This is a genomic window from Anaerobacillus sp. ABD4_527 (assembly GCF_056160805.1).
On sequence record NZ_JBSWXZ010000004.1, the window covers coordinates 57,672 to 114,295 of the forward strand.

The window sequence follows — 56,624 nt, forward strand, 5'->3', positions numbered from 1 at the left end:
GCGATTCGGCGAACGCCACCAAAGATAATGATTGCAGTTGCAACTGTAAGAATTGCACCTAGAACCCAACGGTTAACGTCAAAGGAATTCTCAAATGCAAGGGCGATCGTGTTTGACTGTACGGAGTTAAATACAAGACCGAAACTAAACGTGATGAGTACAGCGAAAATGATTCCAAGCCATCTTGCTTTAAGCGCACGCTGCATGTAGTAAGCAGGTCCACCTCGGAAGTCGTCTCCGTCACGTACTTTGTAAATCTGAGCAAGCGTACTCTCAACAAATCCACTCGCTGCACCAAGTAATGCGATGAGCCACATCCAGAAGACTGCCCCTGGACCACCGATACTGACAGCTGAAGCAACACCTGCAAGGTTTCCGGTACCAACACGAGAAGCGGTACTAATGAAGAACGCTTGCAAACTGGAAACAGATTTCTTTCTTCCTTTCATCGTGTCCTTTTCTGCAAGAACATGGAACATTTCACCGAAAAGACGGAATTGCACGAATCGTGAGCGAATCGTGAAGTACAGTCCTACGCCGATAAGGACAAAGATCAAGATATTTGACCAGACGAGGTCGTTCCCGGCGGATACAATTGATTCTAAGAGATCCATATGTATTTCCTCCTATTTATTAGATTTTGAGAAGAGTATGATATATTACCCATCTTCCCATTCTTACATAAAAAATAACTCAGTTGCTGGAAATTTTTATAAAAATTTAATTTTTCAGATAGTTTGTGATGACTTTTCTGAAACACAAAATCTTATTATACATGGTGAATAGTAAACATTCTAGAAATTATGTTAGAAAACCTAACAATGAAACTTTATCCAAATAAAGGGGAGGAAGTTGTCAGCGCATTCTTTTCTCTTACATGTTTGAATGGTAGAATGAAGATAGGAATAAAATCAGCTCTGCCCGGAGGGATTTGAATGATCGAGCAAAAACAAAGCGTCACACTCATCTCGAATCACAAGCCTGTCCAACTACGAATCGAACGTTTGGCGATCCATCATCGCATGAAAATTCTAGAAGCAGTGAAGTCGAACGGCAGTAAGTTTTATCTGTTCTTTTATAAAGATGATTTTATTACAGGTAAAAGTATAGAATTGAAACCTGGTTCCCTCATAGAAAAAGCCTTTCAACAAGGTATTGTGCTCAATGCCTCCCATCCTTTAATTACAAAATTCTTAGACACTCAAACCATTGTATTAAAATCCACCAAGCATGTCTTACAGTCCATTCAACGAAAATACTCTCCTCAAGAAGTCGTACTCATCTTTTCATATTTTGAATCCTTTCTTCCAAAAGAAAAAATCCTTCACCTGCAAAAGAAGTACTTTTATGAATATAGAAGGAACGGCCAGCTTCGTCTTGCCTTCAAAATACTTATGATCGCTCTTTATGCGGATTCGACATCAAAGTGGGCTCAGGATCTATCCAATCAGTTAGATTTTCAAAAAGTGAAGTCAATGTATGAGTGGGGTGGCAAAGAGCTTCAATCAGCTGATCCGTTATACGCTGAAATGGCATCGTATGAAGATTTAGCGTTGAACACGCCATACCTTACGTCTCTCTTCAAGAGAGATGGTCGACGGTTTGAGCACGCTGCGCTCATCCTACATCATTACCTCGTATCTCCACACGATGAACATGAGAAAAAAATTCCCTCTTTAGATATCCCTCTCACTAACCATGAACGAGCAATCCTGCTTTGGAATATGTACTCCGAAGCACCACAAATACCTGCCCTTCGAAAACAGGTTTTTCAATCCCTTATTGATTTAAATAAGAACACTGAAGCAATGAACCTATTACTTTCTAGACAAGAAGAAATAACAGAACGAGAGTGTGAACAGTTGTTAAAAGTGTTTGAATCTCCACAGACTCGTCTGGATGAAATCGAGCTTCCTCTTCTACAGAACTGTTTGTGCTTAGAAGAAAATCGCCGACACCTTCCTTTGCTCCTTCAGACGATTGTACCGAAACTTTTAGAGAAGTATGAGATCGACTTTGTCTTTGAGTGGCTCAAGCCTCTCTATAAAGATAATAAAGAACTCCCTATCTTAGCGACGATCCAAACGATGGCTGAGATTCACAACGATCCAGATAAACAGTTTCAGTTAGGGAAACTTTATCATAAATTAAGGCAGTACAATGAAGCGATAAAGTGCTTTGATTGGGAGATGGAAATGCATCCAACTGACCCAACGCCAGTGCAATGGTTAACGAAAGTGTACAGGGAAATGGGAAAAATTGAAGAATCTGATGCCTATATGTCCATTTATACTCAAATGCAGAGGGTATCGAATTAAAGCGCAGGTAACTCCTGCGCTTGCTTTTTTTTATAAAATGACGACCATGGTCATTTGATAAAGAATAACCAGTTCATATAAACTAATGGTAATATAAAGGTGATTTTATTACTTGTCAGGAGAAGTTCATGGAAAAACAACTTACATATACCTATGATGTCATTCAAGTATGTCTACTTGCGGGCAAGGTTATGCTTCAAAATGGTGGTGAAACTTACCGAGTCGAGGATACGATGAGAAGGATTGCGGAAGCTTATGGAGCTGAAAATTCCAATAGTTATGTTACTCCAACAGGAATCTTTTTTTCAGTAGAGGGTCCAGAACCATCAAAAACACAGCTGATTCGAATCATTGAACGAACAACGGACCTACATAAAGTGACCAAGGTGAATAGCATCTCTAGAAAAATTAGTGCCGGAGAATTAACGATTCAAGAAGCGTATTTAGAGCTTGAAAGCCTTGATAATCAATCAGAACGTTATACGTTTCCGGTTCAACTTGTTGCAGCAGCCATAGCGAGTGGATGCTTTCTCATTATGTTCCAAGGAAGCTGGGATGATTTTATCCCCGCGGTATTAGCAGGTGGAGGGGGCTACTTTAGTGTGACGTGGTTTAATCGACTTGTCCCGATCAAGTTTTTCTCAGAGTTCCTTGCATCGTTCGTTATCGGACTGCTGGCTGTTTTCTTCGTTTATACAGGGATTGGTACCGAGCTTGATAAAATCATCATCGGATCGGTGATGCCGCTCGTACCAGGGCTGTTGATTACAAACGCTGTTAGAGACCTGATGGCGGGACACCTCATATCGGGTCTATCAAAAGGGGCAGAAGCCTTTTTAACTGCTTTTGCAATCGGAGCTGGAATTGCAGTTGTCGTGTCGTTCTTATAGGAGGGAAGGAAGTTGATGACGTTCGTTGCACAGCTTATTACGAGTTTTATAGCGAGCACCGGATTCGGTGTGATTTTTAACGCCCCAAAACCCTCTTTGTTAAAAGGTGGATTTGTTGGTATGTGTGGTTGGCTCATTTATTTCTTTATGGAGAAGTCTGGTATCGATGCCGTGATCGCTACTGTAACTGCTTCGTTCTTCATAGCAGTTATGAGTCAGGTATTTGCAAAGGTATATCGGACGCCTGTGATTATTTTTAGTGTTGCAGGAATTATCCCTCTTGTTCCGGGAGGACTCGCTTATGATGCGATGAGAAACTTCGTGCAAAATGACTATAATACGGCAATCAATTTAGCAGCGAAGGCATTTATGATTTCTGGATCGATCGCAGTGGGACTCGTCTTCTCTGAGGTAATCAATCAAATTATTCGAAATGCCACTATGATCCGGCAGGAAAAGAAGTGAAATAGCTTTGCAATAAGTAATCTTGCTATGATACCTTTGATATAACTAGTTATGTCGAACGATGTCAAAATATATCTTGGGGAGGAACGATGATGAAGACCTACCCCCATATAGGGTTAGTAATGATTCGACTTGCTCTTGGAATCCTTTTTTTCTCACATGGGTTCTTTAAGTTTTCGGACGGAATTGAAAATACTGTAGCATTCTTTGAAACGATCGGGTTATCTGGGTTTCTCGCTTATGTAGTAGGAGTTATTGAGTTAGCTGGTGGTGTACTGATGATACTCGGCCTCGGAACACGTATCGTGAGTGTGCTATTCGCTATCATTCTTATCGGCGCGTTACTCACGGTAAAGCGCTCAACAGGAATGTTGGGTGGTTACGAATTGGACCTTGCTCTATTAGCTATGTCGATCTCGTTAATGTTAGGAGGCGGTGGTCCGTTCAGCCTATGGAACTTCTTGAAAAAGAAAGGCTGGACTTTTGAAATCACAAATCAAAAGGTAGAAACAAGAGACTAACAGGAGAGTGGCATGATGAGGTGGTCAATACGGAGACCAATAATGTGGGTTGTAGGACTTGCTTTTATTGGTCTCATTGCTTTTATCCTTTCAAACGGGTCGTCCGAGGCTGGAAGCTTTGATCGTGATCAACAGCCTAGTCTTGGTAAAACTTCAGCCCCTGTTGAAATCGTTATGTTTGGGGATTACAACTGTTCTTCATGTAAAGAATTCAATGAAAAATTCTTCTTACAAATGCAAGAAGAGTTGATTGCCACGGGTAAAGTGACGTTCTATTATGTTCATCATCCTGTCATTCAAGAAGATTCTAAACGAGCTGCAAGATTCGCTGAAGCCGTTTATCAAGTCCTTGGCAATGACGTGTTTTGGCAATTTCACCATGTTGTTTTTGATAAGCTCCAGGGTAAGGATGATGAACAGCGTTATACAGATGCGTATCTAAAGCAAACCCTTAACGGATTAGTGAGTGAAGAGAAGACGGAAGAAGTGATGAAAGCATACAATGATGGAACTGGCAGAAACGCAATCGCTGATGATATTAGTTATGCAAAAGAGATGAATGTCTCAGATACACCAGTTCTGTATGTCGACGGCAATCGATTTGATGGTGAAAGCATCGGTAAACTAAAAGAGATGGTCGAACAAGCCACGCATTAAACGAAGGGCACCTAAACAGGTGTCCTTTTTTTGTTCAATCAAACGTTTGTTTAAGAGTAAAACTCGTTATCTTTTATCAGATTGGGGAAAGAGTAATGAAAGAGGAGGTTGTCGAGATGAGCTTTGATTATGATATAGATTTTAAGAAAATCGATTTTCGTGAGAACCCAGAAAAGTATCGAGTAGGTCGTGGAGAACAGGGAGTTTTGTTGGTAGAGCCTTACAAAAGTGAAATTTTGCCTCATTGGAGATTTAAAACGCCAGAAATCGCACAAGAATCTTCGGAGAAAATCTATCAAATGTTTCAACAATATAAGAAAGAAAACGATTTTGTTGGCATGGATATGGCGAGAAAGTTTATACAGATGGGATATACGAGATCTAGAAGGTATGCAAATTATAAAGGTGGGAAGAAATATGATTCTGATGGTAATGTGAATGAAAGAAACATAGATGAAGAGAAGGCTGAATCGGCACGTATCTTTGAAGAGAAGTGGAAGATTGTAAGAACAGATGAAGAGTACTTAGAGAAGAAGAAGGAGCACCAAAACAAGTATGGGTAAAAGGAGTGGTAGGGGTTTTCAATAAAAGTGAACTAATTGTGAAATGTTGAGCATAATGATTGCCAACGTATAAATCCTGTCGTATACTATGGTTAAGGTTAATGTGAATCATTTCACATAACTGATAACTAACATGTGAATACCTTCACAAAAAACAGGAGGAATTTTAAATGAAAGTAGCAGTAGTAGGTTGTACACACGCTGGAACAGCAGCTGTTTCAAATATAGCAAATCTCTATCCTGAAGCTGAGGTTACCGTTTATGAACGTAACGATAACGTTTCTTTCTTATCATGTGGTATCGCACTGTATGTTGGTGGCGTTGTGAAAGATCCAAAAGGGTTATTCTACTCTTCTCCTGAACAGTTAGAAAACATGGGTGTTACGATGAAGATGAAGCATGAAGTGCTTTCAATAGATACAGAACAAAAAACAATCACAGTAAGAAACTTAGAAACAGGTGAACAGCTAGAGGATAACTTCGATAAGCTCGTAATGGCAACAGGGTCTTGGCCAGTCGTTCCTCCAATCGAAGGAATCGAGCTCGATAACATCCTTTTATCCAAGAACTATAATCAAGCCAATACTATCATTGAACGAGCGAAGAATGCTAAGAAGGTAACGGTGATTGGCGCTGGGTATATTGGTGTTGAACTTGTAGAAGCTTTTCAGAAGTACGGAAAAGAAGTAACGCTCATCGATGGTGAGGATCGTATCTTGAGCAAATATTTGGACCCTGAATTTACTGATATGATCGAAGAAGACTTTAAAACGAGAGGAATCAACCTTGCATTAAATGAAACAGTAACACGTTTTGAGGGGTATGATGGAAACGTAACAAAGGTTTATACAAATAAAGGCGAATACGAATCTGATCTTGTCATTCTATGTGTAGGTTTCCGCCCGAACACTGAACTTGTAAAAGGCCAGGTCGATATGCTTGATAACGGTGCGATCATCGTCGACGAGTATATGCGAACAAGCAATAAAGACATTTTTGCTGCGGGAGACAGCTGCGCAATTAAATACAACCCAACTGGGGAGCACGCTTATATTCCGCTAGCAACAAATGCGGTTCGAATGGGAACGTTAGTCGGTAGAAATATCGTGAAGCCTACGATTAAGTATATGGGAACGCAAGGTACATCAGGTCTGCATCTTTTTGATCTTAGTATGGCATCAACAGGCTTAACTGAAAAAGCAGCGCTTCGTGCGGGTATGAATGTGAAAACAATCACAATAGAAGAAAACAACCGTCCTGAATTCATGCCGGATTATGAAGTGATCACGCTAAAAGTTGTTTATGAAGAAGACAGCCGTCGTATTGTAGGGGCACAAGTCATCTCAAAAGCGGACGTTACTCAATCTGTAAATACACTCTCAGTATGTATCCAAAACAACATGACAGTAGATGAACTTGGATTTGTAGATTTCTTTTTCCAACCACACTTCAACAAACCATGGAACTTCTTAAACCAAGCAGGCCTACAAGCCGCTCAATAAAGTTTATCCGCCAGTGAAAAGCTGGCGGTTTTTTTGTAACTTGCATCATAGAAAAAGCTTTTGCATAATAGTAAAAGCGGAAGTAAGCCGTTTAAATCCGCAGGGCGTTGGAAGCCTTTCGAATGAGACGATTTGTGTCTCAATCTTAAATACCGTTTTATAAATTAGGAGGACTTAAAGAATGACGCGTATTTATCTCGTCAGACATGGAGAAAGTGAATGGAACGCAGCAGGAGATTTATACTGCGGCAGAACAGATATAGGATTATCTTCTCTTGGTAGGAAGCAGGCAGCTGCTGCGGGTGACTTTTTAAGAAAAGTGACGTTTGATGCTGCATATGCTTCTCCTTTAATTAGAGCACGTGATACAGCGGAATTAATTTTAGACGAACGTCTACCAGTTAAATCAGATGAAAGAATCTTTGAAGGAGACTTTGGAGAGTGGGAAGGTAGAGCGAAGAAGGAATTTATAGCAGAAGACCCAGATTCCTGGCATAGCTGGATGGCTAATCCTTGGGAAACGAGAGCTGGAAGAACTGGAGAAACGGCAAGAGAAATGTATGAAAGAGCTTCTGCTTTCTTTAAAGAGATGGCAAAAAAGCACCCAGACGATACGATTCTTGTTGTAGCTCATAACAATACCATTCGATTCTTTCTTGCAGGAGTCCTAGGGATGCCATTTTCAAATTATCGTAAGATCTTTCAAGATAATACTGGAATCAATATCGTAGATGTGTCTGAAGATGAGATCGTCTTAAAGAGCATGAATATCACTACACATCTAGAATTGTAAAAAGCTAACCTCGCTGAGAGGTTAGCTTTTTAATTGCTGTATTAGGTCTTGATCTCTTTATAGGCTTTCTTCACAACGCCACTTAGTGCAACAAGTGCAATTAAGTTAGGAAGCACCATAAAGGCGTTGAACGTATCGGCAAGCTGCCATACGAATGGAACGTTAAGCACTGTACCTCCCACAATGAATAGAAGAACAATTGCGCGATAAATCGGTACCCCTTTCTCACCGAACAAGAAGTTCACATTCGTCTCACCGAAGTATGCCCAACCAAGAATCGTCGTAAAGCTAAAGAACAGTAGACTAAATGCGATAAAGTAAATACCGAAGCCACCTAGTCCACTAGAAAAGCTAGCTTGGGTAAGCTCGATACCGGTTAAATTAGACCCTGCGCCTTCCGTAACAAGGATGACAAGTGCAGTAGCGGTACAGATGATGACCGTGTCGATGAGCACACCGACCATTGCAACGAATCCTTGCTGAGCGGGGTGTTTCACATTTGCGACAGCATGTGCGTGCGGGGTTGAACCCATACCTGCTTCATTCGAAAATAGGCCTCGTGCAACGCCGTACCTGATCGCTTCTTTAATGGAAGCTCCGAGCACACCGCCGCCTGCAGATTCAGGTGTAAATGCTGCTTCTACGATAAGTGCGAGTGCCGGAAGTACCGATTCATAGTTTAAGATTAATATGGCAATCGCTCCAATAATATAGAGAAGAGCCATGACAGGAACAACATTTCCTGCAAACGTAGCGATCCGCTTTATTCCACCGAGAAGAATCAACCCTATCAGAACAGCAACGATGATTCCGATTAGGAGAGGTGGGATGTTAAAGGCAGTATTGAAAGCGTCAGCGATCGAATTCGATTGAACCATGTTTCCTACAAAACCGAGCGCTGCAATGATGGCGATCGCGAAAAAGACGGCTAACTTTTTACTGCCGAGTCCATCGCGAATATAGTAGGCTGGTCCACCTTTGACGACACCATTTTCTTTCTTCCGGTATTTCTGTGCCAATACGGCTTCAGCAAATATTGTGGCCATTCCTAGGAAAGAAGAGATCCACATCCAAAAGATAGCGCCAGGACCTCCAGCAGCAATAGCCGTTGCGACACCAGCTAAGTTTCCTGTGCCGACTTGTGCGGCAATGGCAGTGGATAGGGCTTGATAGGATGAGATCCCATCTTTTTTCTTTTTAGAAAAGAGGGGGCCAAATGTTTGGCGAAATCCTTCCTTTAATCCAGTCAATTGGATGAAACCAAGTCTAATCGTGAAAAATAGCCCGGTTCCTAAAAGAAGCGATATCATGATTGGTCCCCATAATATGGAATTTATTTCTTCTATAATATTCATGGTTGTCACTCTCTCTCAGAAAAATTAGATTCCCCAATAATAGCTATTTTTTCTGAGGACTTCAACCCTTTAACACGGTATGGTAACTATTTACTTAATAATTTGCTTGTGATTGAAGCTGTTTTTTCGGCTGTCGTTTTGAAACCCACTGATAAAACACTAGAATGCCAGCTACAAAAACTGAAAGAAAGAGATACAGGTTTGAATATCCTAATGAATGAACGATGAGACCAAGCACGTATGATCCGGTAGCTATTCCGATATCGAACAGAGTGAAAAAGGTAGCCGTCGCATGAGCGCTTCTAGAATCAGGAGCAGACTGAATGGCTAGCGTTTGAAAGCTAGGAACAATCGAGCCATAGCCAAGACCGATGAGGCCACCTGCAGCAAGGAGCATCCATGATGTATCCGTGAAGCTTAGCGTCAAAAGACCAAATGCATATAACAAAAATGCTGGCGTAATCACTGTGTTTGGTCCAAGCGTATCAAACATTCTTCCAGTGAATGGTCGTGAAACGAGCATCGCGACAGCAAAAACTGCAAAAAAGAATCCAGCAGCATCAAGTAACCCTAGAGACTTGGCATAAAGAGAAATATACGAAATGACGCTTGCGTATGAAAAAGCTAGAAATAATCCAACAAGTGCGATTGGAATCACACGACGTTCGTATAAGTCTTCCATTGTTAAACTTTTCTTTTTAATCGTCTCATGTTCGATTGTTTTAACCCAAATCGTGCACAATAACCCTATGATCATGATGCCACTGAGGACTAAGAAGATCGTAAGGTATGAAACGAATTGAATGAGCGTCAATGCTAGGAATGGACCTGCTACAACCGCCACATTCATACTCATTGCGAAATATCCAAGGCCTTCACCTCGTCGTTCTCGAGGTATGGAATCTGCAGCGATCGCACCGGCAGCTGTTGTAACGATACTAAACCACATACCATGGAAAAAACGGAGTAATAGCAGCGGAATGTACTGATCGGTTATCGGATAAAGAAACGTCGCGACTCCAAACATAGCGGCACTTGCGACAAGCATCTTTTTCTTTCCAAATCGATCTATTAATCTACCAGAAAAAGGACGAACGATAATTGCTGATAGTAGAAAGATCGTAATGATCAATCCTGCTTGAGACTCAGATCCACCCATTGCATCTGTAACGTAAATCGGAAGTAGGGTTAAGAGTGCGTAAAAAACTACAAAAATAAATAAATTGCTCACAAAGATATTAATGAAACTCTTTGACCATATAGGGCGTTTGTTAGCCATGTGTAACCACTTCTTTCTCTGACCCAATCTTATTAAGCAGGGTCATGAATTGTTCTTGATCCTCGTTTGATAAATTCTGCAGCAGCGATTCTTCCATTTCCTGAATCGAAGCTTTGATTTCTGGAAGTTTTGATTTAGCATAATCCGTTAAACAAACGATACGTTCACGTTTGTCTTCACCCTCAGAGCGTTCGATCCAGTTGTTGCTTTCCATTTTAGTAAGCGTTCGAGTGGTGGTGGGTGCTTCAACATTTAAGTATTTCCAGATCTCTGTTTGCTTCATAGGTCCAAACTGATCCAAGCAATAAAGAATTGCCCACTGAGAGGTGTAGAGATCAAATTCGTTCAGTTTCTCATTTGCTTCTTTTATGATGAAACGCATTTTTTGGTTTAGTGAATGAAAGATGTCATTAGTTGTGATCATAAAGCCCTCCGCACATTAGTTACCTAGGTAAATAAAATCATAAACTCCAGTCTAACGGCTGAGGAGAGGAATGTAAAGAATAGTAGCTTCTAAGAATAGAGTCGAACCAAATCGATTGTTGAATTATTTCCGCGGAAATAGAGTGTTTCACTCGAATTTTCCACAAAAAAAGAAGCCAGAAGGAAATCCTCCTAGCTAAAAACTATTCGAGCTCGTCTGTTAAATTGGTAAGAGGTCTGTCAGCCGGTCCTTCGATCACGTTACCATCAACCCCAAATCGAGAGCCGTGGCAAGGACAATCCCACGTTCGGTCTCCATCATTCCATTCGACCTCACAGTACAAATGGGTACACGTTGTATCGACGAGGTGAACACTCCCTTCTTGATCTTTGTATGCTCCAGCTCTTCTTCCGTTGATACGGACAACGGCTCCTTCATCTTGCTTTAATTCTGAGATTTTCTTTTTTGGAACAGACAATTTCCCTTTCACAAATTGACCAGCCACGTCCGCATTTTGTACGAGGAATGTTTTGATGCTCGGATCCGCATAGAAGCGCGATGGGGAAAACAGGTCTTGATATGGGTTCTGATTCCCTAGTACATAGTCCTTGAACAAAAGAGCAGCAGTAGTGCCGTTCGTCATTCCCCATTTGTGAAACCCAGTAGCGATCAAGATGTTATCCTGTTTGGATGTAACAGGTCCTATGTATGGAAGCTTATCTAGTGTATAAAAGTCCTCGGCCGACCAGCGATAGAGTACATTCTTCACTCCAAGCGTTTCCTCTGCAAAGAACTTAAGCGCTTTGTAATGATCACTCAATCTGTTTCCTTGACCGGTCTTATGGCTCTCACCCCCGAAGAGTACAAGCTTTTCACCATTGAAGGTATGACTTCTCAACGATCTCTTAGGGTCTTCTGCACTCAAATACATTCCACCAGGAAATTCAGATTTCGTGGATGCTGCTACAACGTAAGAAGCTTCAGCATACATGCGGGAAAAATAGAGAGCATTTCCATCATAGAAAGGGAAATGTGAGCAAGCAAGCACGTGCTTGCATGTAACTGTTGAGCCATTTTTTGTTACGACAACAGGATTTGTTCCTTTTTGAACATCGATCGCTACAGTCTGCTCATATATTTGCCCGCCATTTTCTATGAAAGTATTAAGAAGAGGAGTTAAATAAGCAACTGGATCGAATTGAGCTTGGTTTGGCATCTTGATGCCAGCTTTTATTGGAAGATCAAGTGGCAGGCTGTTTACGAACTCTCCATGAATGCCGAGCTGTTGATACGCACGCATTTCATTTGTTAATTTTCTTGCGTACTCTGGGGTAGACGCATAAAGATATGCATCTTCCTCTGAAAATGAACAAGAAATGGAATCTTGATCAATCGTTTGTTTGATAAATTTTAATGCTTCATCATTAGCACGGTAATACAACTGTGCATTTTCTTTTCCAAAGTGATTTAGAAATTCATCGTAAATCAGGTCGTGCTGCGCTGTAATCTTTGCAGTGGTATGGCCTGTCGTTCCGTTCAATACCTGGTTTGCTTCAAGAAGTACAACGCGTAGTCCCTCTTTTGCAAGAAGATAAGCCGAAGTAATCCCTGTAATTCCACCACCAACCACAACCACATCAGTTTCTATATTCTCAGTGAGAGCAGAGTGAGGACTTTGTTGCTTCCCTATCCGCCAAATGGGTTCTGGAGTCTGTGGCCACGCATTCTTATCAGTCAATTTAATAACCTCCTAACGTATTCAACGTTCCTATTTTTTCCAAGATGCTTTCATTCATTCAGAAACTAATAAAAAAGACTTACCCCTAAATGGGATAAGTCTCGTTAGATGCATTACACAAGTTTTGTCGTCCAGTCTTCGCAATTCCAAACGTCAGTCGCAACATCTTGATAAAATTCAGGTTCGTGTGAAATCAAGATAATGCTGCCTTTATATTCTTGTAGAGCACGTTTTAATTCTGCTTTTGCTTCTACGTCAAGGTGATTTGTAGGCTCATCGAGTACGAGCAGATTCGATTCATTGTTCATCAGTTTGCAAAGGCGAACTTTGGCTTTTTCCCCTCCGCTCAGTACTTCTACCTTGCTTTCGATGTGTTTTGTTGTAAGTCCACACTTTGCTAGTGCTGCTCGAATTTGTGCCTGGCTGTAGTGAGGGAATTCCTTCCACACTTCTTCTATACACGTATTATTCGATTTTGTTTTGATCTCTTGTTCGAAATATCCGATATAAAGGTAGTCGCCTTTTTCAACTGATCCATTAATCGGCTTAATCTCACCAAGGATACTCTTGAGAAGAGTTGTTTTCCCAATACCGTTTGCCCCCATGAGCGCGATTTTCTGTCCACGCTCCATCGTTAAATTGAGAGGACGAGATAGAGGTTCGTCGTATCCGATAACGAGATCATTCGTTTCGAAAATCAATTTACCTGATGCTCGCGCTTGCTTAAAATTAAATTCAGGCTTTGGCTTTTCTTTTGCAAGCTCGATGACATCCATCTTATCAAGTTTTTTCTGACGTGACATCGCCATGTTCCGCGTTGCTACTCGAGCTTTGTTTCGTGCTACAAAATCTTTAAGCTGTGAAATTTCTTGCTGCTGTTTCTTATAAGCTGCTTCTAATTGCTGCTTTTTCACTTCATATACTTCAAGGAAGTTATTGTAGTCACCGACATATCTTGTTAGCTCTTGATTTTCCATGTGATAGATCAGGTTGATTACGCTGTTAAGGAATGGAATATCGTGTGAAATGAGAATGAACGCATTTTCATATTCCTGTAAATAGCGCTTAAGCCAGACGATGTGCTGTTCATCAAGATAGTTTGTTGGCTCGTCCAGAAGAAGGATTTCAGGCTTCTCAAGAAGAAGCTTTGCAAGAAGAACCTTCGTTCTTTGACCGCCACTTAAATCTTGAACATCCTTTTCAAGTCCAATTTCATCAAGACCAAGTCCACGAGCAATCTCCTCAACTTTTGCATCGATAACATAGAAGTCGTTGTTCGTTAGCACATCCTGTAGGGTACCGGTTTCCTCCATGAGTTTTTCTAACTCATCAGGGGAAGCGTCTCCCATCTTTGCAAACAGTTCATTCATTTCTGCTTCATAATCGAACAAGTATTGAAAAGCCCCTTTTAATGCGTCGCGAATCGTCATGCCTCGTTCTAACACAGTGTGTTGGTCGAGGTAGCCAACTCTTACGTTTTTAGACCATTCGACGGTCCCCTCATCAGGCTCAAGTTTACCTGTAATAATGTTCATGAACGTAGATTTACCTTCTCCATTGGCACCGATTAGTCCAATGTGTTCACCTTTTAATAGACGAAATGAAACATCATCAAAAATCGCTCGGTCACCGAAGCCGTGAGTAAGGTTTTTCACGGTTAATATACTCATAGGAAACACCCTTTGTTTAATGTTTAACAATCTTCATTGATTATATATGACAAAACGCTTTGATGAAAGGTGAAGGCAGGTTAAATCTTTGGTAACTTCATGAAGTTATCTAGGTCGATAGTCTTCTAAAACGTGCGCTTAGTTCTAAAGTCACGATAAAATTAAGTAACATTTACATCGTGTTTCATTCACCTTAATACGGTACGTTTAATCTAGTAGTAGCCTTAAGCGGGCTATTAAACCGGGGAGGATATTATATGACTACTGCTAGAAATCGTGTACTAACCACTGTGTTGATCATGGTCGCTCTTTCACTTGTCTTTTTGTACATGTCGATCACACCTTCAAACGCGTCTGGTTCTGGAACGGCTGCATCACCGTATTCAGTAGCTCAGGGAATAGCGAATCAAGGGGAGTCAAGTGTAACGGTAGAGGGATACATCGTTGGAAAGCCTGATTCGACGACTTCTGTTTCGACAAGTAACTTTCAAGATGACTATGCGATGGCGATCGCAGATCAAGCAGGCGAATCAAACATGGACGATATGCTGTATGTCCAAATTCCATCACAGTTCAGAAGTGAATTTGGGTTGAAGAGTAACCCTGAACTGATGGGTGAGAAAATTAAAGTGACGGGTTCTTTGACTGATTATTTTGCACATCCAGGCGAGAAAAGCGTTACTGCGATGGAGTTAACAAGTAGCGGAAGCGGTGGAAACGATGGAAACGGCGGTTCCGGAGGGGATTATGGAACGTACTATCAGTCTGCTGAAGGAAAAACAGGAAATGCACTAAAATCAGAACTCCATATGATTATCGATGACCATACAGAGCTTTCATATAGTCAAGTGTGGGATGCGCTTCGAGTGACAGACGAAGATCCAGCTAATCCGAATAACGTTCTCTTACTATATAGCGGTTGGTCTAAGAGTAAGTATGAGAACGGAGGCAATGTTGACGATTGGAACCGTGAACACGTATGGGCGAAATCTCATGGTGATTTCGGAACTGCGATGGGACCTGGAACAGACATCCATCATTTACGTCCCACTGATGTAACCGTAAACGGTTCAAGAGGAAACCTAGACTTCGATAATGGTGGTTCAGAGAATACTGAGGCGAGAGGAAACTATTCTGACAGTGATTCTTGGGAACCACGAGACAGTGTAAAAGGTGACGTAGCTAGAATGATCTTTTATATGGCTGTACGTTACGAAGGTGATAGCGGAGAACTAGATCTTGAGCTGAATGATCTTGTTAATAATGGATCAGCTCCTTATATGGGGAAAGTTTCTGTATTAAAAGCATGGCATGAAATGGATCCTGTAGATGACTTTGAGAGAAACCGCAATGACGTGATTTATAATCAGTATCAGCATAATCGAAACCCTTTTATTGATCATCCTGAATGGGTTGAATCGATCTGGTAAAATAGGACACCTGCTTTCCGAAATGGAAAGCAGGTGTTTTTTTACATATTTTTCATTAATCGTTTTGCGATCTCTTCATAATGATCCCTAGTGATTCCAGGTGCGAACTCTTCAGGTAAATCGTCTAGACTAGGAATCTTAGCTCCTTGTGGTGTGCCTTCAATAACTTGTAAAGGCATTCCATTCTCAGGGTTGGTTCCTTTCCAAATTTGACGAATCCCTTGATACTCTCCATCACTCCAGGTATATAAAACATTATTCAATCCCCGGTCTTCGAATTTTCTAGCGTAGTCGAAACTTGAATTACTTAAGTTTGGCACTGGAAGCATCTTGGTTAAGTCGGTGCCAGTCGCGATTTCAATCGCTTTTGCGTATGCAAGGACGTGCGTGCCGCCTCGAACAAGCAGATAGCCAATCATCTCTCTTGCTGTAGGGTGATCGGTCATTTCATAGACGCGCATTTTGTGCGCCCTGGCACCAATTTCGAGGAAGAAGTTATGCATTAAGTCTAAAACGAGGTTTCCGCTACTAAAAACGTAATCACCTCGCCAGGAGTTTCCCATCGAGTCTGCGCCTAGTGCCGTTTGAGCGGTTGAAACGAATTGTGCGGTGTTTCGAACATCTTTCCCGCCTTGAAGTGGAGTGATGTCCGGCGGACCAGGGAAAGAGCTTCCTTTTGTTAATAGGTTGATGGAAGTAGTAACGAGCTCGACATGGCCGAACTCCTCAGCGGTAATACTTGCGACAAGGTCGTAAAAGGGTTTTAATTTTTTCTTTTGTCGAAAGTTAAAAGATTGAAACATGTAATTGTTTAGCGTTGACATCTCACCAAATTTTCCTCCCAATAAATCCTGAACCGCTGCCGCTGCGTTGGCATCACCGTGATCAGGGATGGGAAGTTCAATCAATTGTTTATTGATTCGCTTAAACATAATTGGCCTCCCATCTTATTAGTTAGGAAACACCCAGACGATTTGTTGAATTCGTATAAAGAAAGGAGTCTGCTTCACTTGCACCACAATGTGGTCTGGCATAACGGTTTGTAAGACACCACGAAGTGATCCTCTCGTTGTTTCAACAGTCACCATGCTTCCTGTGATCGATTGGAGCGTCTCATATACATAGGGGTCAACGAGGCTTGTAAGAGTCGGGTATTGTTCGTTCAAACATTTCCTCTCCCTTCCAAACAGGTTCTACACCTTTCTAACTTACGCTATTGGTGGGTTGTCATAGTCCAAAATGTAAGGAGGATATAGCGAGCATAAAAAAATCAGCCTGATAGGCTGATTAAGGAAAGTTATGGGTTTGTAGTCCATAGTCCTGCTGTTTTTATAAACACCCGTTTGTTTAACTTTAACTGAGAAACCATAAACTCTGCCATATCTTCAGGTTGTAGCATATTATCCTGGTTTCCATCAGTTAAATTGTTTTCAACAGCAAGGTCAGTAGAAACTGTACTTGGTGTTAAGGCACTAACGCGAATATTGTGCTTGCGCACTTCTTGTGCAAGTGATTCTGTTAGTCCGAGCAGACCAAACTTTGAAGCGCTGTAAGCACTCGTTACAGGTGCGCCTTTCTGACCAGCAGTTGAAGAAATGTTAATGATGTCGCCAGTTTCTCTCTCGATCATATCTGGTAAGACGGCCCGAGTAACATAGTAAGCACCAAGAAGGTTAACCTGGATAATCTTCTCCCAATCAGAAATCTCAAGATCCATGAAACCTCCAAATTTAGCAATACCAGCGTTATTGATCAAAATGTCAGTTTGACCAAGTTTTTCACGTATACGAGATACGGCTGTTGTAACTTCTTCATTGGAAGAAATATCTGCAACAGCGTACGCTACTTTCACACCTTTCGCTTCTATTTCTTTTGCTACGCTTTGAAGTGTTTCTTCCGTTCTTGCTATCATTCCGATATTTACGCCTTCTTCTGCTAGTCTCACTGCAGCTGCTTTTCCAATTCCTCTAGCTGCTCCAGTAATTAGTGCTGTTTTACCTTTTAGGTTTTCCAATGGAAACCCTCCTTTATTTCATTTAAAAGAATAGTTTATCTTTCTCGTTTTTAAATGGAAAGAATTCTGCTTTTGAATTAGAGCGATATGGTATGATGAACATACAGATTATTCAAAAATGAATTAACTAAATACAGCTATGGCAGGGATCGAGACTACAAATAGAATACTTATTCATAAACGAATAATAGGTGGGATACAATGGATGATTGGAATGAGTACAAAGCAATTTTTCATTCACTTCAGGATGATATTTTGGTTACAGATCCAAATGGAATCATTGTAAAAGCTAGTGAAGGAACCGGGACTGTTTATGGAGTGAAGGCAAAGGAGCTAATGGGCCGCTCAGTATACGAGCTTGAGAAAGAAGGGTTGTTTACCCCTCTAGCAACACCAATGGTAGTTCGGTCGAATAAGCGAGTGACGTTTGTCCAAACGGGTCAAGATGGTCAAAAACTACTCGTTACAGGTGTGCCGGTGCATGATGAGACCGGGAAGCTTATTAGAATTGTTAGCTATTCACATGATGTTACAGAGCTTATGGAAATAAAAGCTGGAATGGAAGAAATGTCTGCTGAAATCGAGCGGGTGCGAACCGAACTTAATTGGCTGAAGTCTCAACATACAGAAGATGGAATCGTTGGACGTAGCGATGAAATGAGAAAGTTAGTTGCTACTGCGAAACAAATTTGTGGTGTCGATGTTAGTGTCCTCCTATTAGGAGAATCAGGGGTAGGTAAATCAGAGATGGCCCGGTTCATACATAACAATAGTGAGCGGAGAGACGGATCTTTTATAGAAGTAAACTGTGGTGCGATACCTGATGCACTTTTTGAAGCTGAGCTTTTTGGATATGAAGATGGATCATTTACAGGAGCTAGAAAAGGCGGACGGATGGGATTAGCTGAGATGGCTGAAGGTGGAACGCTGTTTCTTGATGAGATCGGAGAACTATCGCTTTCAAATCAAGTGAAAGTGTTGAAGCTCATCCAGGATAAATGCTTTTATCGTGTAGGAGGAAGAAAAGAAATTCATTCGGATTTCAGGCTGATTAGTGCAACAAATCGGGATTTAGAAAGTGCTGTTTCAGAAAAGTTGTTCCGAGAAGACTTATACTTCCGCCTAAACGTTGTACCAATCATCATTCCACCTCTTAGAGAAAGGAAAGAAGATATCGTTCCTCTGATTCATACCTTTCTTAGCAAGTTTGGCGAGGAGTATAAAAGAAAACGAGTAATGGATAAGCAGGTTTTGCACGAGTTGAGTCAGCTTGATTGGAAGGGGAACGTTCGCGAATTAATGAATTTGATCGAGCGTGTTGTGGTCACCTCAAATTCATCTACTATTCACCTGGACGATCTACCAGATACTTACAGAATTCAACAAGACCCCTATTCAAAAATGAATAATACGAGTGAGAGTCTACAATCTTCGTTAGAAAAACTAGAAAAACAGAGGTTAGAGGAAGCGAAACGTAAATTTAGAACAACGACGAAAATAGCGGAAGCACTAGGGATTAGCCAGCCAAGCGTCGTACGGAAGCTAAAAAAATACAGAATAAACTGATAATTGGCACGGTTCTTGCATTAAAAAAGAAGCAAAGGAGTAAATCTCTTCTTGCTTCTTTTTTATTATTATGCAAGAATTTGTATTAATATAAAACAGAGGGGCGTGGCCAATGGAAGCGAAAGAGCAGAAAAATTACTCGTACGAGGATACAGGGGGAAGTACAGTATCATCTCGTCCACTTAGTCATTATTTATGGTTTCTTATCCCATCACTCATAGGAGTCCTTTTATTCCTTGTTCCCGTACCATTCAATGGGAAGATAACAATCGGTGTTGGAATAATGGCGGAATCAATTCAAGCAGGTCTAGAGCCAGTACTTCCAGGATTGATGACGGCCGTTTTAGTCGTTTCTGCAATCATTCCTATTTTTGTAAAACTATTTGAACCTAAATTCTTTATGCTACGACCGTTCTTAAAGCAACTTTTCTATGTAAACTGGTTCTGGATTGCTACTAGAGCAATAGGAGCACTTTTTGCAGTCATGACATTATACACGTTTGGTCCTGAATTCATTATCTCTGATGTATCCGGTGGGACGATGCTATATGCACTCGTACCTGTACTCGCAGCATGGTTTCTCTTTGCTGGCTTGTTGATGCCGCTACTTCTTGAGTTTGGCTTAATGGACTTTATTGGGACGTCACTGCAACGTGTGATGAGACCGCTATTCAAATTACCTGGGCGTTCTTCGATCGATGCACTGGCATCATGGATGGGTGCTGGTACAGTAGGCGTATTGATTACAACGAAACAATATGAAGAAGGCTATTATACAAAACGAGAAGCGGCAGTTATTGCTACAAACTTCTCTATTAATTCCATTGCATTTAGTTTAGTAGTTATTAGTTTCATAGGTCTTGAAGATATGTTTGTTCCGTTTTACTTCACAGTTGTTGTTGCAGGACTGGTAGCAGCTATCGTGTGTCCGAGAATCCCACCTCTCTCTAGAAAAGAGGATACGTATTATGAGGTAACGGGGAAGCAAATTTCTGAAGACGTACCTGAGGGCGTTTCAAACTACAGATGGGGGTTAGAAAAGGCTCTAGAGAAAGCATCTCAAGTAAAAGGTGTAAAGGCCGTTGCACGTCAAGGCGTTAATACCGTACTTGATATCTACTTTGCGCTTATTCCGCTCGTAATGGCGCTAGGAACCATTGCATTGATCATTGCAGAATTTACGCCGTTCTTCACGTATCTAGCAATGCCAATCGTTCCAATCCTTCAATGGATGCAGATTCCTGAAGCTGCTTCTGCTGCACCAGCAATGCTCGTTGGATTTGCTGATATGTTCCTGCCAGCGGTAATCGGTACAGGAATCGAGAGTGAATTAACTCGTTTCGTGATTGCAGCTGTTTCCTTAACGCAGCTCATCTATATGTCTGAGATCGGTATATTACTAGTGAAGTCAAAAATTCCGATCTCTGTACTAGAATTAGCGATTATTTTCATCCAAAGAACAATTATTACACTACCTATTATCGTCGTTATGGCTCATTTATTTTTCTGATTAACATCTAAGGAGGAGACAAACAATGAACGCATCATTTGAAGAAAGATACAATCGTATGTCGGAACTATTAGCACCAAGTATGGCGAAAGATCATCCTAACCTTCCTGTTGTAAAAGAAGAGGGGTGTTACTATTACGGTGCTGATGGAACAAAATATTTAGATTTCACCTCGGGTATTGCTGTTGCGAATACAGGGCATCGTCACCCAAAAGTTGTCGATGCGATCAAAAGAGGCGCGGATTCACTCATGCATGGACCGTCTGGTGTAATCATGTACGATTCGATCTTAGAACTAGCTGAACGACTGGGTGGCATCATGCCATCAAATCTAGATTGTTTCTTCTTTGCAAATAGCGGAACAGAGGCGATCGAAGGCGCGTTGAAGCTTGCAAAGTATGTTACAAAACGTCAGTACGTCGTTTCTTTCACAGGCTGTTTTCATGGACGTTCTCTCGGTGCGCTCGGTGTGAGTACGTCGAAAAGTAAATATCGAAAATTTTTACAACCGAACGGACTGACTTATCAACTTCCTTATGCAGATGTGAAAGCTTGTCCAGAAGGTGTCGATCCTACGGAGTACTGTGTTGCAGAGCTTGAGAAGGATGTAGAGCGATTATTTGATCATCAGGTGACACCTGAAGAGGTCGCTTGTATGATCGTTGAACCTGTTTTAGGTGAAGGTGGGTACATTATTCCACCTAAAGAATGGCTGCAAAAAGTTCGTGAAATTTGTGATCGTCACGGCATCTTGCTGATATTCGATGAAGTTCAAACTGGTTTTGGGCGTACGGGGGAATGGTTTGCTGCTCAAACGTTCGATGTGAATCCTGACATTATGGCCATCGCGAAAGGAATCGCATCAGGTATGCCCCTTAGTGCAACGGTGGCATCGAAAGAGTTGATGAGCCAATGGCCGATGGGAACCCATGGCACAACGTTTGGTGGGAATCCAATCGCTTGTGAAGCTGCACTCGCAACACTTGATGTAATAGAAGAGGAAAAACTTCTGGAAAACTCAAGGGAAATGGGAGAATACGCACTGGAAGGCCTTCATAAGATAAAATCTAAACACTCGGTGATCGGTGAAATTAGAGGTGTTGGTCTTATGATTGGAATTGAAATCATCGATCCAAAAACAGGAGCTCCAGATGGAGAAGGGATGATGCGAATTCTAGATTTATCGCTTGAAAAAGGTGTTTTGTTTTATCTATGCGGAAAGCATCAGGAAGTCATTCGTATGATTCCACCTCTGATTGTATCGAAAGAACAAATTGACGAAGGTTTACGCATTTTTGAAGAAGCCGTCATTGCGTTTGAAAATGAAGCACAGCCTGTTAGTGTATAGAAGAATTTTGCTCCTGCCCGATACAGTGTGGCAGGAGCTTTTATTATTTCTTCTCATATTTATTCGTCGGTATGCACCTTAATTTTAAATTTTCCGAAAACATGCTGTTCTTTAGGCTGTTTTATGGTAAGATAAGTTTTCTGTCTCTTAAAAAATATATCTCTAAAGGAGGTAACTGAATTGGATGAAAAAATTCAAAGTGCCTATCGTGAAGAGAAGCAGCAACTCAGACAAATCGCTGCGGAGATCAATCAGCAGAAAGAAAAATTGAATCGATATCCTAAATACTCAGGGGATGATGTAACAGAGCAAGTACTCGAAAGTATTCGCGAACAAAACAGAGGATCGTTACAAATTGCCGCTAAAGAACCCTACTTTGCTCGTATGGATTTTCAAGAAGATCATAAAGATACGAAGGCTTATTACATAGGGAAGGTCGGAGTGGCAGACGATGAAACCCAGGAAACCCTAGTGGTCGATTGGAGAGCACCTGTCGCGAGTATGTTCTACTCCTTTACCGGAGGAGAGGAAGAAGCTTACTATGATTCCCCTGATGGAATAGTCGAAGGAAATATTGAACTTAAGAGAAACATCGTCATACGAAATCAAGAGCTCCAACGAGTTGTTGATTCTTATGTAGAAGGTAGTGAAGACTTATCTGGATCTGATGAGTTTCTATTGTACAGGTTGAGTGAAGCAAAGGATAACAGGTTGCGAGATATCGTCTCAACCATCCAAGCGAAGCAAAATGATATTATCCGCGCAGAACGAACCACCCCTCTCATTATTCAAGGAGTAGCAGGGAGTGGGAAAACAACGGTGGCACTACACCGTCTCGCGTATCTTCTTTATGAATATCGTGAAACGGTCATAGCAGATCGTATGATTATCTTTGCACCAAACAGAATGTTCCTCGATTACATTTCAGGCGTTCTTCCTGAACTTGGAGTAGGAGGAATCCAACAGTCTACATTTACTGATTGGGTGCTCCAGAAGCTTGAGGATACAGTAAAGTTAGATGAATCAGACCTTCTCCTCAGTAAGTGGTTTGAGCGTGAGGGAGAGGACCTATCTTTTGATAAGAGTGAAGGAAGATTAAAGGGATCGATCGAGTTTAAGGAATGGCTAGATTCTGCTCTTACACATTTTTCAGATTCGATAGGAACTCCTGGACCGTTTGAAGCTTGGGAAGATGCGGTCATAACAGCTGAAAAGATGACGCAATGGATGAAGGACCTCCATGTATATCCCTTAGGTAAACAACGAGACATGTTGATGAATCGTATAAAACTCTGGATTAAAGACGAAGTGAAGAAACTAGAGGGAAGTCATCTTCAGAAAGAGTATCGTAAAAAAGCGAACGCAGAGCTGAAGAACTATTTTAAGCAATGGCCTAAGCATACTGCTCTCTCGTTTTACAAAACGTTATTTCAGAGTAAACCTGGTTTCACCGACAATGCTAGCAGCATTCTACCAGAGGATATTGTGAAGCAAACACAGAAGAGGCTCAGGAAAAAAGCAGTTTCCACTGAAGATCTAGCCCCTTTGCTGTACCTGCAATTTAAGTTATTTGGAGTACGAGACGACGACAAATTGCAGCATGTTGTAATCGATGAAGCGCAGGATTTCTCACCGTTCCAACTTACAATCTTGCAGAAAGTTAACCGAAGTCAATCTTTCACGATACTTGGAGATTTAGCACAGGGGATACACGGTTACAAGGGAATTCATCAATGGAGTGAGTTCGGTGAATTATTTAAAGGGAAAGAGCTTTATATCGAACTTGAGCAAAGTTACCGATCTACTGTGGAGATTATTGAGTATGCGAACCACATTATCTCTCATGCGAATGTACCTGTGAGACCAGCAGTACCGGTATTTCGAAGTGGTAAACGTGTCGATGAGCAAGTTATTGATGAAAATTATACGCAAGATTTAGTCCAGACAACGGTGAAGATGCAGGGGCGAGGAATAAATACGATTGCAATCGTCGGTAGAACAGATGAAGAATGTCAGGTTCTTTATAAAGCATTAGAGAAAGCGCACGTAGAATCAAATCTTATAACTGCGGAGAATCGTTCTTATTCTGGGGGAGTTTCAATCACCCCAATCTACCTCACAAAAGGGCTGGAATTCGATGCGGTTATACTAGCGGATGCATCAAAAGAGAACTATAAAGAGAATACGCAGGATGCAAAGCTTCTTTATGTAGGCTGTACACGTGCATTGCATGAGTTAAAGGTATTTTATAGAGGTGAATTGTCGCCATTAATAAGAAAAGAGATCAGGTAAAGCGAACCTGATCTCTTTTCTATAGTATGCTTTTTACTCTACCGACCTGTCCATCTTCAAGCCGTACTTTAATGCCGTGGGGATGATTAGGGGATTTCGTAAGAATGTCTTTCACAATGCCTTTTGTTAATTTACCGGTACGCTGGTCCTTCTTCAAAACAATCTCTACTTCTTTACCTGGCTCGATATTACTTCGATTCTGTCCGTTCATGTTCACTTTCCTCCTTACTATAAGATCGTTGTTTATCTTCAGGAAGTGGATCTACAGTATGTTTAACGCTATAACCTTTAGAAACAGCTAGACCGAAGGCTGCAGCTATAACAATCGTCATAATGACAACAACGATAATAACTGAGATGATGACCATCATTTGGCTCCTTTCGCGTCTTTTGAATCTACTTTACCACGATTTGCGGTGAAATAGTAGAATGTAGTGAAGGTTAAACAAACGTTTGATTGAAGAAAATAGACAAGGAAAGAAGGAGATAAAACATTGTCGATATAGTTAGATAATTATGATAATATATGTAAATTATTGTCGAAACAACAAAAATTAATAGTAATATATGCCTATTTTAAAACTGGAAACGCTTGCTTAATAAATCTTAGGTTTAAGCTGTTTACAAACCCATCATTCCCTATTATAATCCCGATTGTGCTTATGAAACGAAAACAAAACAACGGGAGGGATACATGATGCTTCATCACATCAAAACTTATCTGCTTATCACACTAGGGGCGCTCGGCGTAGCTACCCATGTGCATTTTTTCCTATCTCCAAATAGTCTCGCAACAGGGGGAGTCAGCGGTTTGTCGATCGTGATGAACCATCTACTCCCAAACTTGTCCGTCGGTATGTTTATGATTATTTTAAACGCAGTGCTTTTGTTAGTTGGAATTCTGTTTCTCGGTCCCAAATTCGGAGTAAAAACGATTTATTCAAGCTTTGCTCTATCTTTAGCAGTATGGTTGCTTGAACGATTCATTCCAATAACTGAACCATTTAGTCAGGATATCCTGATTCAACTTATCATTGGCCAGTGTATTGCTGCTGCTGGAATGGGCCTTGTTTTTCATCAAAAAGCTTCCACTGGTGGTACAGATATCATTGCGATGATCATCAACAAGTACTTTTCGATTGATGTTGGTAAAGGTGTATTGATCTCGGACATTTCAATTGCAATGCTTTCCATATTTCTATTCGGTCCTGAAATTGGTATGTATGCGATCTTTGGTGTAATTCTGAATGGTTTCGTGATCGATTATACAATTCAGATGTTTGATGCTAAGAAAGAAATTGTGATCATTAGCAAAGAGAGTGAAGAAATCCGTACGTTCATCGTTAATGAAATAGGAAAAGGCGCGACGATTCATACGGCCCGCGGTGCATTTACTTCAGATGAAAAAGAAGTGATCACGACGATCCTAGGAAGAAAAGATCTACTGAAACTAAAGAAACATGTAGGCAGTGTTGATCATAAAGCGTTTATTACCGTCCATAGTATGAAAGAAATACTAGGGCAAGACTTTAAATCTCTAGCATAAAAGAAATCCCCTTTCCAGAACGGAAAGGGGATTCGTTTATTTCTTAACTTTCCTCACCAAATACATAAACGTGATTAGAGCGATTACGATCGCAAGGCCATAAGCTGTGAAAACTACTGCTGATACATCGCCTTGATTACGAACACCGATTCCGATCAATGCCCAAACGATGACAAGTGGATACACCCAATCGTTTTCGTATTTCAAGAAATAAAGCGCAAGAACTGAAGCGACAATCATTAGTACAATCGTCCAGAATGAGGCTGAAAGACCAAATCCATTCCAATCGATATACGTTAAGAAGTAGCTGATGTTTGCGATGGTGGCAACACTGATCCAAGCGAGATAAACAGAGAAAGGTAAGAGGTCGAGAAACGATGCGTCTGCCGCTTTTGCCTTCACATAAAGACGGATGAGCGTGAGCAGTAATAAGATCATTACAAGTACAGAAGCTCCAAAATACTCATAATGCCACATGAAGATCCAGAGGCTATTCAATAGGCAGCTTAAAACAAACAGTCCACTTGTTTCTTGATAGATAGGTAAGTTGCGACGATCTTTAGGAAATTGACGAAGGATCCATAACCCTAGCAGTAGATAGATGAGGCTCCAGATGCTGAAAACATACCCTGCTGGAGTGAACAGTACGTCAAGCTTGTTTGAAATTTCTCCTGTAGTCTGGCCGTTGAGTGGTATGATATTTGCTAGTGCATTCACGGTGATGACAAGTAGGTAGGCAAGAATATTAAGGAGTAATTTTATCATCGTTGTCCTCCTAAAAAGTAGTCTGTTGTTAATACTATTCCTCGAAAAAAGGACAGATAACCAATATGATAGGTTCGTGGACAAAAAGAATAAAAAATCAGCCCGCTTTCTGTAGGAAAGCGGGCGACCTTTAATTAGTTATGAGGCAATACAGCGATGTCTGGCTCAGCTACTTTTACTATTTGCTTTCCGAGGTTCTTCCCTTCGAAGAGTCCAATAAAGGCTTCAGGAATGCGTTCGAATCCTTCTACGATCGTTTCTTCATAAGTTAACTGGCCTTCCTTAACCCACTTGCCAAGTGCTTCTGCGCCTTCTTGGAAACGTTTTGCAAAATCATTTACAACGAACCCTTGCATAAGTGCACTCGATTTGATGAGCTTCGTCTGTACGCGTGGTCCAAGATCTTTCTCAGTTTTATTGTAAGAAGAGATGGCGCCACAAACCGGGATACGGGCGAACTTATTGAGTAAGCTGAACGCTGCATCTCCAATTTCGCCGCCAACGTTTTCGTAGTACACGTCGATACCGTCAGGACATGCGCTTTTTAGAGCTTCATAGACGTTTGATGTCTTATAATTGATTCCTTCATCAAAGCCTAACGTATTCGTTAGATACTGTACTTTCTCATCTGAACCTGCAATTCCGACAACTCTACAGCCTTTGATCTTCGCAATCTGCCCTACGACAGAACCTACTGCTCCAGCTGCTCCAGATACGACGACGGTTTCACCTTCTTTTGGCTGACCAATGTCGAGTAAACCGAAATAAGCAGTAAGACCAGGCATTCCAAGAACACCTAGATGGGTGCTTACAGGGGCAGCTTCGGGATCGATCTTACGTAAGTTGTCCTCTGCTGCAACAGAGTATTCCTGCCAGCCTAGATGCCCGATGACAATATCCCCTTTGTTAAACTTCTCTGACTGTGTTTCGATAACTTCTGCGATCACGCCACCATCGATCGGTTCATCAAGTTGAAAAGGTGCGACGTAAGATTTAGCATCCGTCATCCTTCCTCTCATATATGGGTCAACAGTTAGATAAAGGGTCTTTAAGAGTACTTCTCCAGTGTTCGGTGATGGAACCTCTGTTTCTACGAAGTTAAAATGCTCATCAGATGGCATACCTTCAGGTCGTTTCGCTAGTTGAATTTGCTTTTGTGTCGCCATTAGTCATCCCTCCAAAAATTGATTGAATGGTCATTCATTATTCTATTTGAACGTTACCACATCGTTGAATCGTAATACAACGATTTTGCTTTCGATGTGTTATGGAGGCTGTTTAAGAATGGAAAGCTTTACATCATATGGGGTAAGCTAGTAAATAGAGCAGGAGGAGATCTCATGAGTAACAGTAACGGTTGGATCATGAAGCAATCTTGGGGCGACCTACTATTTCTTCATTGGCCAGTGGACCCATCCTGGTTAAAGACACTCCTTCCAGAGGAATTAGATGTAGATACATTTGACGGTGAAGCGTGGATTGGAATTGTCCCGTTTGAAATGAGTGGAATTCGATTTAGAGGAATGCCTCCTGTACCTTTTGCTTCAACATTACTCGAATTAAATGTAAGAACGTATGTTAAGTTTGGTGACAAAAGAGGGGTATACTTCTTTACCCTTGATGCTAATCACAATTTAGGGGTGTGGATCGCCAGAAATTTTTTTCATCTGCCATATTTTCGTGCGCGTTTAACGAAGAGTGAGCGTGATGGAACGTTTTATTTTAATGGTGTTCGTACACATAGAGGCGTCAAGCAAAGTAAGTTTCAGATCAACTACCGTCCTATAGGTGAACCGTATCAATCAGAAAAGGAAACTCTTGATTTTTGGTTAACGGAAAGAGAGCGTCTCTTCTTGGTTCATAATGGCAACGTCTTTCAGGGTGATATCAAGCATGAAAAGTGGCCGCTGCAAAAAACAGCGTTCACGATTTTAGAAGATACGCTTTCTGATGATTATTTCTTTAAGGAAGAAAGAGTACTCGCTCACTTTTCTAAGAGTGTTACAACACATTTATGGCCGTTCAAAAAGGTTTCAGATACGTAAAATCCCCTTCGTGTGAGGGGGATTTTTTTATGATTCGTATGAATGTTTCCGCTGAAGCCCACCTGGCTGTATGCGACGAAACAGTTTCGTTCTAGAAAGCGTGAAGATCAATAGTGCCACCCATATTAATGTGAAGCTTACTGCATGGTGAGAAGTAAATGATTCTCCGTATAAGAAGATTCCTTGAATAAGCATCAGTGTTGGGGCGATGTATTGAAGAAAGCCGATCATCGAAAGAGAGATGCGGTTTGCCCCAGTAGCAAATAATAAGAGCGGTATCGCAGTAACGATCCCAGCACCTAGAAGTAAAAGCATTGTTGTCGTGTTACTTGCATAGATAGCTTCTGGCAAGCTGTTATAAGTAAAAACGAGGTAACCGATCGCAAAAGGTGTGATCAACAACGTTTCGATCGTGAGCCCTATCATGGCTCCAAGTCTAGCCGTTTTCTTCAGAAGTCCGTAAAGGCCAAAACTCACTGCTAGGATCAGCGAGACCCACGGTATTTCTCCAAATTGAAAAACAAGATTTAATACCCCTATTGTAGCAAGTAGAACGGAGATGAACTGCCAGAATGACAGGCGTTCTTTTAGAAATAAGATGCCTAGAAGTACACTTATTAAAGGATTGATATAGTATCCAAGGCTTGTTTGAATCACATGATCGTGGTTTACCGCCCATATGAATGCAAACCAATTTATCGATATAAAGAGGGATGCAAACGTGATCGATATCATCTTTTTGGGTTGTTTTATGATTGTAATGAGGTCTTTCCATAAAGTAGAGCCTTTTCCTAACATCAATAAAATAACGATCATGAATGCAAATGACCAAATGATGCGATGGGCGAGTACAACTTCAGAAGGTACCTCAGAAACAAGCTTCCAATATAGAGGGAGAATTCCCCAAAGAAGATATGCGCCGGCACCACTCATGATACCGATCGCTTGTTCTTTATTAAAATCAGACTTCATAGCTTCCCCCACTTCCCTTGATTGATTTAGTTTATATCTATTTCCATATGATTACAACGAAAAGAAACTGGAAGGTTTGCATATATATGAGGTGGATGGGGAGGGGATCGAGTGTATAGGGATAGGATGTTAATCGACCAACAGGTAGGAGACGTGACAGGTGATGGGTATCCTGATGTCGTGAGTCTGACGGGATCGAAACCTTATCCGGATTCTCCGTTAATCGATCAGGTGGTGCTCTCGATTAAAGATGGGCAAACATCCAATGAAGTCTCGTTTTCGTTACCTGGCAGTAGTGGGTATAACCCAACTTTATACCTTGGCAGATTTACTGATAAGAATGTAAAAGAAATCCTCGTAAGAACGGATTCAGGTGGAAGCGGAGGAATTACGTACGATTTTCTTTACTCCTATTACCAAAATAATTTAAGATTGCTATTTGATAATGAAAGTTTTACTAATGCTTTCACTTACACAGTAAACTTTTTAGACTACTATCAAGCGGAAATTAGAAATGAAACGTTAGATAAGACGTATATCGTAAGCTTATTGTATAAAGGTCAGGAGTATTTAGCAGAAATTTATAATTCGGATGGGAAGTTAAAAGAACCGATCAGTGGGTATGTTAATCCACCTGGTGGTGTGTATCCGATCGATTACCAAAGGGATGGTATCGATGAATTGCTCGTCTATCAACGAGTTGTGGGAAGGTATAACGCGGATGGGTTAGGGGTTCTCTCCACCCCGCTCCAATGGCGGAGTGATCATTTTGTACCTATGTATCAAACCCTTTGTATCTATTAGTATGTAAAACGGGGGAAGCCCCCCGCTTCTTTGTCCTATTCTTGCTCTAGACGACTTCTAAGAATGTGCTTCTTGTACTTCTCAATCTTACGTCCTTCGATGTAACGTACATCTTGCTTTTTAAGTTGTTCAACGTACCAACCTTTGCTATCGATATGCATGTGAAACATCCTTTCTCTATATAGTATTTCGTTTAAGGAGTCATTTTCAAATCCCAATCGATGACTATGTTAACATCAAGTGTTTTATCTGAAAAGGGATATTTAGAAATTCGATTCGAGAAATTTATAACGCATTACTCATGACAAAACGTCTGAAAAAATAGATAATGAATGAAAGGAGGAATGGATCTTGGACATAGCCTGGCTTATAGCGGAGGATAAAACCAGAACTGCTATTAAGAATGGGGAATTTAATGATTTACCCGGAAAAGGAAAGCGGCAGAAGCTAGAGGATCTATCCAGTATTCCTGAGGAGTTACGCATTGCTTACAAAATACTAAAAAACAGTGGCTATCTTCCTGAGGAAACACAATTAAAGAAAGAGCTTTTAACATTAGAAGAAATTCTAGAAAATTGTAATGATGAGGAAGACAGGTTGCATATAAAGCAAAAAATCTCTGCAAAACAACTGAAGTATGATCAGCTCATGACGGAAAGGTTATCGAAGCAAGCACCAGAATACCAGGAAAAAGTAAGAAGGAGACTAACATGATGAACACTTATCACAGCGCATGATAAGTGTATTTTTTTATCAAAAAGGAGGTTGAGATATGGATGGATCAATAAAGGTGAATGAGCTCGTAAAAACATATAAAGGAGAGGTTAAAGCTGTACAAGGTGTAAGCTTTGAAGTGAAAGAAGGGGAGTTCTTTGCTTTTCTTGGGCCGAATGGTGCAGGGAAATCGACGACTGTTCAAATCCTTACAACATTAGTTAAGCCAACAGAAGGCGAAATTCTCGTTGGAGGTATAAATGTTAAAGAGAATCCTGAGAGTGTGAGAAGAAACATCGGTGTTGCGCTTCAGGAAACAGGGATCGACTCGGTATTGACTGGTCGTGAACTGATTGAAATGCAAGCAAGGTTATTCGGCTTTTCGAAGAAAGAAGCAAAGGCAAGGGCAGTTGAGTTGTTAAACCTCGTTGACTTAACAGGGGATGCAGACCGTCCTTCAGGAAAGTATTCTGGAGGTATGCGTAGAAGGTTAGATCTTGCGATGACGCTCGTTCATAATCCAAAGATCTTATTTCTAGATGAACCGACAACAGGTTTAGATCCAATGAACCGACAGGCGATCTGGAAAGAGATCAAACGATTGAACAAAGAGGAAGGTACAACGATTTTCCTAACAACACAGTACCTTGAAGAAGCTGATCAGTTAGCAGATCGAATCAGTATTATCAATGAGGGCAAGATCGTGGCCTCAGGAAGTGCTGAAGAATTGAAAAGAACGCTAGGATTCGATGCAATTCAGCTGACATTCGAAAACCTTGAGGAAGCAGATCATGCGAGCAAGGTTTTAGAAGGACTCGGTGAAAACTTAGAGCAAACGAAGAATGAAGTAACGATCTATACAGAAAACGGCACAAAGCTCCTTTCTGAACTTGTAAGGAGTTTAGATGAAGAAAATCTGTCTCCGAAGACCCTCAATGTAAAGCCTCCATCTTTAGATGACGTATTTATCAACGTAACGCATAAGAAAAAGGAGAGGGTGTGAAGATGAAAAGTTCTTTCTTCCTGGACACGTTGATCTACTCCAAGAGAAGTATCATCACGATTCTTAGAAATCCATTCATTTTTATTCCGAATTTATTCATCAGTCTCTTTTTCTTATTGGTATATGAAGGCGGACTTAGCGGGATCTCTCAGCTACCAGCATTTGAAGGAGCTAACTACTTAGCTTTCATTCTCCCAGTTTCAATTGTTTCTGCTGCAATCGGTGGTGCTGGTGGTGCTGGACAGGCGCTAGTGAATGATCTTGAGACGGGATTCTTCTCAAGGTTGCTGTTAACTCCTTCTTCTAGACTTGCAATTGTACTTGGCCCGATCATAGCTGGAATGCTTCAGCTCTTGATACAAACCATCCTGATTCTAATCATCGCGTACTTCCTTGGTCTTGAAATAGCTGCAGGATTTGGCGGGATCTTGATTGTGTTGTTACTAACGCTCGGATGGGGGCTAGCATTTGCCGGTTATTCTGTTGGAATAGCACTACGAACGAAGAATGCTCAGTCAGCTCAGGCTGGGACCTTCATCTTTTTCCCTCTTATCTTTCTAAGTACAACATTCGTTCCTTACGAACTTATTGAAGCAAATTGGTTAAAGATCGCAACCGTCATAAACCCTACAACGTATTTATTTGAAGCCATGCGCTCTGTTTTTATTGACGGATGGGAATTCTGGCCCCTCGCTAAAGGATTCCTTGTCATCGCATTGCTATGCGCAGTAACCATTACATTTTCTGCCGTCAGTGCTTCGAAAGCTGTTAGTGCAGATTAATCTAAAAAGAACCCGCAGTATGCGGGTTCAAATTAATCTTTAAGCCTAGCCTTAATAATAAATCGGCTTGAAGGAATATCAAGATAGCCCTCTTCTTGAATCTTCATGTGTATCTTAAGCAGCGCATCTCGATAACGTTCTACTGAGAAATCTGGTATTTGCCACGGTATGGCTTTTAAATAATAGATAATCGCCCCTACATCATAAAAGCGTGTTTCTGGAAATGCTTCCTGACCGAACACTTCGAATCCTGCTTCTTCTAATTCGTTCACTGCATAAGCAAGGTTCCAATGCTCAAACTCTGTTTCAGTAGATGCTCCAAGAAGTCGATTGAGCTCAAGCATGTCGGAGCCTCCTACCTGCTGTGTAATAAACACTCCATCTGAAGTCAGAATCCGTTTTAATTCAGTAGGAGAATAAGCCTCATGTTTATTCATGATGAACTCAAATTGGTTATTCGAGAAAGGAAGATGATCATCCTCTTCGAATTCATGAACAGACACCCCTAATGGTTCCAATCGATTCTTAGCAATCGGAACATTTGGAGGATATCCTTCAGTTGCAGCTAGCATCTCAGGAAAAGGTTGAAGCTTCTCTAGAAATTCTCCGCCACCTGTACCCATATCTAAAACACTCCTTGCATTCTTAAATATGGGTAGAACCTCTGAAGTATAGCACCACGGCAAGCGCTCACTATGAATACGTCCTGTATCTTGAATATAAGAAAAGTCCCAACCTGAAAAGGGCTTTTCAATCTCGTTCAAGTAAAAAGTAAACAAATCATTCGTCATGATGTACCTCCCATTTATTTCCTCATCATAATTGTATCAGAGTTTACCCTCGGATAGATTTAGAATCGTGTTGATTAGGGTAAAACAAGATATGGAACTGTTTAAGTGGAAAAAAAGGACGTGACGATAATGAACGATCAAATGATGTATGACTTAATTGGAATAGGAATCGGACCATTCAATCTCGGAATGGCGGCGCTCGCTGAGGAGTTAGACATAGAAGCGATTTATTTTGATCAGAAAGAAGAGTTTAATTGGCATCCAGGTATGTTGATTGAGGGAGCAGATTTACAGGTGCCATTTTTAGCGGACCTCGTAACGATTGCGAACCCAAAGAGTCCATACACGTTTATTAATTATTTGCATGAGAACGACAGACTTTATCAATTTTATTTTTTTAATAAACTCGATATCCCGAGAAAGGAATACAATGCATATACGCGGTGGGTGGCTTCAAAACTTTCTAACTGTCAATTTGGGAAGAAAGTAATCGATGTAACGTATGATAAAGAAGAGCGATACTATGAAGTGATCGTGGAAGATATCAATAGAGATGAGACTCATAAACTAAAAGCAAAACACGTTGTGTTAGGTACAGGCAGTCTACCAAATGTTCCAGAAGGGTTTGATAAGTATCCGATAGAAGACGTGCTCCACTCAAATCATTATCTCTATCATGAGAAACAGCTAAAGCAGTCTGATTCTGTCACTGTAATCGGCTCTGGGCAAAGCGCAGCAGAACTTTTTTATGACCTACTGAATGACCAGAGGTTCTATAAGTACAAGTTGAATTGGTTTACAAGGTCAGCTGGGTTCTTCCAACTAGAGTCGGCGAAGCTAGGTCAGGAAGTTTTCTCTCCAGACTATATTTCTTACTTTCATCGACTTTCATACGAGGAGAGAGAAGAGGCACTCTCAACGCTAGGTCCTTTAAGAAAAGGAATCGATCCAGAAACCTTGAAAGCCATTTACGATTTGCTCTACCATCGATCGGCTGAAGGGAATTACCCTGAAACCACGATACAGCCAATGACAGAGGTGAACGGCGTTGAGAAAGTGGACGGAGTATACCGATTAACATGTAGACAGTGGCAAGAAGACCATTCGTTTACGGTAGATTCTGAGAAGGTGTTGTTAGCTACAGGATACAAGCCTCATTTTCCGGAATGGTTTACGAGAATGCACGATGAAATTGAATGGGAGGATGAAAAGAGGTATAAAGTCACATTAAACCAGCAGCTCGTTTTCAAAGATGGGAGAGAAAACCATTTCTTTACCCTCACAAATCTTGAACATTCTCACGGTGCGGGGGCGACAAACCTTGCGCTATCTGTAGAAAGAAATAAACGGATATTGAACACTGTAGCAGGGGAAGAAATTTTTCCAATCAAGACAAACACGGTGTTTCAGCAGTTTTCAAGTAAAGAGATGTAGTATAAAAAAGCTGAAGAGTGTACTCTTCAGCTTTTGATCTTTTCATCGACCCTCTTAAGTTCGTATCCTTCATTTTTCATGACCGCTCGTATTCCTTGTCTAAACGTTGCATAGGTAGGGATAGACGAATCTAAGTCAAGATCGATAAGCCATCTTACAATTCGTGATGTAATCCCCACATAAACCACTTGAATCCCCATCAGACTAAGAGACTTTGTCATCGTTTCAATTATTATATTGGCTGAACGATCCGTGAGGTTTGTTAATCCAGAAAAGTCGATCAGAACATAATCTGTCTTCGTTTTAGCGCAATAGCTGAGTACATTTCTAATCATTTTTTCTGAACGGTTTACAGTCAGCGTGCCGATCAATGGAATCAGAATAGCATTCTCAAGAACTGTAGGAAGGATCGTATTCGAATACTCTTCCACAAGTTTTCTGTTTTCATCGATCTCTTTTTCCTTTTCAGTTACATCTCGCCAAACAAGTATGTACCCCACTTTTTCGCCGTCTTCGTTTCTATATTCTGATATAACGATATTGGCAGCAAACTTATTGAAAAGGGTGATGGTACTTTGATAGGGCAAATGATGTAATAGAATATTTTTTTGATGTGCAGGATTCTTATGAAAATCATGTATGCTTTTTCCGATTAATTGTGAAGGTGAATCGACGGGCAGATAATCGATAATCGATTGCAAAAGATCTTCAGCCTGCTCATTATACCAAGCGATGGTAAAACTTGTATCACATACAAAGATGTTGTCACCAATACTATTTAGCACTCTGATCGTTTCATTATTTTCAAAAAACGAGTTACTTGTCACAATCCGCTTCCTCCGACTCATGCAATTTTAAATCTACTAGTATTATAGAGTAAGAAGCGATGGTTGAACATTAATAACGTATGGAAAAAGACGCTTCATCCTGCTTTACTTCCTCTTCATTCGCATTAATCTTTTCTACAGAAGAAAAAGCGCTGCCTTTTTCAATCGAAGAAATAAACTGCTTAATCTGTGTTTCTTCACCCTGAGCTTCGATCTCTACAGAACCATCCGTGTTATTTTTCACATAGCCACTTAGATTGTATTTTGCTGCTTTTTGCTGTGTGAATGCTCTGAACCCAACACCTTGCACCCGCCCGCTTACGATAAGGTGATAACGTTTCATCATATTCATCCTTTCAAAGACCTGTTTTATAGTCATTTACCTGTTTTAGGAGAGTTTAAACGGATGCTCTTTTCCGATCAATCATGGCAAATGGCAAGTATAAAAGGTGAAACAACGTAATGGCGATCACTTCTAACGTTACTAAATACCATGGCCAATTGCCGAGATAGGCATAGATGGTATTGCTCATCGGTTTCTCCATTAGAAACATATAATTCGAGTCAATAAGAAAGTTTAGTAGGAAAATAAGCGCTGTATACACATTGAGAAAGATAAACGCTCTCCAAATGGAAGAATAACTTGGTTTGTAACCTTCGACCACGATCATAAACCACGATGTAAGAACGATTCCGCCATGGGCAACAAAAAAGTGATAGAAACGAAAATGAGGATAAGCATAAACAAGTTCAGGTGTAACCATTGCAAGAAGCGCACTGCTCGAACCTACGAAATAGGTAATCTCAAACAGAAACTGCCGCTTTAAAAGTAACAAAAACAAAGCGAGAAGTAGGGAGATGCTACTTAATTGCAGTGGGAGCGTTGTTGTGACACGCCATTCATCGTGATAACTAAACCAAGCATGAAAGCTCGTTTCTGACAGGAATAATAAAAGGATCAAAATAAAGCGAAATGCTCTGTTATATCGTTTCGCTCGTAGCGTTTTTCTGAAAAGGTAGGTAAGGACTAGCAAAACCGTTAAGATGACTAGTACAAGTAGGTGAGGTAGTGAGAAGAGTGAAAAGGTCTCATTTACCGACCAGGTTAAATAATTCTGCAAAATGACACCTCCTTTTTAAGCAAAACAGTGTAAAAGGATCTGTGTAATCGTTAAAATAAATATGTGCGAAAGAAAGGAGAATGTTATGAAAAGAATACTTGTATTAGACGGTAGTCAAAGACCCGATGGAAACACAGAACGATTAACAAACCATGTACTGGATGACATCGACCATGCAAAGGTTTACTTAAGGCAATTATCCATCCGCCCTATTCATGATCAACGGCATGCAGAAGGTGGTTTCACACGCGTATACGATGATCACGATAACTTGATTGAGGAGATCATCAACAGCGATATTCTCGTTTTCTCCACGCCAATTTATTGGTACGGCATGTCAGGGACGATGAAGAATATGGTCGATCGATTCTCGCAGGCAATGCGTGATGAACGGTTTGATTTAAAGAGTAAGCTAGCAGATAAAGAAGTGTATGTGGTGTCATGTGGCGGCGACAATCCGAGAATCAAAGGATTGCCTCTTATTCAACAATTTCAATACATATGCGACTTTCTCGGAATGAAAATGGTCGATTACATCATCGGTCAAGCTGTTAAGCCTGGTGAGATAGAGGAAGACCACAGAGCGCTTTCAGATGCGAAGTCATTGAATGCAATAATAAAAGAAAGTCTTAAGTAAGTCTGCTAAAAAGCTTTCGAGAAAAACATCTCGAAAGCTTTTTTCCTATCTTATTGAATTGTTTTCAAGGCTTGTTTAACAGATGGAAAGCTTTGAATCGATGACAATGTTAAATCCGAACGTACACTTTCAAGAACAAATTCTGGCCGAACCCCAGACATCATTAGCGTAGCTCCCATTAATTTGATGAGCTGATCGAGTTGGTAAATGCCGTTGTGAAGTTGAGTTGTAAAGTGACTCACTCCAGAAAGGTCTAGGATCAAATACTGATCACCGCTTCTTTGAATGTGTCTACTCACGTTGTGATGCAGAAGCTCTAGTCGCTCATCATCGATTTCACCGACTAGTGGTACGATCGAAACACCTCTATCGATCGGAACGATCGGAGTAGATAGCGCTTTTACTTGTTGTAAATAATGATTGGAACGTTCTTCTGCATACTTACGTTTCGTTACGTCCTGTTGGACACCTACAAAATAGGACTGCTTTTCACTTTCAATGTAAACGGGGAAAATTTGCAGCTCGTTCCAAAATGGTTCTCCGTTTTTACGATAGTTTTTTACTTCCACTTTCATTTTTTCTCTCTTCTGAATGGCAGACTTAATCTGATTTAATACTGTTCTGTCCGTGTCTTCGCCCTGAAGGAACCGGCAGTTAAACCCGATGACCTCTTCTGCAGTGTATCCGCTCAATTGCTCAAAGCCTTTATTCGTATATATGATGGGGTTGTCAGGAAGTTCAGGGTCTGTGATGACGACTCCTGTTTCGACGTACTCAATCGCAGTCCTGATGAATTCATTTTTCTTCATTCGTTTGATTTGTTCTTTATTAGCTCTCATTTTGTTCGCCCCGTGTCTGTGTTTCCCTCATTCAAATCATCACCTTTTATACTAATTGTTACTACTAGTATAAATCTCAAACTCATAAAAACCAATAATTAACCAATTATTCGTAGGATTTATGCTTAGAATTAAGAGAGTAACTGACATAATTGGGAGGGGACAAGCCTCTAAAAAAGTTAGATGTTCATGCTATAATAATAGTATTTAAATCGACATAGGAGAGGGGGATAAGCGGTGGATGCACTAGATGTCATGGGCAATAAAGAGAACGTGTTTCCATATTTTCAACCGATCATAAGCGCTGATAAAAAACAAATTATTGGATATGAAGTATTGGGAAGGATCCAAACAGAAAAAGGTGCTGAAGACCTTAGTTTCTTTTTTGAAGATACTTCGATACCAGAAGAGTACATATTGGAAATTGATACGATCGTTCGAGATTTAGCGATCGAGTATTACAGTGATTGTGGGACAGGTGAATGCTTGTTTTTTAACTGCAATGCCAGTCATTTGTTGTTTGATCGAGGAGAGACGATCACTTCATCATTAGAGGGATATGCTAATCTCGGAATTCCATATGAGCGAATCGCGTTAGAGGTGTCTGATTATGATGTGGATGAAAGTGATTTAAAGAAGCTTCAACATCTTCTAACTTATTATAGAAGTCTTGGGGTGCAAATAGCTGTTAGTCATTCTGGAAATAAGATGAGCAATATCGAAAAGATTGCGATCTTAAATCCAAACATTATTAAAGTAAATCTTTTTAGTCTTAAAGATAAAGGCATGCCTCAAGAATATCGAGATGTACTTTATGCATTGTCGATGCTTGGACGTAAGATTGGAGCAACTTTACTGTTTGAAGGAATCGAAGGACATGGTCAGATGAAATATGCTTGGGAAAACGGTGGTCGCTATTACCAAGGTGATTACATTAAAGAACCAGGTCCAGAATTTTTAGAAAGAGATCAATTCAAACCACTGCTTTCTAAGGAGTTTCATCAGTTTATCAATCATGAACAAAATCGGCTTCTGTCGCTTTATCATTTATCCAAAAGGTTTAATGAGCATCTACAAAAACAGGTTAAGATGATGAAGCAAAACGATTGGGATGACATTGTCTCACAAGCTTCAAGATCCTTGAACGACGCTTGCTTTAGAGGTTACATATGCAATGAGGATGGGAATCAGGTGTCATCGAACTACTACCGTAACGATGATGGGAGTTGGGAGCTTCAACCAGAGTATGTGGGGAACAATTGGAGTTGGAGACCGTATTTCTTAGAAAACATTATGCGAATGAAACATGAAGGAATAGGGAACCTCTCAGATATGTACAGTGATATCGAAACAAATGAATTGATAAGGACATATTCGTATCCTATTAATGAGACGCATTATTTGTTTCTTGATATTCCTTACTTGTATTTGTACGATCGAGACCATCATTGAGATTATAAAAATCACTAGGAGGGCTCAGAGATGTTAAAGAAAACGACCGTTAACACAACACAAAGAGACGAAATGATCGATATTACGTCAACTGTACGGAATACCATTCAAGAAGAAGGAATCAAAAATGGAATGGTAGTGGTGTATTCAGCGCACACTACGGCTGGAATAACGATTAATGAAAATGCAGATCCTGACGTCAAACATGACATGTTGATGAGACTCGATGAAGTATATCCATGGGAACATCCAAAATATCGGCATGCAGAAGGAAATTCTGCTTCTCATTTGAAGACAAGTACTGTAGGAGCTTCACAAACAATTTTAATTCAAGACGGAAAAATGATTCTTGGTACGTGGCAGGGGATTTATTTTTGTGAATTTGATGGCCCACGAAACCGTACTGTGTACATCAAAACGATGGAGGGATAAGTATGATTCGAGTGTTGTTTGTCTGTCTCGGTAATATTTGCAGATCTCCAATGGCTGAAGCGGTCTTTCGAGATAAGGTTGCACATGCTGGTCTTTCAGATATGATTAGCGTCGACTCGGCAGGTACTGGTGATTGGCACATCGGAGAGCCTCCGCACGAAGGGACTGCAGACCTTTTAAATAAGAAGAACATTCGTATCGATGGGATGCAGGCACGTCAAGTCAAAAAGAGTGATCTCGAGGAATTCCAATATATCGTCGCAATGGATGCAGGAAATTTAGGTGAATTGCATAAACTGGCGGGTCTGACGAATACGAGTTCAATCTCTAGGCTGATGGACTACGTAGAAGATTTTGAAATTGAAGATGTTCCTGATCCGTATTTCACAGGTAATTTTGATGAGGTTTATGAGATGGTAGAAAAGGGCTGCGATCAGTTACTTCAACACATTAGAGAAGAAAGCGGGCTATGATTTCTCAAGTGCGTTCAGCCCTTCAAGCTTTTGGAGATGATGGGGAAGTTGAACAGTTGGATCGTGTGACAGGTGGCTCCATCAACCGTACGTTTTATGCAAAAACGAGAGATAGAGAGTATTTCGTTAAGTATAATCCTTCAGTTGGTGGAGAGTTCTTTCAAGCAGAAGTAAATGGACTTACCCTTTTAAAAGAACATGGGGTTCCTGTACCTAACCCTCTGTATCATCATAAAGGTGGAGTAGGAAAAAACGTTCTATTGTTGGAATGGCTTGCTTCTACTGAAAGCGATGGGGCTGATAAAAAGCTAGGAAGTGTCGTTGCTAATATGCATGCCCATTATAGTAAGAAGGCGGGTTTAGAACATAATAACTTTATAGGGGAACTCCCACAAGCGAATGAACGGAATGATTGGGTCGAGTTTTATCGTGATAAACGACTAGGTCACTTACAATCCTTAGCAGAAGAAAAAGGAGTTCTCACAAAAGAGCGTAATCGTCTTTTGACGAAGCTACGAGACAATTTACATGTTATCCTCAACCATGCTCCAAAAAACTCGTTGCTGCATGGTGACCTTTGGGGAGGAAACTGGATAAGTAGTAAAGAAGGACCTTTCTTAATAGATCCCGCGGTATACTATGGCGATCGGGAAGTGGATATCGCATTTACATATTTATTCGGGGGGTACTCAGAAGCTTTCTATACAAGATATGAAGAAGAATATCCATTAGAGGATGGATACAAAGATCGTTTTCCTATTTATCAGCTTTATTATCTTCTTGTTCATCTTGTGATATTTGGGGAAAGCTATGGAAGTGCGGTAGACCGAATTCTTCGCCGCTACACCACTGCTCGTTAGGTTTGAGCGCAACTATTATAGGGAAAATAATCGCAACTTTGTGAAATTAAAGGAGGCAATTTTCAATGAATGAGACATATCAGAAGAAGAGTGAAAATAAACTTTTTAAAGCTGTCCTAATCGGTGGTCTAGCGGGGGCTCTTATTTCTCTTTTAGATCGAGGGACAAGACAATCGATCAAAGAAGGATCGAAGCGTACTGGAGAGGTTCTTAGAGAAGTTAAAAACAACCCTTCTTATTATTCGAATAAGGTAAGGCAAACGGTTGAAGATGCTGGTGATCTGATGAAAGAGGTTCAGGATGACATCACGACACTTTCTAAGAAATTCAGCGGTTTAAAAGAAAGCTCGGTCGAAGCACTCAACATTGTGAAAGAAACACAAAAGGATATTAAAGAAATTGGTTCTAGGGTTGTAGAAGCAGGGGAAGAATTAACGAAAGACCATAACCGCGAGATCACGCACTAGATTACTTCAGGAGGGTATATGGTGAACTTATCTCTAGTTAATTTTAGCAAGCAGCTTTTCTCGAGTATAAAGGAACATCAGGTGACAGATTTAGCTGCGCAGCTCGCGTACTATTTCTTACTGTCGCTTTTTCCTTTCCTCATTTTCGCCATTACCCTTCTGGCTCATTTTGATTTCTCTAAGGATCAAATTCTTGATTTGATTTCTCAATATGCTCCATCAGAGTCTCTTATTACAATACAAGAAAATCTCATTCTTGAGGACGGCGCACGAAAGGGATTACTTTCGTTTGGTATCATCGCTACGATTTGGTCAGCTTCAAATGCCATCAATGCCATAATTAAGTCACTCAACCGAGCTTATAATGTGGATGAAAGTAGAAATTTTCTTCTTGCTAGAGGGCTGTCGATTTTGTTGTCACTAGCAATGATCTTCGTCATCGTCGTTGCATTGATTTTGCCTGTTTTTGGAGAAATGCTATGGCGATTTTTCGTTGATTTCTTTATGATTCCAGAGACCTTTAGCTTTATGTTTTCACTGATTCGCTGGTTGTTGAGTCTCACGATCATGATCATCGTTTTTATGTTCATCTACTATTACGGACCTAATAAACGTTTGCACTATAAAGATGTAATCATAGGGTCAGTTACAGCCTCTGTGTTATGGCAGGCCGTTTCTTTTGGCTTTTCATATTACATCAATAATTTTGGGAACTACTCTGCTACTTACGGTAGTTTAGGTGGCGTTATCGCATTGATGCTATGGTTTTACTTAACTGGTCTCGTAATTGTTGTAGGAGGAGAAATAAACGCCACTTCCAACTATTTCAGGAGGAATAAGTCTACATAAATAAAAACAGCAGTCCTGGACTGCTGTTTTTATTCATTATTTTAATAAACGTAAGCCGTTCAATATAACGAGGATGGTACTTCCTTCATGACCGAGCACACCTAGAGGCAGCGTTAGGAACTGGAAGAAATTAGATAAGATCAATACGAGAATGACTGCAATAGAAAAGATGACATTTTGTTTTACGATACCATTCAATCGACTTGATAAGCTTACAGCACGTGTTAGTTTAGAAAGGTCGTTCTTCATCAGTACAACATCGGCTGTGTCTAGTGCCACATCAGTCCCCTGACCCATGGCGATTCCAACATCAGCTGTTGCAAGAGCTGGTGCATCGTTGATGCCGTCCCCAATCATTCCAACAGAGCCGCATTCTTCTTTTAACTGTTTGATCCTTGTTACTTTATCTTCAGGTAAACAGTTTGCATAGTATTTTTCAATTCCTACTTCATTGGCGATTGCTCTAGCCGTTTCCTCACTGTCTCCAGTAATCATGACAGGTTCGATGCCTAGTTTCTTTAATTCTTTCACAAGCTTAGAGGATTCTGCTCGTACTTGATCCTTCAGCGCAATCATTCCAGCAATACCTGCTTCATCAGCTGCAAGTACGATCGTCTTACCTTCTTGTTGAAGTTGCTTGTAACGTTGTTCAAAACGATCAAAACCAATTGCATCTGAGAAAAATTCACGTTTACCGACTTTCCACTGTACTCCAGAGATTTTTGCTTTAACGCCCCATCCAGAATGGTCTTCCATTTCATCTGGCAAAAACCAATTCGTCTCCCCAGCGAAGTGAACGATCGCTTTCGCTAATGGATGCGTTGATTGTCTCTCAATCGAAGCAACGTTTCGAATCAATGTGTCTTCTTCAATGTCTTCCCTTGTAATTACATCTGTTACTTCTGGATTTCCCTGAGTTAGTGTACCGGTTTTATCAAGTGCAACAGCTCGAACGGTACTAAGCTGTTCGAGGTGTATGCCACCTTTAAACAATATTCCGTTCCTTGCTCCAGCTGAAATAGCTGACAGGGTAGCCGGCATAATTGAAGCGACGAGCGCACACGGGGAAGCTACAACTAGAAAAACCATCGCTCTATAGATGGTTTCTTCCCACGTCCATCCAACGAGGTAATGGGGGAGAACCATAAGAAGAGCTCCTGTAAGTAATACGATCTTAACGTACCAGCCTTCTAATCGTTCGATGAACAATTGTGAAGGAGCTTTTTGATCTTGTGCTTCTTGAACGAGAGCGATAATTTTTTGGAAAACGGTATCTTCGTTTCGTTTTGTCATTCGAATCGTTAGATGGCCGGATATATTAAGCGTACCAGCAAACACCTCATCATCGATCCGCTTGATCACTGGAATAGATTCACCAGTAATTGCTGATTGATCGAGTGACGTTTGACCTTTCAAGATAACTCCGTCAGCAGGAACGCGTTCGCCTGGTTTAATCAGTATTGTACTATCGATCGTTAGCTCCGAAGCTTGAACAACTTTCTCGATTCCATCCTCTACGATAGTAGCTGTTTCGGGTTGTATGTCCATGAGTGACTGAAGTTCCCGTTCACTCTTATTTAACGTATATGTTTCAAGTGCACCACTGACTGCAAAGATAAAGATTAGAATGGCCCCTTCTGTCCAATATCCAATGGAGCCGGCACCAATTGCAGCGATGATCATTAATAACTCCACGTTCACATCTTTATCTTCTAGCGAATCCTCAATGCCTTCTTTTGCTTTCGCGAATCCCCCAATAATAAAAGCAGTTATATAAAGCCCAGCTTCTATGGATGAAGAAAATTCGCCTTCCATCAACCACGTGAAAGCAATGATCAAGCCACTTACTAAGGCAGCAAGTAACTCGCTATGTCGTTTGAAAGAAATCCACCAAAAGGGAGTATGAGTAGTATAAGTACTGTTTTGAACATTCAACTGTTGCATCATCATTCCTCCTTATTTTTTCTAATTGAGAAAGATATTCATACTCAACGTTCTTATATGTCTGATTTAATACTAAGAAAGACCGTTTGAAGCCCAAAAAGACGGTTTTCATGACTTCTAAATGAGAATGCATTTCATTAAATTAGAATAATTATTATCTTTTAATGATTTTATTCTATCACAAAGTCTTCATCGTTACTATCATAAAGAAATGAAATATGCTACATATTTTTATGTTTAATCCTTACAAAAAACAGGGAATCCATTTTATAAGCAACAAAAAGTGAAGGAGGACACGATGACATGCTATTAACTGAAAAACTAGATCAAATTAAACGAGCTCAAGTACAAAAGCCAGATAAGGTATTTACTCTATACTTAAATACAGACCGACGTGATCCAGACCGTCAACATGGTGAGTGGAAGATTCAATTGAAAAATGGTTTCCGAAACTTTGAAGATTACTTAAAAGAAAGTGGCAATAAAGAAGAGCAAGAGAATTTTGAAAAGGTAAAAGAAAAAGTGCAGGATGAAATCAATTCGATTGAAAATGACTTAAAACGGGGTCTCGTGATCATCGCTTCATCTGATGATCAAATCTGGTTCGTTGAACGTACTCAGGTACCGGTTAAGACGAATCTTTATTGGGAAGAAGAACCACAGCTTGACCAACTCGAACAATTAAGTAAGGATTATCCAAACACTGGAATCATTCTTGTGCATTATGATTATGTACGTATTTTAGAAACGGAACTTGGTTTCTTAACGAAGAGTGAAGAATACGCGTGGGACCCGGACGAAGATAATTGGAGAATTTATGAAGGTACGACTGGAAGCGAGAACACGCCTGGTAACGGAAGTACTGCACAAAGAGAGCTATATGAAGACAGAATTAAAGCGAATCGAGAAAGATGGTACAAATCGATGGCATCAAAACTAGATAAAAAGTCTAAAAAGCGCGAGTGGGAAAAGATATTTGTAGCTGGTGAAAAAGAGGAAGCAGAAGAACTAGCTAATCTGATGAATAAACAAACCGAAATTGTAGGCAAGAACTTCTCCGATAAACGAGATGACGAAGTACTAGAATCGCTCGTTTCGTAATAAGACGTAAGAAAAAGCACCTCTGAAGGTGCTTTTTCTAATTTAACCGTTCTGCTTTTACAGTGAAAAGCTTAGGGATGCCACGGTCGTTGACCTTGATATTAGGTTCTTCTACGACTTGTTTTATGATGAGGTCTTCATCTGCAATACTCGTTAGCACTTCTCCAAGCGTCCACTTTCTTTGAAGAACGGCGTTGGTATTTTGTTGTTCGTTCAAGTGCTTTTTGTAAGCAACATTCGTTTCTTGAATCGTTGGATCAAAGTAGTTCCCATCTACTTTATGCTTTTTACCCTTCGATGTAATCAATTTAGTTGAAATCGGGTGAAACTCTTGAAGAATAAATTGACCTCCAGGTTTAAGAATGTGATGTACGATTTGAAATAGCGGATGTAGATCTAGGAAGTAGTGAAGAATACCAAGTTCCATAACCACGATATCGTATTTGCTATGATGCTCAGTGCCTAATTTTAAAATATCTGAAAGGTAATAGGTCAGATCAACTGAGGATGCATCTGCAAGTTCTTTTGCGTAGCGCTCATTTTCATAAGAGAAGTCGATCACTGTGACATCTGCACCTAATAAACCCATGGCAGTTGCTTTCATTCCATGAGAGCCCATCAGGTTAGCAATACGTTTCCCCTTTAGATCTGGCAAGTAAGGAAGGAGAGATCTTAGTTTTCCATTAGGGTTTGCCTTGAGTTTGTCTGCTACCTGCTCGGGAGTTCCATGCCTATTTAGTAAGGCTTCGTAGTTTTGCTGGTTCCAGGCTTGCTCATTTTGTTCCGTTATTCTCTGTTGCACCCTTCTTAGATGGTCGTTGATCAGCGGTGCCCATTCTACGGAACGTTGATAGTGATAAAGAGATAGAGCGGGAACCGTTCTGTTATTTAGAGGAACATCTATTAAATAGGGATTCGTTCGGATAACCGTGTTATATTCACATTCGATGGTTACTGGATTCCCATCTATTTCGTAGGTCGCCATGGACTTTTCATCCGTATGTTTCGGTGTAGCTTGCCCATAATGGTTATTGAAATAAGAAATTACGGACTCAAAATTGTCCCACTGTACCGAAACAGTTATAGAATTACAATCATCTAATACACCTTGCAGCCATAAAGCGGTTTGGTTTATATAGAAATAGGGAATTGCTTGATCGTCAAGTGCTGATGATAGGGTAAGCACTGTGCTTGTTAATGTGTTGGGCATCTTACCACCTCAATTTAGTTACATGAACTTAGTTTGTATAGAATACTATAGCATAACGGTCGCTCGTAAGCATATGGAGGATAGGGAGAGATATAGGAATCATGCAAACCAAAAACGAAGACATTCAAACAGAGAACAAGTGGATGAGAAGAGGCGGAACGTTCGCACTCTTTATCTATTTGCTCACTCTCTTTTACACGACTCTATTTATTTACAATTACTATCCATATGGAAAATCCGTCAATCTTGTATTGTTCGATAGCATTAAGTTGATGTGGGAGAGTGGGAGTTACTGGCTGATCATTAAGAACATAATAGGAAACGTTCTACTCTTTATGCCACTAGGCTTTCTCGTGCCTCTTGTGCACCGAAAGTGTAGGTCCGTTATTGTCATAACGTTAATCGGGTTATTGATCAGTACGAGTATCGAACTGCTTCAATACCTTGCTGCGCAACGAATATTCGATATCGATGATATTTTATTGAATGGTTTCGGTGCTGTAGTAGGGTATGGCGTATACAAGTTTTGTTTCTTTATCTACAAAAAATTAAATAGAAAATAAAAAGGCAGCTTATTGTAAGCTGCCTTTCGTCATTTATTCTGCTTTTTTCGCTTTGTCTAGAAGCTTCGTGATACGCTTCGTTAGCATTTTGCGTCCTTCGCCTCCAGCTTGGAAATGACGGAGTTTACCTTCTGAATCAAACACATAGTATGCAGGTACATATTGATTATCAAAAGCATCTGTTAATTTATGATCACTATCGACAAAGATTGGTTGAGAGATATCGTGCTGATCAGCCACCTGTTTGATTTCATCTAGATCAAGGTCTTTTTCAGAACGAGGCATATGAACAGCAATAACGTTCATGTCTTCTGCATATTCATCACGGAATTCATTCACCATTGGCATCGCTTCTTTACATAGGCCACAGCTGATGGACCAGAAATGGATGAGGGTAAGAGGCTTGTCTCCTACTAAATCACTTTTGGAAACTTCTCCATTAAACCAGGTTTTAGCACCTTCAAGTTCTGGCATTTCTTCGCGTAGTTTCATAAGGGGATCGACTCCTTTTATTGTAATTTGTTTATAATAATTATTAGTTAATCACAATTATTATTATAGTATATTCATATGATAAGTCAATAACGACGCTTTCTATATACTATTAAAGTGGCTTTAAAAGTTTCAGTTTACTCATAAATTAGTCGAATAACGCGGTTCGTTTTGTTGAGTAGTCGTATGAAGTGCAATTCCTAAGAATAAGACGATTAGCATTCCGCTGATCACATAGAAGATACTTCCCTTTTCCAAAAGGTCGATAAACATCCCACCGAGAAAAGGACCGAGTATACTACCGACTCCAAAGAAAATACCAGCTAAAATATTGCCAGTTGGTAAGAGGTCTGTCGGGAGGAGGTCGGCTAAGTACGTGATGCTCAGTGAAAATAGCGATCCAACCGTCATCCCCGAGATGAATAGTAAGATGAATAGCATCGATAGTGACGTTGTGAAAATTGCAGCAGATAGACAGATCCATCCACAGAAGATACTTAGTAACAGAACGTTTTTCCGTCCATATTTATCACTTAATATTCCGAGCGGCATTTGAAAAACTAAGCTTCCCACAACAAACGAAGGAAGGAGGATGGAGACAGCATTAACATCAAGTCCAATACGTAACGCATATACCGGAAAATTTCCATGCAAGGACGCTTCTAAAAATCCGTATCCGAATGAAGGGAGTAAAGCTGCCCATCCAATTTTCAGGACATTCCAGTACTTTATTAGAACACGATCTGAACCCGTATCGATGGAATCTGGAAATTCGTTGCGTATTCTAATTAACAGTCCCCAGGTTAAGAGTGCAAGCCCTGATGCAAGTAAGAACGGAAGGTAAATCGATAGATCGACTAACCTTGTTGAAAGAGGGCCTGCAGCAAAGCCAAGCCCAAACGAAGAGCCATAAATCGCAATGTTTCTTCCGCGCTTTTCTTTTGGAGTGCTCGTTGTAATCCATAGCTGAGTAGCGAAATGTAGAAGGTTGTCTCCTATGCCAACAATCACTCGAAGGATAAACCAAAACCAAAAGGCTTGCCAGATTGGTATAAGGGTGATAGAAATTGCTACTAACACTAACCCGAACGAGATGGCTGGCTTATATCCATATTTCCTAACCGGTTTTTCGATGAAAGGTGAGGCAAAAAGTATTCCTATATAGAGGGCTGATGCATTTAAACCGTTCATGCTCGATGAAACGCCAGCTTCTTCAAGTAAAATCGATAAGAGCGGTAAAAGCATGCCTTGAGAATAGCCAGATATAAAAACAATTGTAATCAATATTAAAAATCTGTACCGGTATTGATTTATCAACTTCTTCACACTCCGTCAAGACGATCATATGAGTGCCATTATAATGGATAAGGCAGAAAAGAACCACCATTCGCATTTCGGCGAACTCTCATTTAAAATAAAGATATTGAACGCAAAGGGAGTGGAAAAATGGAATTCAATATGAAAAAAGAGGAGACTGGTTTTACAGCGGACTTCGAATACGGAACATTACATATTTCTGGTGATGAGCAGTCCGGTTTTAGACCATATCAACTTCTCGTTTCTTCGATCGCAGTATGTAGTGGTGGAGTGCTTCGTCAAATCTTAGATAAAAAGCGCATGAAATATGAAGATATCCACATCAGTGCTGATGTTACGCGTAATGAAGAAAAAGCGAACCGAGTAGAGAAGATTCACCTTCATTTCACTTTAGAAGGAGATCTTGATGAGCAAAAGGTTGAAAAAGCTCTTGAATTAACGAAAAAACATTGTTCGATGGCTCAATCCGTAATCGATAGTATCGAGCTTGAAGAGACATTTGAAATTAAGAAGTGACACCAGGTTCCTGGTGTCACTTTTATTGTTATAGCTCTAGCGTCTCTGGCGTATTTTCTCCTTCATTCATGAGACGAATGGTTTCTGGAGTAATTTTTAACACGATGTAGTTCGGGTCTTCGGGAGAATCGAACCATCTTTTTAGCGTATCTCCCCAGATTTTTTCCTTTGTTTCTTTTGAGTCATCGATCTTAACGGTTCCTTGAATTTCTACATAACGGTCGTGCCAACCTTCACCGTCATATCCAAGTAATACATGCACATTGTGGTTTTCTTCAATATCTTCTACTTTATGTGTTTCTTTGCTTGTTGGAGTCATCAATGTAAGATCGTCATTAAAGAATGTCATGAAGCGAGAGTGCGGTTTGTTATCCTTTATCGTACTGAGTGTGCCTACATGGTGAGATTCTAGAACTTCTAACACTTTGTCCTTCAATTCTGTTTGAGTCATCGTCATCATCATTCTCCTTTCAATATCAACGCTAATCTTAATCTTCCTTTATTGAGCAATTCTAAAACAAGATAATATGCCATTATTTGCAAAGTGTGCCATTCTGTTTTTCAAAGACGCTCCAGGGGTATACCATAAAGAGACTTAATTCAAATCAAAGAAGGTAATAAAAATGAATAACACCTATGATTTTACTCAGGGGAACATCACGAAACAGATGATTTTTTTCTCGCTCCCCATATTTTTTACCAACATGCTACAAACATCCTACCAATTTATTGATAGTCTCTGGGTTGGGAATTTACTCGGTTCAGATGCGCTTGGAGCAATCTCACTCGCAGCTCCTGTAATCTTTACCGTTTTATCTTTTATTATCGGTGTTAACAGTGCAACGCTTACTGTGTTATCTCAAAGAAAAGGATCAGGTGACGACGAAGGGTTAATCGAATCATTAAATGCTTTTGTAGTTGTTCTCACAGTGTTATCTGTGACGTTTGGAATCATTGGTTTTATATTTACAGACGCGATATTAACATTCTTAGGAACTCCTGAGGATATATTTGAGACGACGAAGCTGTATTTGCGTATCAACTTCTTAGGGATACTTTTTTTATTTGGATACAATTTTATTGGGACAGTGCTTCGAGCATTAGGAGATAGTAAGACGCCAATTCGATTTGTACTTGCTGCTGTCATTTTAAACGCGGGATTAGACCCTTTGTTTATTTATTATTTTGACTGGGGGATCGAAGGTGCTGCATATGCAACCATCATTGCTCAAGGAGCAGCATTCCTTTATGGTGTGATCTATTCAGTTTGGAAATCCAAAGTGCCTTTTACAGTGCCGCATTGGCCTGATGGTAAAGAGACGAAGCGAATCACGAAGCTTGGTGTTCCTGCAGGTCTTCAAATGATGACGATCTCAGCGGGAGTCACCGCCATAATGGCAATCGTTGCAAGTTTCGGTACTCAAGTTGTAGCTGGGTTTGGAGCAGCACAAAGATTAGACAGGGTAATCATGCTTCCTGCCTTTACGCTTGGAGCAGCCGTTAACAGTATGGCTGGTCAGAACATTGGTTCAGGTATGTGGGACCGTGTTTCTGAAATAGCAAGAAATGGTATCATCCTTATTCTAAGTGTCTCGTTTACGATTAGTGCTATCATCTTCTTTAGTGCAGAAACGCTTGTCTCACTCTTTATTAATGATGCAGAAACGATCGCATTCGGAACGACATATTTAAAAACGATTGCGTTCTTTTACCCGTTTCTAGGTATTAATTTCGTTTTGAATGGCGTAGTAAAAGCTGCAGGTGCGATGGTCCAAGTTTTGGTGTTAAATATTATATCGTTCTGGATTTTAAGAGTACCGTTAACATACTTATTATCTGATTGGCTTGGAGAAGAAGGGATCGCTTATGGCATCGGAATTAGCTTCGTTTTATCGAGCATCTTTGCCATTGGGTATTATAAGTACGGAAAGTGGAGAGATATTGAGATTTTTGAACAGGAAGTTGATAAGTAACGTAAGCTGCCGAGCATCGGCGGCTTTTTTTGGTAGTGGAAGGTGTAGAAGATTTATGTGATGTTGGATAAAAGGACAACAACTTGAAAAAAATACTCATAAGAGTCTGCTGTATAAAAAGATACAGATAAAAGGAGAATCTAGAAATGAAGAAAATAGCTCTTATGATTATCCTTCTTACAGTCATCTTACCTATGAATACGATGGCGAAGGAAGCGACACAAGTTTCTAAAAAACATGCGATTCAAATACCGGATTCGGTAGTGAATATCTCTAAAGAAAACACTTATCCTAATCCGACACAAGATCAACCAACACTTCAACCGAGTGAGCTAACAAGAGAGTTAATTGATTCCACTGATATCAAAATCGAGAACCCTCAGCTTATTCAAATTCTAAATGATTCACATATCTCTCCGTCCAAAGTCGCGATCGGGTATCGTGCAAGTATTTATTTAGGGAAATGGCCTCTAATGTATGATTCACAAGAAACAAATGTTAATTGGCAGTACAAGCAAGCCAACGTTAACCGCTACGACAATAGAGGTGGAAAAGGCACTGCTAAGATGTCGTATCGTCAAGAAGAGGAAAAGAGTGTGAGTGGAGGATTAACAGCTTCAATTCCTTCAAGTGATGATGTTAAGAAAATGATGCTCATGAAGGCATCAGAAAAAACAAAGCTTTCTCTCGCTTTTCAAACCATCATTGGAAAAGGGACAAGAAAAACAAACGTTTATAACATAGCTCCTCTCCATTACGGTACGCTCTCGAGCTATGTGCCTGCTGTAAACGAAAAAGGAAAAGTAACGTATGGAGAAGTGTACCTTGTACTAAAAGGCAGTGAGAAAGGCATTGAGGTAAGGAACGTAACGCAGCAAGGGATCGGCGCATGGATTCCGGTTCAAGATTATTTAAGCTTTGAGTTTAATACGCAAAAATAACCAGCAGAAATGCTGGTTTTTTTACAGAATAGAATTTTGATGTCCAAGCAAACTATAGAAAAGCGCACAAAAAGGAGGGTAACATGAAAACTATTGCGACTATATTAGCACTTGTGTTTGTCTTCATTTCTTCAGAAGCATCAGCAATCGATAATCAATCACATGACTGGTACTTTAAGAAAAGTAAAGACCATGCTTCAGCAACAACTGAACCTGAGTTCGAACAGATGCTGAAAAAGTATGGAGGATACTTTATTGGGGATACAGACAAGAAAGAGCTTTACGTTACATTTGATAATGGGTATGAGAATGGCTATACCATTCAAGTGCTGGATGTGTTGAAGAAAGAAAAAGTTCCTGCTGCTTTTTTCGTAACAGGATACTATTTAGAAGATCAACCAGATCTTATCAAGCGAATGGTAAAAGAAGGGCACATTGTTGGTAATCACTCATGGAATCATCCAGACATGACGAAGATCTCTGATGAACGAGTAAAGAAAGAACTGAAACGAGTGAAGGAAGAATACACGCGCATCACCGGAGATAAAACGATGCTTTATTTAAGACCACCACGTGGTGTTTTTAGCGAAAGGTCACTCGCCATCTCTCAAGACGAAGGTTACATTAATGTATTCTGGTCACTTGCTTATAAAGACTGGGAAACAAACAGGCAAAAGGGTAGTCAATATGCGTATGATTCAATCATGAAGCAAGTACACCCTGGAGCGATTCTTCTCCTGCATTCTGTTTCAAAAGACAATGCAGAAGCGTTAGAGAGTGTGATTAAAGACCTTAAGAAAGAAGGCTATACCTTTAAGAGCTTGGATGAATTAGTGTTCAAACGCACACTTCCTAGCTTATTAGCACCATAAAGCTGCCAGTAGGGTAGCTTTTTTGTTTTATCTTGGTAGGTGGTATTGATTCCTTTTGTCTGCGATAATGAACCTAATAAAAGACTGGGGGAATTTCATGTGGTCAGAAGTCGTACGTCCTGAAGCTCCATATGCTATTGATCGGTTGTTCGGTCGACTACGCATGGATCCGCTTCAAGCGATTAATTCGAATGAGATTAAGGTGCCAATTACAATCGATCGAACAAAAGAGGTACTCACGATAAAAGCTGTTGGAGATGAACACGATCCTTTCTTTCATGTTAGTGGGGAAATAGAGGAGTATAAACCAGTAGCACTTAGAAAAGTATCAGAGATGTTGGATTTGAACATGGACACAGAAGGAATTAAGAGGCATTTTAAAGGCACCGAACTACAAGGTCTTGTAGAAAAATATGTAGGGATGCCGATCATTTGTGAGCCAGATGCTTACAGTGCCTTAATGAAAAATATTGTTCATCAACAGTTAAATATGAAATTTGCATACACGCTCACCTATCGGTTTGTAACAAAATATGGAGAACAAAAAGATGGGGCTTGGTTTTATCCTACTCCTGATGTTGTTAGTGAACTTCGAGTAGAAGAATTGCGAGAGCTCCAGTTCAGTAATAGAAAAGCCGAATATCTGATCGGTATCGCAAAGAGCATTCAAGATGGAAGCCTAGATCTCCATAAGTTGAATGAACTTACGAACCAAGAAGTCTATGAAGAATTATTGCCTTTAAGGGGTGTTGGTCCGTGGACAATCGAATGCGTCCTTTTATTTGGACTAGGGAGAAAGGATGTCCTACCAGCTGGTGATGTCGGTATCCAGAATGCCATGAAGAAGCTGTTTGATCTTGATACAAAGCCTTCAAAAGAAGAGCTTTATGAGTATAATAAGAGATGGTCCCCATACTCGAGCTATGTCTCGATGTACTTATGGGAGAGTTTGAGCGGATAGATATAAGGAGAGGTTCGATTGAAGAATAAAACAGAAGGGACAGCTCTTACAAAAGGGCAAACGGTTCCTCTTACAATAAAACGATTAGGCATTAATGGAGAAGGAGTTGGCTTTTTTAAGCGAACGGTGGTATTTGTTCCCGGTGCTCTTCCGAATGAAGAGATTACTGCTGAAATCACACGCGTTTTTCCTAATCGTGCTGAGGCAAGAATCAAGCGCTTAAGGAAAAAGTCTCCTGAGCGAGTAGCGGCTCCTTGTCCCGTTTATGAAGAATGTGGCGGATGCCAGCTTCAGCATTTAAGTTATAGCGGTCAATTGAAAGAGAAGAGAGACGTTGTTGTTCAAGCGTTTGAGCGCTATTCGAAGAACAACTCAAAAATAACTGTTAAACCTGTCATCGGGATGGAAGATCCATGGAACTACAGAAATAAAAGTCAGCTTCAAGTTAGAAAACAAAAAGGGAAAGTCATCGCTGGCCTCTATGGCGCTGGGTCCCATGAGCTAGTTGAATTAACGAACTGCCTTGTCCAGCACCCTGAAACGAATCGTGTAACGAAACAAGTTGTGAAGGTTTTAGAAGATCTAAATATCTCCATCTATAATGGCAAAAAAGGTCTTGTACGGACGATTGTAACAAGGGTAGGATTCCAAACAGGACAAGTCCAGCTTGTTCTCGTTACGTCTGAAGAAAAGATCCCAAGACAGTCCTTACTCGTTAAGGAAATCAAAAAGAGACTGCCAGACATTGTCTCGATCATGCAAAATGTGAACGGGAAGAAGACGTCTCTTATTTTTGGTGATGATACAAATCTTCTTGATGGAGAAGAAGTGATACAGGAATCATTAGGTGATTTAAACTTTGAACTATCTGCACGAGCATTCTTTCAATTAAATCCCATTCAAACCGTGAAATTGTATGATGAAGTAAAGAAAGCAGCAAAGCTGTCAGGACGTGAAAATGTCATCGATGCATATTGTGGTGTAGGCACGATCGGTTTGTGGCTTGTGGATGAAGCAAAGGAAGTAAGAGGGATGGACGTCATCAAAGAATCGATTGATGATGCAACGGAGAATGCGAAGAAACATGGCTTTGCGAATAAAATGAAGTACGATGTAGGCAAAGCAGAAGATCTTGTACCAAGATGGATCAAGGGTGGATTCAAGCCAGATGTGATCGTTGTCGATCCGCCTCGTACTGGCTGTGACGATAAACTGTTATCCACAATGGTAAAAGCAAAACCTGAACGAATCGTTTATGTGTCTTGTAATCCATCCACATTAGCTAAAAATGCCGATTTCCTTCGTAAGAGGGGATATGAAGTAGGCACGTTGCAACCTGTCGATATGTTTCCACATACCGCGCACGTCGAAGTTGTCGCAGTTTTCGAAAAAAGTAAGAAATAAGTTTAGTGAAACGATTCCCCTTTTTTAGCGGAATCGTTTTCATTTTGCTTAAGATACGTTTAACGAGTAATCAACACTTTCCACAGAGTTATGCACATGATAAAAGGTTGTTTCATGCGTTATACACATATTTATGCACATTATCCACAGATGAACAAGTGTTCATCCACAATGTAAATTGT

General features: G+C 40.5%; 60 protein-coding genes (1 of these 60 only partly in view). 35 read left to right on the forward strand and 25 right to left on the reverse strand.

What is annotated here, in order from left to right; translation table 11 throughout:
* Positions 1–614, reverse strand: partial view of an alanine/glycine:cation symporter family protein gene (locus tag ACXAHI_RS18240; protein ID WP_474850297.1) — the 5' end (the start) only. The gene continues 805 nt to the left of window position 1, outside the view; 614 of the gene's 1,419 nt are visible here — the first part of the coding sequence; the start codon lies at positions 612–614; its stop codon lies beyond the left edge, outside the window.
* A 321-nt stretch (positions 615–935) separates the two neighbouring features.
* On the opposite strand from ACXAHI_RS18240, the gene ACXAHI_RS18245 reads away from it, so the two are divergent.
* From ACXAHI_RS18245 to ACXAHI_RS18280, 8 genes are all read left to right on the forward strand, one after another.
* The gene (locus ACXAHI_RS18245) at positions 936–2,318 is read left to right on the forward strand and encodes a tetratricopeptide repeat protein (RefSeq protein ID WP_474850299.1); all 1,383 of its coding nucleotides are present in this window, start codon (positions 936–938) and stop codon (positions 2,316–2,318) included.
* 128 nt (positions 2,319–2,446) lie between these two features.
* Complete coding sequence (locus ACXAHI_RS18250) at positions 2,447–3,208, forward strand: threonine/serine exporter family protein (RefSeq protein WP_474850301.1); 762 nt, start codon at positions 2,447–2,449, stop codon at positions 3,206–3,208.
* 15 nt (positions 3,209–3,223) lie between these two features.
* Positions 3,224–3,673 carry a threonine/serine exporter family protein gene (locus tag ACXAHI_RS18255; protein ID WP_474850443.1) on the forward strand — a complete coding sequence of 150 codons (450 nt, stop codon included), beginning with the start codon at positions 3,224–3,226 and terminating at the stop codon, positions 3,671–3,673.
* Between the two features lie 89 nt (positions 3,674–3,762).
* Positions 3,763–4,194, forward strand: coding sequence for a DoxX family protein (locus tag ACXAHI_RS18260; protein ID WP_474850303.1), 432 nt, complete (start codon positions 3,763–3,765; stop codon positions 4,192–4,194).
* Positions 4,195–4,209: 15 nt separating this feature from the next.
* Positions 4,210–4,851, forward strand: coding sequence for a DsbA family protein (locus tag ACXAHI_RS18265; RefSeq protein WP_474850305.1), 642 nt, complete (start codon positions 4,210–4,212; stop codon positions 4,849–4,851).
* A 116-nt stretch (positions 4,852–4,967) separates the two neighbouring features.
* Positions 4,968–5,414: a DUF4385 domain-containing protein gene (locus tag ACXAHI_RS18270; RefSeq protein ID WP_474850307.1), complete on the forward strand. Its 447-nt coding sequence runs from the start codon at positions 4,968–4,970 to the stop codon at positions 5,412–5,414.
* Positions 5,415–5,584: 170 nt separating this feature from the next.
* Positions 5,585–6,916 carry an FAD-dependent oxidoreductase gene (locus tag ACXAHI_RS18275; protein WP_474850309.1) on the forward strand — a complete coding sequence of 444 codons (1,332 nt, stop codon included), beginning with the start codon at positions 5,585–5,587 and terminating at the stop codon, positions 6,914–6,916.
* 181 nt (positions 6,917–7,097) lie between these two features.
* Positions 7,098–7,709: a histidine phosphatase family protein gene (locus tag ACXAHI_RS18280; RefSeq protein WP_474850311.1), complete on the forward strand. Its 612-nt coding sequence runs from the start codon at positions 7,098–7,100 to the stop codon at positions 7,707–7,709.
* A gap of 41 nt (positions 7,710–7,750) precedes the next feature.
* On the opposite strand, the gene ACXAHI_RS18285 is transcribed toward ACXAHI_RS18280, so the two are convergent.
* The 5 genes from ACXAHI_RS18285 to ACXAHI_RS18305 all read right to left on the reverse strand — a co-directional run bounded on the left by ACXAHI_RS18285 (position 7,751) and on the right by ACXAHI_RS18305 (position 14,175).
* Positions 7,751–9,019 (reverse strand): alanine/glycine:cation symporter family protein, encoded by a 1,269-nt coding sequence (locus tag ACXAHI_RS18285; protein ID WP_474850313.1) that lies wholly within the window; start codon positions 9,017–9,019, stop codon positions 7,751–7,753.
* A 139-nt stretch (positions 9,020–9,158) separates the two neighbouring features.
* The gene (locus ACXAHI_RS18290; protein WP_474850315.1) at positions 9,159–10,343 is read right to left on the reverse strand and encodes an MFS transporter; all 1,185 of its coding nucleotides are present in this window, start codon (positions 10,341–10,343) and stop codon (positions 9,159–9,161) included.
* Positions 10,336–10,767 carry a MarR family winged helix-turn-helix transcriptional regulator gene (locus ACXAHI_RS18295; RefSeq protein WP_474850317.1) on the reverse strand — a complete coding sequence of 144 codons (432 nt, stop codon included), beginning with the start codon at positions 10,765–10,767 and terminating at the stop codon, positions 10,336–10,338. The genes ACXAHI_RS18290 and ACXAHI_RS18295 overlap by 8 nt, the downstream gene beginning before the upstream one ends.
* Before the next feature lie 202 nt (positions 10,768–10,969).
* Positions 10,970–12,505 carry an FAD-dependent oxidoreductase gene (locus tag ACXAHI_RS18300; protein WP_474850319.1) on the reverse strand — a complete coding sequence of 512 codons (1,536 nt, stop codon included), beginning with the start codon at positions 12,503–12,505 and terminating at the stop codon, positions 10,970–10,972.
* 113 nt (positions 12,506–12,618) lie between these two features.
* Positions 12,619–14,175 carry an ABC-F family ATP-binding cassette domain-containing protein gene (locus tag ACXAHI_RS18305; protein ID WP_474850321.1) on the reverse strand — a complete coding sequence of 519 codons (1,557 nt, stop codon included), beginning with the start codon at positions 14,173–14,175 and terminating at the stop codon, positions 12,619–12,621.
* A gap of 257 nt (positions 14,176–14,432) precedes the next feature.
* Between ACXAHI_RS18305 and ACXAHI_RS18310 the strand changes: the two genes are divergently transcribed.
* On the forward strand, positions 14,433–15,605 hold the full coding sequence (locus tag ACXAHI_RS18310) for an endonuclease (protein ID WP_474850323.1): 1,173 nt from the start codon (positions 14,433–14,435) through the stop codon (positions 15,603–15,605).
* 41 nt (positions 15,606–15,646) lie between these two features.
* Here ACXAHI_RS18310 and ACXAHI_RS18315 read toward each other — a convergent pair whose 3' ends face one another.
* The 3 genes from ACXAHI_RS18315 to ACXAHI_RS18325 form a co-directional block, all read right to left on the reverse strand.
* The gene (locus ACXAHI_RS18315) at positions 15,647–16,537 is read right to left on the reverse strand and encodes a manganese catalase family protein (protein ID WP_474850325.1); all 891 of its coding nucleotides are present in this window, start codon (positions 16,535–16,537) and stop codon (positions 15,647–15,649) included.
* Positions 16,538–16,555: 18 nt separating this feature from the next.
* Positions 16,556–16,771, reverse strand: a complete 216-nt coding sequence (locus tag ACXAHI_RS18320; protein ID WP_270182681.1) for a YuzF family protein — start codon at positions 16,769–16,771, stop codon at positions 16,556–16,558.
* Positions 16,772–16,902: 131 nt separating this feature from the next.
* Positions 16,903–17,619 (reverse strand): 3-ketoacyl-ACP reductase, encoded by a 717-nt coding sequence (locus tag ACXAHI_RS18325; RefSeq protein WP_474850327.1) that lies wholly within the window; start codon positions 17,617–17,619, stop codon positions 16,903–16,905.
* A gap of 201 nt (positions 17,620–17,820) precedes the next feature.
* On the opposite strand from ACXAHI_RS18325, the gene ACXAHI_RS18330 reads away from it, so the two are divergent.
* The 4 genes from ACXAHI_RS18330 (at position 17,821) to ACXAHI_RS18345 (ending at position 24,335) form a co-directional block, all read left to right on the forward strand.
* Positions 17,821–19,185 carry a sigma-54 interaction domain-containing protein gene (locus ACXAHI_RS18330; RefSeq protein ID WP_474850329.1) on the forward strand — a complete coding sequence of 455 codons (1,365 nt, stop codon included), beginning with the start codon at positions 17,821–17,823 and terminating at the stop codon, positions 19,183–19,185.
* A gap of 112 nt (positions 19,186–19,297) precedes the next feature.
* Positions 19,298–20,695: a YjiH family protein gene (locus tag ACXAHI_RS18335; protein WP_474850331.1), complete on the forward strand. Its 1,398-nt coding sequence runs from the start codon at positions 19,298–19,300 to the stop codon at positions 20,693–20,695.
* A gap of 25 nt (positions 20,696–20,720) precedes the next feature.
* On the forward strand, positions 20,721–22,043 hold the full coding sequence (locus ACXAHI_RS18340) for an aspartate aminotransferase family protein (protein ID WP_474850333.1): 1,323 nt from the start codon (positions 20,721–20,723) through the stop codon (positions 22,041–22,043).
* Positions 22,044–22,235: 192 nt separating this feature from the next.
* Positions 22,236–24,335 (forward strand): HelD family protein, encoded by a 2,100-nt coding sequence (locus ACXAHI_RS18345; RefSeq protein WP_474850445.1) that lies wholly within the window; start codon positions 22,236–22,238, stop codon positions 24,333–24,335.
* A 19-nt stretch (positions 24,336–24,354) separates the two neighbouring features.
* Here the strand turns inward: ACXAHI_RS18345 and ACXAHI_RS18350 are convergent, their stop codons facing one another.
* Together ACXAHI_RS18350 and ytzI are read right to left on the reverse strand one after the other, a co-directional pair.
* The gene (locus ACXAHI_RS18350) at positions 24,355–24,546 is read right to left on the reverse strand and encodes a YwbE family protein (protein ID WP_474850335.1); all 192 of its coding nucleotides are present in this window, start codon (positions 24,544–24,546) and stop codon (positions 24,355–24,357) included.
* Positions 24,524–24,703: a YtzI protein gene (gene ytzI / locus ACXAHI_RS18355; protein WP_474850337.1), complete on the reverse strand. Its 180-nt coding sequence runs from the start codon at positions 24,701–24,703 to the stop codon at positions 24,524–24,526. Before ytzI ends, ACXAHI_RS18350 begins: the two co-directional genes overlap by 23 nt.
* Positions 24,704–25,032: 329 nt before the next feature.
* Between ytzI and ACXAHI_RS18360 the strand changes: the two genes are divergently transcribed.
* Entirely contained in the window at positions 25,033–25,881 is an 849-nt protein-coding gene (locus tag ACXAHI_RS18360; RefSeq protein WP_270182751.1) for a YitT family protein, read from the forward strand.
* Positions 25,882–25,917: 36 nt separating this feature from the next.
* Here ACXAHI_RS18360 and ACXAHI_RS18365 read toward each other — a convergent pair whose 3' ends face one another.
* On the reverse strand, positions 25,918–26,646 hold the full coding sequence (locus ACXAHI_RS18365; protein ID WP_474850339.1) for a TspO/MBR family protein: 729 nt from the start codon (positions 26,644–26,646) through the stop codon (positions 25,918–25,920).
* A 134-nt stretch (positions 26,647–26,780) separates the two neighbouring features.
* Positions 26,781–27,812 carry an NADP-dependent oxidoreductase gene (locus ACXAHI_RS18370; RefSeq protein WP_270182673.1) on the reverse strand — a complete coding sequence of 344 codons (1,032 nt, stop codon included), beginning with the start codon at positions 27,810–27,812 and terminating at the stop codon, positions 26,781–26,783.
* Positions 27,813–27,986: 174 nt separating this feature from the next.
* Here ACXAHI_RS18370 and ACXAHI_RS18375 point away from each other — a divergent pair, with 174 nt between their 5' ends.
* A complete protein-coding gene (locus ACXAHI_RS18375; RefSeq protein ID WP_474850341.1) occupies positions 27,987–28,691 on the forward strand; it encodes a YqjF family protein in 705 nt (234 codons plus the stop codon).
* Between the two features lie 27 nt (positions 28,692–28,718).
* Here the strand turns inward: ACXAHI_RS18375 and rarD are convergent, their stop codons facing one another.
* Entirely contained in the window at positions 28,719–29,663 is a 945-nt protein-coding gene (gene rarD, locus ACXAHI_RS18380) for an EamA family transporter RarD (RefSeq protein WP_474850343.1), read from the reverse strand.
* 111 nt (positions 29,664–29,774) lie between these two features.
* Between rarD and ACXAHI_RS18385 the strand changes: the two genes are divergently transcribed.
* Entirely contained in the window at positions 29,775–30,467 is a 693-nt protein-coding gene (locus tag ACXAHI_RS18385) for a VCBS repeat-containing protein (protein WP_474850345.1), read from the forward strand.
* A 35-nt stretch (positions 30,468–30,502) separates the two neighbouring features.
* On the opposite strand, the gene ACXAHI_RS18390 is transcribed toward ACXAHI_RS18385, so the two are convergent.
* Complete coding sequence (locus tag ACXAHI_RS18390) at positions 30,503–30,628, reverse strand: DUF2639 domain-containing protein (protein WP_270182669.1); 126 nt, start codon at positions 30,626–30,628, stop codon at positions 30,503–30,505.
* 190 nt (positions 30,629–30,818) lie between these two features.
* On the opposite strand from ACXAHI_RS18390, the gene ACXAHI_RS18395 reads away from it, so the two are divergent.
* The 3 genes from ACXAHI_RS18395 to ACXAHI_RS18405 are packed head-to-tail and all read left to right on the forward strand — an operon-like array spanning position 30,819 to position 32,966.
* Entirely contained in the window at positions 30,819–31,181 is a 363-nt protein-coding gene (locus ACXAHI_RS18395) for a DnaJ family domain-containing protein (RefSeq protein WP_474850347.1), read from the forward strand.
* 58 nt (positions 31,182–31,239) lie between these two features.
* Entirely contained in the window at positions 31,240–32,184 is a 945-nt protein-coding gene (locus ACXAHI_RS18400; RefSeq protein WP_474850349.1) for an ATP-binding cassette domain-containing protein, read from the forward strand.
* A 2-nt stretch (positions 32,185–32,186) separates the two neighbouring features.
* Positions 32,187–32,966 carry an ABC transporter permease gene (locus tag ACXAHI_RS18405; protein WP_474850351.1) on the forward strand — a complete coding sequence of 260 codons (780 nt, stop codon included), beginning with the start codon at positions 32,187–32,189 and terminating at the stop codon, positions 32,964–32,966.
* Between the two features lie 32 nt (positions 32,967–32,998).
* On the opposite strand, the gene ACXAHI_RS18410 is transcribed toward ACXAHI_RS18405, so the two are convergent.
* Positions 32,999–33,760 (reverse strand): class I SAM-dependent methyltransferase, encoded by a 762-nt coding sequence (locus tag ACXAHI_RS18410; RefSeq protein WP_474850447.1) that lies wholly within the window; start codon positions 33,758–33,760, stop codon positions 32,999–33,001.
* A 141-nt stretch (positions 33,761–33,901) separates the two neighbouring features.
* Between ACXAHI_RS18410 and ACXAHI_RS18415 the strand changes: the two genes are divergently transcribed.
* Positions 33,902–35,191, forward strand: coding sequence for a lysine N(6)-hydroxylase/L-ornithine N(5)-oxygenase family protein (locus tag ACXAHI_RS18415; protein WP_474850449.1), 1,290 nt, complete (start codon positions 33,902–33,904; stop codon positions 35,189–35,191).
* 26 nt (positions 35,192–35,217) lie between these two features.
* Here the strand turns inward: ACXAHI_RS18415 and ACXAHI_RS18420 are convergent, their stop codons facing one another.
* From ACXAHI_RS18420 to ACXAHI_RS18430, 3 genes are all read right to left on the reverse strand, one after another.
* Positions 35,218–36,018: an STAS domain-containing protein gene (locus ACXAHI_RS18420; protein WP_474850353.1), complete on the reverse strand. Its 801-nt coding sequence runs from the start codon at positions 36,016–36,018 to the stop codon at positions 35,218–35,220.
* Positions 36,019–36,088: 70 nt separating this feature from the next.
* Complete coding sequence (locus ACXAHI_RS18425; RefSeq protein ID WP_474850355.1) at positions 36,089–36,361, reverse strand: acylphosphatase; 273 nt, start codon at positions 36,359–36,361, stop codon at positions 36,089–36,091.
* A gap of 55 nt (positions 36,362–36,416) precedes the next feature.
* A complete protein-coding gene (locus ACXAHI_RS18430) occupies positions 36,417–37,139 on the reverse strand; it encodes a YwaF family protein (RefSeq protein ID WP_474850357.1) in 723 nt (240 codons plus the stop codon).
* An 85-nt stretch (positions 37,140–37,224) separates the two neighbouring features.
* On the opposite strand from ACXAHI_RS18430, the gene ACXAHI_RS18435 reads away from it, so the two are divergent.
* The gene (locus tag ACXAHI_RS18435; protein WP_474850359.1) at positions 37,225–37,776 is read left to right on the forward strand and encodes a flavodoxin family protein; all 552 of its coding nucleotides are present in this window, start codon (positions 37,225–37,227) and stop codon (positions 37,774–37,776) included.
* Positions 37,777–37,826: 50 nt separating this feature from the next.
* On the opposite strand, the gene ytvA is transcribed toward ACXAHI_RS18435, so the two are convergent.
* A complete protein-coding gene (gene ytvA, locus ACXAHI_RS18440) occupies positions 37,827–38,615 on the reverse strand; it encodes a YtvA family blue-light photoreceptor (RefSeq protein WP_474850361.1) in 789 nt (262 codons plus the stop codon).
* 237 nt (positions 38,616–38,852) lie between these two features.
* Here ytvA and ACXAHI_RS18445 point away from each other — a divergent pair, with 237 nt between their 5' ends.
* The 6 genes from ACXAHI_RS18445 to ACXAHI_RS18470 all read left to right on the forward strand — a co-directional run bounded on the left by ACXAHI_RS18445 (position 38,853) and on the right by ACXAHI_RS18470 (position 43,148).
* Positions 38,853–40,067, forward strand: a complete 1,215-nt coding sequence (locus ACXAHI_RS18445) for an EAL domain-containing protein (protein WP_474850363.1) — start codon at positions 38,853–38,855, stop codon at positions 40,065–40,067.
* Between the two features lie 30 nt (positions 40,068–40,097).
* Positions 40,098–40,499, forward strand: a complete 402-nt coding sequence (locus ACXAHI_RS18450; protein ID WP_474850365.1) for a secondary thiamine-phosphate synthase enzyme YjbQ — start codon at positions 40,098–40,100, stop codon at positions 40,497–40,499.
* 2 nt (positions 40,500–40,501) lie between these two features.
* Complete coding sequence (locus ACXAHI_RS18455; protein ID WP_474814356.1) at positions 40,502–40,972, forward strand: low molecular weight protein-tyrosine-phosphatase; 471 nt, start codon at positions 40,502–40,504, stop codon at positions 40,970–40,972.
* The gene (locus tag ACXAHI_RS18460; protein WP_474850367.1) at positions 40,969–41,832 is read left to right on the forward strand and encodes a fructosamine kinase family protein; all 864 of its coding nucleotides are present in this window, start codon (positions 40,969–40,971) and stop codon (positions 41,830–41,832) included. The genes ACXAHI_RS18455 and ACXAHI_RS18460 overlap by 4 nt, the downstream gene beginning before the upstream one ends.
* A gap of 65 nt (positions 41,833–41,897) precedes the next feature.
* Entirely contained in the window at positions 41,898–42,299 is a 402-nt protein-coding gene (locus ACXAHI_RS18465) for a YtxH domain-containing protein (RefSeq protein ID WP_270182656.1), read from the forward strand.
* Between the two features lie 18 nt (positions 42,300–42,317).
* Positions 42,318–43,148, forward strand: a complete 831-nt coding sequence (locus ACXAHI_RS18470) for a YihY/virulence factor BrkB family protein (protein WP_474850369.1) — start codon at positions 42,318–42,320, stop codon at positions 43,146–43,148.
* A 36-nt stretch (positions 43,149–43,184) separates the two neighbouring features.
* Here ACXAHI_RS18470 and ACXAHI_RS18475 read toward each other — a convergent pair whose 3' ends face one another.
* On the reverse strand, positions 43,185–45,095 hold the full coding sequence (locus tag ACXAHI_RS18475; RefSeq protein ID WP_474850371.1) for a heavy metal translocating P-type ATPase: 1,911 nt from the start codon (positions 45,093–45,095) through the stop codon (positions 43,185–43,187).
* A gap of 300 nt (positions 45,096–45,395) precedes the next feature.
* On the opposite strand from ACXAHI_RS18475, the gene ACXAHI_RS18480 reads away from it, so the two are divergent.
* Complete coding sequence (locus tag ACXAHI_RS18480) at positions 45,396–46,193, forward strand: VLRF1 family aeRF1-type release factor (protein WP_474850373.1); 798 nt, start codon at positions 45,396–45,398, stop codon at positions 46,191–46,193.
* Between the two features lie 37 nt (positions 46,194–46,230).
* Here ACXAHI_RS18480 and ACXAHI_RS18485 read toward each other — a convergent pair whose 3' ends face one another.
* A complete protein-coding gene (locus ACXAHI_RS18485) occupies positions 46,231–47,403 on the reverse strand; it encodes a class I SAM-dependent methyltransferase (RefSeq protein ID WP_474850375.1) in 1,173 nt (390 codons plus the stop codon).
* A 101-nt stretch (positions 47,404–47,504) separates the two neighbouring features.
* Between ACXAHI_RS18485 and ACXAHI_RS18490 the strand changes: the two genes are divergently transcribed.
* Positions 47,505–47,966 carry a VanZ family protein gene (locus ACXAHI_RS18490; protein WP_474850377.1) on the forward strand — a complete coding sequence of 154 codons (462 nt, stop codon included), beginning with the start codon at positions 47,505–47,507 and terminating at the stop codon, positions 47,964–47,966.
* A 33-nt stretch (positions 47,967–47,999) separates the two neighbouring features.
* Here the strand turns inward: ACXAHI_RS18490 and ACXAHI_RS18495 are convergent, their stop codons facing one another.
* Together ACXAHI_RS18495 and ACXAHI_RS18500 are read right to left on the reverse strand one after the other, a co-directional pair.
* Positions 48,000–48,458: a TlpA disulfide reductase family protein gene (locus tag ACXAHI_RS18495; protein WP_270182650.1), complete on the reverse strand. Its 459-nt coding sequence runs from the start codon at positions 48,456–48,458 to the stop codon at positions 48,000–48,002.
* 141 nt (positions 48,459–48,599) lie between these two features.
* A complete protein-coding gene (locus ACXAHI_RS18500) occupies positions 48,600–49,775 on the reverse strand; it encodes an MFS transporter (RefSeq protein ID WP_474850379.1) in 1,176 nt (391 codons plus the stop codon).
* Between the two features lie 129 nt (positions 49,776–49,904).
* Between ACXAHI_RS18500 and ACXAHI_RS18505 the strand changes: the two genes are divergently transcribed.
* Positions 49,905–50,291, forward strand: a complete 387-nt coding sequence (locus tag ACXAHI_RS18505) for an OsmC family protein (protein ID WP_270182747.1) — start codon at positions 49,905–49,907, stop codon at positions 50,289–50,291.
* Between the two features lie 28 nt (positions 50,292–50,319).
* Here the strand turns inward: ACXAHI_RS18505 and ACXAHI_RS18510 are convergent, their stop codons facing one another.
* Positions 50,320–50,742, reverse strand: a complete 423-nt coding sequence (locus tag ACXAHI_RS18510) for a pyridoxamine 5'-phosphate oxidase family protein (RefSeq protein ID WP_474850451.1) — start codon at positions 50,740–50,742, stop codon at positions 50,320–50,322.
* 172 nt (positions 50,743–50,914) lie between these two features.
* On the opposite strand from ACXAHI_RS18510, the gene ACXAHI_RS18515 reads away from it, so the two are divergent.
* The 5 genes from ACXAHI_RS18515 to rlmD all read left to right on the forward strand — a co-directional run bounded on the left by ACXAHI_RS18515 (position 50,915) and on the right by rlmD (position 56,442).
* Positions 50,915–52,264 carry an MATE family efflux transporter gene (locus ACXAHI_RS18515; RefSeq protein WP_474850381.1) on the forward strand — a complete coding sequence of 450 codons (1,350 nt, stop codon included), beginning with the start codon at positions 50,915–50,917 and terminating at the stop codon, positions 52,262–52,264.
* 146 nt (positions 52,265–52,410) lie between these two features.
* Positions 52,411–53,205: a YfkD family protein gene (locus ACXAHI_RS18520; RefSeq protein WP_474833013.1), complete on the forward strand. Its 795-nt coding sequence runs from the start codon at positions 52,411–52,413 to the stop codon at positions 53,203–53,205.
* Positions 53,206–53,288: 83 nt separating this feature from the next.
* The gene (gene pdaA, locus ACXAHI_RS18525) at positions 53,289–54,077 is read left to right on the forward strand and encodes a delta-lactam-biosynthetic de-N-acetylase (RefSeq protein ID WP_474850383.1); all 789 of its coding nucleotides are present in this window, start codon (positions 53,289–53,291) and stop codon (positions 54,075–54,077) included.
* A 97-nt stretch (positions 54,078–54,174) separates the two neighbouring features.
* Entirely contained in the window at positions 54,175–55,038 is an 864-nt protein-coding gene (locus ACXAHI_RS18530; protein WP_474850385.1) for a DNA-3-methyladenine glycosylase family protein, read from the forward strand.
* 18 nt (positions 55,039–55,056) lie between these two features.
* Positions 55,057–56,442: a 23S rRNA (uracil(1939)-C(5))-methyltransferase RlmD gene (gene rlmD / locus ACXAHI_RS18535; RefSeq protein WP_474850387.1), complete on the forward strand. Its 1,386-nt coding sequence runs from the start codon at positions 55,057–55,059 to the stop codon at positions 56,440–56,442.
* Positions 56,443–56,624: the final 182 nt, after the last annotated feature.

What these genes read in the sequence shown, in the direction of transcription:
- ACXAHI_RS18485 (WP_474850375.1), bottom strand. Translation starts at nt 47,403, where the DNA reads ATGCCCAACACATTAACAAGCACAGTGCTTACCCTATCATCAGCACTT.
- ACXAHI_RS18390 (WP_270182669.1), bottom strand. Translation starts at nt 30,628, where the DNA reads ATGCATATCGATAGCAAAGGTTGGTACGTTGAACAACTTAAAAAGCAA.
- ACXAHI_RS18510 (WP_474850451.1), bottom strand. Translation starts at nt 50,742, where the DNA reads ATGACTCAAACAGAATTGAAGGACAAAGTGTTAGAAGTTCTAGAATCT.
- ACXAHI_RS18265 (WP_474850305.1), top strand. Translation starts at nt 4,210, where the DNA reads ATGAGGTGGTCAATACGGAGACCAATAATGTGGGTTGTAGGACTTGCT.
- ACXAHI_RS18260 (WP_474850303.1), top strand. Translation starts at nt 3,763, where the DNA reads ATGATGAAGACCTACCCCCATATAGGGTTAGTAATGATTCGACTTGCT.
- ytzI (WP_474850337.1), bottom strand. Translation starts at nt 24,703, where the DNA reads ATGGTCATCATCTCAGTTATTATCGTTGTTGTCATTATGACGATTGTT.
- ACXAHI_RS18310 (WP_474850323.1), top strand. Translation starts at nt 14,433, where the DNA reads ATGACTACTGCTAGAAATCGTGTACTAACCACTGTGTTGATCATGGTC.
- ACXAHI_RS18365 (WP_474850339.1), bottom strand. Translation starts at nt 26,646, where the DNA reads ATGATAAAATTACTCCTTAATATTCTTGCCTACCTACTTGTCATCACC.
- ACXAHI_RS18480 (WP_474850373.1), top strand. Translation starts at nt 45,396, where the DNA reads ATGCTATTAACTGAAAAACTAGATCAAATTAAACGAGCTCAAGTACAA.
- ACXAHI_RS18520 (WP_474833013.1), top strand. Translation starts at nt 52,411, where the DNA reads ATGAAGAAAATAGCTCTTATGATTATCCTTCTTACAGTCATCTTACCT.
- ACXAHI_RS18315 (WP_474850325.1), bottom strand. Translation starts at nt 16,537, where the DNA reads ATGTTTAAGCGAATCAATAAACAATTGATTGAACTTCCCATCCCTGAT.
- ACXAHI_RS18465 (WP_270182656.1), top strand. Translation starts at nt 41,898, where the DNA reads ATGAATGAGACATATCAGAAGAAGAGTGAAAATAAACTTTTTAAAGCT.
- ACXAHI_RS18400 (WP_474850349.1), top strand. Translation starts at nt 31,240, where the DNA reads ATGGATGGATCAATAAAGGTGAATGAGCTCGTAAAAACATATAAAGGA.
- ACXAHI_RS18270 (WP_474850307.1), top strand. Translation starts at nt 4,968, where the DNA reads ATGAGCTTTGATTATGATATAGATTTTAAGAAAATCGATTTTCGTGAG.
- ACXAHI_RS18275 (WP_474850309.1), top strand. Translation starts at nt 5,585, where the DNA reads ATGAAAGTAGCAGTAGTAGGTTGTACACACGCTGGAACAGCAGCTGTT.
- ACXAHI_RS18425 (WP_474850355.1), bottom strand. Translation starts at nt 36,361, where the DNA reads ATGAAACGTTATCACCTTATCGTAAGCGGGCGGGTGCAAGGTGTTGGG.
- ACXAHI_RS18530 (WP_474850385.1), top strand. Translation starts at nt 54,175, where the DNA reads ATGTGGTCAGAAGTCGTACGTCCTGAAGCTCCATATGCTATTGATCGG.
- ACXAHI_RS18335 (WP_474850331.1), top strand. Translation starts at nt 19,298, where the DNA reads ATGGAAGCGAAAGAGCAGAAAAATTACTCGTACGAGGATACAGGGGGA.
- ACXAHI_RS18375 (WP_474850341.1), top strand. Translation starts at nt 27,987, where the DNA reads ATGAGTAACAGTAACGGTTGGATCATGAAGCAATCTTGGGGCGACCTA.
- ACXAHI_RS18285 (WP_474850313.1), bottom strand. Translation starts at nt 9,019, where the DNA reads ATGATATCGCTTCTTTTAGGAACCGGGCTATTTTTCACGATTAGACTT.
- ACXAHI_RS18495 (WP_270182650.1), bottom strand. Translation starts at nt 48,458, where the DNA reads ATGAAACTACGCGAAGAAATGCCAGAACTTGAAGGTGCTAAAACCTGG.
- ACXAHI_RS18460 (WP_474850367.1), top strand. Translation starts at nt 40,969, where the DNA reads ATGATTTCTCAAGTGCGTTCAGCCCTTCAAGCTTTTGGAGATGATGGG.
- ACXAHI_RS18370 (WP_270182673.1), bottom strand. Translation starts at nt 27,812, where the DNA reads ATGGCGACACAAAAGCAAATTCAACTAGCGAAACGACCTGAAGGTATG.
- ACXAHI_RS18340 (WP_474850333.1), top strand. Translation starts at nt 20,721, where the DNA reads ATGAACGCATCATTTGAAGAAAGATACAATCGTATGTCGGAACTATTA.
- ACXAHI_RS18470 (WP_474850369.1), top strand. Translation starts at nt 42,318, where the DNA reads ATGGTGAACTTATCTCTAGTTAATTTTAGCAAGCAGCTTTTCTCGAGT.
- ACXAHI_RS18350 (WP_474850335.1), bottom strand. Translation starts at nt 24,546, where the DNA reads ATGAACGGACAGAATCGAAGTAATATCGAGCCAGGTAAAGAAGTAGAG.
- ACXAHI_RS18255 (WP_474850443.1), top strand. Translation starts at nt 3,224, where the DNA reads ATGACGTTCGTTGCACAGCTTATTACGAGTTTTATAGCGAGCACCGGA.
- ACXAHI_RS18450 (WP_474850365.1), top strand. Translation starts at nt 40,098, where the DNA reads ATGTTAAAGAAAACGACCGTTAACACAACACAAAGAGACGAAATGATC.
- ACXAHI_RS18360 (WP_270182751.1), top strand. Translation starts at nt 25,033, where the DNA reads ATGCTTCATCACATCAAAACTTATCTGCTTATCACACTAGGGGCGCTC.
- ACXAHI_RS18490 (WP_474850377.1), top strand. Translation starts at nt 47,505, where the DNA reads ATGCAAACCAAAAACGAAGACATTCAAACAGAGAACAAGTGGATGAGA.
- ACXAHI_RS18435 (WP_474850359.1), top strand. Translation starts at nt 37,225, where the DNA reads ATGAAAAGAATACTTGTATTAGACGGTAGTCAAAGACCCGATGGAAAC.
- ACXAHI_RS18405 (WP_474850351.1), top strand. Translation starts at nt 32,187, where the DNA reads ATGAAAAGTTCTTTCTTCCTGGACACGTTGATCTACTCCAAGAGAAGT.
- ACXAHI_RS18290 (WP_474850315.1), bottom strand. Translation starts at nt 10,343, where the DNA reads ATGGCTAACAAACGCCCTATATGGTCAAAGAGTTTCATTAATATCTTT.
- ACXAHI_RS18455 (WP_474814356.1), top strand. Translation starts at nt 40,502, where the DNA reads ATGATTCGAGTGTTGTTTGTCTGTCTCGGTAATATTTGCAGATCTCCA.
- ytvA (WP_474850361.1), bottom strand. Translation starts at nt 38,615, where the DNA reads ATGAGAGCTAATAAAGAACAAATCAAACGAATGAAGAAAAATGAATTC.
- ACXAHI_RS18280 (WP_474850311.1), top strand. Translation starts at nt 7,098, where the DNA reads ATGACGCGTATTTATCTCGTCAGACATGGAGAAAGTGAATGGAACGCA.
- ACXAHI_RS18295 (WP_474850317.1), bottom strand. Translation starts at nt 10,767, where the DNA reads ATGATCACAACTAATGACATCTTTCATTCACTAAACCAAAAAATGCGT.
- ACXAHI_RS18305 (WP_474850321.1), bottom strand. Translation starts at nt 14,175, where the DNA reads ATGAGTATATTAACCGTGAAAAACCTTACTCACGGCTTCGGTGACCGA.
- ACXAHI_RS18415 (WP_474850449.1), top strand. Translation starts at nt 33,902, where the DNA reads ATGTATGACTTAATTGGAATAGGAATCGGACCATTCAATCTCGGAATG.
- ACXAHI_RS18250 (WP_474850301.1), top strand. Translation starts at nt 2,447, where the DNA reads ATGGAAAAACAACTTACATATACCTATGATGTCATTCAAGTATGTCTA.
- pdaA (WP_474850383.1), top strand. Translation starts at nt 53,289, where the DNA reads ATGAAAACTATTGCGACTATATTAGCACTTGTGTTTGTCTTCATTTCT.
- ACXAHI_RS18515 (WP_474850381.1), top strand. Translation starts at nt 50,915, where the DNA reads ATGAATAACACCTATGATTTTACTCAGGGGAACATCACGAAACAGATG.
- rarD (WP_474850343.1), bottom strand. Translation starts at nt 29,663, where the DNA reads ATGAAGTCTGATTTTAATAAAGAACAAGCGATCGGTATCATGAGTGGT.
- ACXAHI_RS18505 (WP_270182747.1), top strand. Translation starts at nt 49,905, where the DNA reads ATGGAATTCAATATGAAAAAAGAGGAGACTGGTTTTACAGCGGACTTC.
- ACXAHI_RS18245 (WP_474850299.1), top strand. Translation starts at nt 936, where the DNA reads ATGATCGAGCAAAAACAAAGCGTCACACTCATCTCGAATCACAAGCCT.
- ACXAHI_RS18330 (WP_474850329.1), top strand. Translation starts at nt 17,821, where the DNA reads ATGGATGATTGGAATGAGTACAAAGCAATTTTTCATTCACTTCAGGAT.
- ACXAHI_RS18475 (WP_474850371.1), bottom strand. Translation starts at nt 45,095, where the DNA reads ATGATGCAACAGTTGAATGTTCAAAACAGTACTTATACTACTCATACT.